The organism is Streptomyces sp. NPDC046712 (assembly GCF_040645695.1).
Taxonomy (GTDB): domain Bacteria; phylum Actinomycetota; class Actinomycetes; order Streptomycetales; family Streptomycetaceae; genus Streptomyces.
Window position 1 is genome coordinate 1 of sequence record NZ_JBEYYW010000017.1, and the last position, 54,801, is coordinate 54,801.

The following is a 54,801-nucleotide window of genomic DNA, read 5'->3' on the forward strand; positions in this document are numbered from 1 at the left end:
AGCCTCAAGAACGACGGCACCACCGGCCTCGACATCAACGCCACCACCCCCCACGGCGACATCACCGCCCGCAGCCTGTAACCCGCACCCACACCGACCGGCCGCGCACCGGCCGGCTCCATGCCACAGCACAGGGGCGCCCCCTCCTCCGAGGGGGCGCCCCTGTGATGTCGCCCGCGTAGTCGGCGCGCTCTGCCGGCCCTACGCGTCCAGCGCCTCGCGCCAGACGCGGACCGCGCCCGCCGAGACGGGCGCCGTCCAGCCCTGGGGGCGGGCCGCGCCGCCGATGTGGAAGGCGTCGAGGCCGGCCGCCCGCAGCTCCGGGAGGTGGTCGAGGCGCAGGCCGCCGCCGACCAGGATCTGCGGCTCGTAGCCCGGCTCGCCCGCCCGCGCGGCCTCGGCCTTGAGGACGGCGAGGCCGTCGTCGACGCCGGTCGGCGCGCCGGCGGTGAGGTACGTGTCGAGGCCCGGCAGGTCCGCGAGCTGCTTGCGCAGGGTGTCGCGGTGCGGTGCGCGGTCGATCGCCCGGTGGAAGGTCCAGCGGCAGCCGTCCAGGACGGCGATCAGCCGCTCGACCGCCACCAGGTCCGGGTCGCCGCCGGCCGTCAGGAAGCCGAGTACGAACTCCTCCGCGCCCGCCTCCCGGAGGTCGGAGGCGCGGGACACCAGCGCTTCGATGTCGCCCGCGGCGAAGCCGTCGGTGAGTCTGAGCATCACGCGCAGCGGAATGTCCACGGCGTCACGGATCGCCTCGAAGCCGGTCCGCGACGGGGTCAGCCCGTCCGCCGCTATGTCGGTGACCAGCTCGAGGCGGTCCGCCCCACCCGCCTGGGCGGCGACCGCGTCCTCCGCGTCGAGGGCGATCACCTCAAGGACTGCACGGTTGCTCATCGAGCCCATTCCTCCATGAATGACGGCTACAGGTCTAGTCCAATGACCAGACTAGCCGTGCGCGTGGCCTCCCGCATCGTGCGTGGCACCGCCCGTCGGCGCCGGGGCGGTCGCGTGGCCCGCGCCCGCGTGCACCGTGAACGCCGCCGTCCGCACCTTTCCGCCGTGCTGGAAGTCCAGGAAGAGGCGGTACGTCCCCGCGCTCGGCGCCGTCGCCGTGAAGGAGACGCCCGGGCCGGGCCCGCCCTCGTTCGGGTGGACGTGGAGGTAGGCGAGGTCCCCGTCGCGCAGCGCGACGAGATGGCCGTACGCCCCGAGGTAGGGCTCCAGGTCGGTGACCGGCCTGCCGCCCTTGCTGACCGTCAGCTTCAACTCGCCCGCCCTGCCCGGGTCGAGGGTGCCGCCCAGCGCGACCTGGTAGCCGTCCACGGTGGCCGTCGGGGCGGCGGCCGGCAGCGGCTGCGGTGCGTAGGCGCCGGGTACGGACAGATCCACGCCCAGCGTCACGCCCTTGGCGTTCTTCCCCGCGGGCTTGAAGTCGGCGAAGGCCTTGTAGCCGCCCGCGGCGGGCAGGTCGACCGGCGTCGACCAGGTGCCGTCGGCCGCGCGCACCGGGTGCAGGTGGCGGTAGACCGTGAGGTCCCGCGAGGCCACGATGAAGTGCAGTTCCTTGCCGTGCTCGGTGGTGTACGCGGTGACCTTCCTGCCTCCCGCGTCCTTGATCGAGAACTTCAGCACGCCCTTGCCGGCGGTCGGCCTCGGCGTCTCCATGGCCAGCGTGTAGCCGCCCTCGGAGACCTGGAGGCCGCCCGCGGCGGGGGCGGTCGCGGCGCCCTCCGCGTGGCCGGCATGACCTCCCGCACCCTCCGGCTGCGCGGTGGCCGCGTGCTCCCCGTGCCCCGCCTTCGCCGGCTCGTCCACGGGCCCGACCCCCTTGCCGACCCCGTACGCGGCCCCGAAGGTCGCGGCGAGCGCGGCGGCGAAGGCGGTGATCTTCACTCCGGTGTTCATGGCAGCTCTCCCGTACGTGAGTAACCGTTCGATGCACTTCACGATACCCCTGGGGGGTATCAAGTCAAGTCGAGGGAGACGCTTGCGTCGAATACCTCATGGGGGTATACATGGACTCAGCCCGGGATACCCCCCGAGGGTATCTCGCCCAGCTTCCACCGACCGAGGAGGGACCCATGTCTTCCTGCTGTACTCCTGACGGCAGCTGCTCGACCAACGCCGGCGAGGCGACGACCGCCACCGCCGTCGCCGACACCACCGCCACCGTCTACGCGGTGTCCGGCATGACCTGCGGACACTGCAGGACCGCCATCACCGGCTCCGTCTCCGCCCTGGACGGCGTCATCTCCGTGGACGTCGACATCGCCGGCGGCCTGGTGACCGTGACCACCGGCGGCGCGCCCGACGACGCCGCGATCGCCGCCGCCGTCGACGACGCCGGCTACGAGCTCACCGGCCGCGCCTGATCAAGCGCGCCCACCGACCCGGCCGCCGGGGCCCGTCCACCCATCCCGGGCCCCGGCCCCCCGAGTTCCCGAGATCAGGGCCGGCCGCCACGAGCCTCCCGAGAAAGAGGTGCACCTTGTCCACCACGACGACCCCCGGCGCCGCCCAGGTCGAGCTCGCCATCGGCGGCATGACCTGCGCCTCGTGCGCGGCCCGTATCGAGAAGAAGCTCAACCGCATGGACGGGGTCGAGGCCACCGTCAACTACGCCACCGAGAAGGCGAAGGTCACCTTCGACGCCGACATCTCCGTACAGGACCTGATCGCCACCGTCGAAGCCACCGGCTACACCGCCGCCGAGCCCACTCCCCCGAAGGCTGAGTCCGGCGGCGACGAGGGCCCCACCGACGAGGAGCGGGCCGACGAGGAGCTGCGGCCCCTCAAGCAGCGGCTGATCACCGCCGTCGCCCTCGCCGTCCCCGTCATCGCCATGGCGATGATCCCGGCGCTGCAGATCGAGTACTGGCAGTGGCTCAGCCTCACCCTCGCCGCGCCCGTCGTCGTCTACGCCGCCTGGCCCTTCCACAAGGCCGCCTGGACCAACGCCAAGCACGGCGCGGCGACCATGGACACCCTGATCTCCGTCGGCACGATCGCCGCGTTCCTGTGGTCCCTGTGGGCGCTGTTCTTCGGCACCGCCGGTACGCCCGGGATGACGCACCCCTTCGAGTTCACGATCGCCCGCACCGACGGCGCCGGGAACATCTACCTGGAGGCCGCGGCCGGCGTCACCGCCTTCATCCTGGCCGGGCGCTACTTCGAGGCCCGCTCCAAGCGCAAGGCGGGCGCGGCGCTCAAGGCCCTGATGCAGCTGGGCGCCAAGGAGGTCACCGTCCTGCGCGGAGGCCGCGAGGTCACCGTCCCGACGGCCGAACTCCAGGTCGGCGACCGCTTCCTGGTCCGCCCCGGCGAGAAGATCGCCACCGACGGCACCGTCGTCGAGGGCTCCTCCGCCGTCGACGCCTCCATGCTCACCGGCGAGTCCGTGCCGGTCGAGGTCTCCGTCGGCGACTCCGTCACCGGCGCCACCCTGAACGCCGGCGGCCGGCTGGTCGTCGAGGCCACCCGCGTCGGCTCCGACACCCAGCTCGCCCGCATGGCCAAGCTGGTCGAGGACGCCCAGAACGGCAAGGCCGCCGCCCAGCGCCTCGCCGACAGGATCTCCGCGGTCTTCGTCCCCGTCGTGATCGCGCTCGCGCTCGGCACCCTCGGCTTCTGGCTGGGCACAGGCTCCGGTCTGACGGCCGCCTTCACCGCCGCCGTCGCCGTCCTGATCATCGCCTGCCCCTGCGCCCTCGGTCTGGCCACCCCGACCGCGCTCATGGTCGGCACCGGCCGCGGCGCGCAGCTCGGCATCCTCATCAAGGGCCCGGAGGTCCTGGAGACCACGCGCAAGGTCGACACCATCGTCCTGGACAAGACCGGCACCGTCACCACCGGCCGGATGACCCTGATCAAGGTCCACACCGCCGCCGGCACCGACGAGACCGACGTCCTGCGTCTCGCCGGCGCCCTGGAGCACTCCTCCGAGCACCCCATCGCCCAGGCCGTCGCCACCGGCGCCGCCGCCAAGGTCGGTACGCTCCCCACCCCCGAGGACTTCGCCAGCATTCCCGGTCTGGGCGTGCAGGGTGTCGTCGAGGGCCACGCGGTCCTCGTCGGCCGCGAGAAGCTGCTCACCGAGTGGGCGATGGAGCTGCCGCAGTCGCTGAAGTCGGCCAAGGACGCGGCCGAGAAGACCGGGAAGACCGCGATCGCCGTGGCCTGGGACGGAGAGGCCCGCGCGGTCCTGGAGGTGGCCGACGCCATCAAGGAGACCAGCCCCGAGGCCGTCAAGCGGCTGCTCGCGCTCGGCCTGACCCCGATCCTGCTGACCGGTGACAACAAGGCCGTCGCCGAGTCCGTCGCCGCCGAGGTCGGCATCGACGAGGTCATCGCCGAGGTCATGCCGCAGGACAAGGTCGACGTCGTCAAGCGCCTTCAGGGAGAGGGCCGTTCGGTCGCCATGGTCGGCGACGGCGTGAACGACGCCGCCGCGCTCGCCCAGGCCGACCTGGGTCTGGCGATGGGCACGGGCACGGACGCCGCCATCGAGGCCGGCGACCTGACCCTCGTACGCGGAGACCTGCGGGCCGCGGCCGACGCGATCCGGCTCTCCCGCAAGACGCTCGGCACGATCCGCTCGAACCTGTTCTGGGCCTTCGCCTACAACGTGGCCGCCCTGCCGCTCGCCGCGGCGGGTCTGCTCAACCCGATGATCGCGGGGGCCGCCATGGCCTTCTCCTCGGTCTTCGTGGTCGGCAACAGCCTGCGTCTGCGCGGCTTCCAGGCCGCCGACCGATGAGGAGCTCCCCGTGGCCGGTTACGTACAGCACAAGGAAGACATCATCAGGCGCCTGCGGCGCATCGAGGGCCAGGTCCGGGGTGTCCAGCGGATGGTGGACGAGGACGTCTACTGCATCGACGTGCTGACCCAGGTCTCCGCGATCAACGCGGCCCTGCAGTCCTGCGCCGTGGCCCTCCTGGACGAGCACCTCAGCTGCTGTGTCACCGAGGCGATCGCCCAGGGCGGGGACCAGGCGAAGGTGAAGGTGGGCGAGGCCTCCAAGGCCATCGCCCGACTGATCAGAACGTAAGCCCCGAGGAACCTCTCGGGGAACCCCTGAGGAACTCCCCGAGGGGCTCACCTCACGAGATCAACCGCCCTTGTGCGAAGGGCAGTCGGCGGACAGGCGGACGCTCAGGCGAAGACAGAGCCCGAGCACCTGCCGGAGGAGCGTCAGCTCCACCGAACCGGGCAGACCGGGGCCGCAGACCTTCGCGCAGGGGCGGTTCTTCATGAGGGTCGACATCGGGCCATCGTACCCCTGGGGGGTATATCTTCGCCCGTTGAGCGGCCCGTACGATGGGCGGCCCGTAACGGGAGGGGATGCGTGTGCGGCGGCTGGGAGAGCTGGAGGCCGAGATCATGGACCGGCTGTGGGCCTGGCAACGGCCCGCCACGGTCCGCGAGATCGTCGACGACATAAATCTGGGGCGCCGGGTCGCCTACACGACGGTGATGACGGTGGCGGACATCCTCCACCGCAAGGGCTGGCTCCGCCGCGAGAAGGCCGGCAGAGCCTGGCTGTACGAACCGGTGCGCAGCCGCGAGGAGTACACCGCGGCCCTGATGCAGGACGCCCTCGGCGACAGCGCGGACCGACCGGCCGCGCTGCTGCGCTTCGTGGAGACCATCTCCGACGAGGACATGAAAGCCCTCGACGCGGCGCTCCGATCCGCCCGCCGCCCGCTGGGCGGCGAGATCGGGTGAACCACCACCTCCTGCCGCCGCTCGGACTGGCCCTGTCCTCCGGGCTCCTGATCCCCTGGCTCCTGGTGCGGGCCCGCTGGGCCCAGCAGGTGCCCCGGCTCGCACTGGCGGTGTGGGCGGCGAGCGGCGCGGTGTTCACCGCCTCGGCCGCGCTGCTGCCCGCCCACCTCGTCCTGCCGGCAGGCAGCAGTCACCGGCTGGGCGACGTCTACCTCGGGCTCCGCCTCCCCGCCCCGGAGCGGCTTCTCGCCCTCACCGGCCGCGAGTTCCTCGCCCTGTCGCTCGCCCTCACGGTGCTCGCGCTGCCCGTCGCCGGATACGCGAGGGAGCTGGTGCGGGCCCGACGGGCCCGGCTGCGGCACGCGGGGGTCCTGCGGCTCGTCGGACGGTACGACCCGGCGCTGCGGGCGACCGTGCTCGACCACGCGCGGCCGGCCGTGTACTGCCTGCCGGGGAGCTCACGCCGGGTCGTGGTCTCCTCGGGGGCCGTGGACACGCTCACCGAGGCCCAGTTGGCGGCCGCGCTCGCGCACGAGCGGGCCCACATCTCCGGGCGGCACCATCTGCTGGTGGCGGCCGCCGAGGCGTTCGCGGCGGTGTTCCCCCGACTTCCGCTCGCGCGGCACGGCGGGACGGCCGTGCCGCTTCTCCTCGAAATGACCGCGGACGACCGGGCGTTGCGGCGCTGCACGCGCGACGCGCTGGCCACGGCGCTGTACGCCCTCGCCTCGGGGCAGGCGCCGCGCGAGGCGTTCGCGGCCGGCGGGCCGTCGGCGGCGCTGCGGATGCGGCGCATCCTCACTCCGCACCGTGCGGGGCATCCGGTGCTGCGGGGCCTGTTGACGGTCGCCACGGGGGGTCTCGCGGTGGCGCCGCTGATCATCGCGTGCTGTTCCTTCCCCAGCTAATTGACTCGGTTCACTACGTAATTACTAAGTGAATTCGTAGATTTCGCATCGGTCACATCGCTCTGAATTCCCGGCTATCGTGGGTACGTTGGCGCTCAGGCTCGGCACATCGAAGGGTACGAACCAATGCAGCTGGCTGACGTGCGGACGGCTGCGGCCGGGGACGCGACGACGATATCCAGGCTGCTGGCCGACGCCATTCGCGGCAGCTATGAAGGAATACTCGGCGAAATCCCTACGCGCCGTCTGGTCTCCACGCAATGTGCACTTCCCCGTATCCGTGCGGAAATTGAAATTCCGGGTGGCGCGCCGGGCTGGCTGGGCTGGCTGGTCGCCACCGACGCCGACGGAACGATCGTCGGCGCGACGGCGAGCGGAGTGCCGGTCCCGGGCGAGGGCGAGCTGTACGCACTGGCCGTGGCGGAGGGATCGCGACGGCGGGGCGTGGGATCGGCGCTGCTGGCGGCGGCGACGGAGCGCATGCGGGGGTTCGGCGCGGCGGAACAGCGCGTGAGCCTCCCGACGGAGACCGACCCGTCGCTCCCCTTCTACTCGACGACGGGCTTCGCCCCGCTCACCCCCACGCGCCTGAGCCGCAAGCTCTGACCTGAGCGCCCGCCGGGGACGGCGCCGACGACCGAGGTCGTGGCAGATGAACGCCATCGCGTGTTCACGCCGTCCGATCCGCTGGCACCCAGGGGCGGCCTCCCTCCAGGATGGTTCCGCGGCGCGGGCCCCGGCGGCACGGGATCCTCGTCCGGACGGCATGGACCGAGCGAGCCCCTGGAGGAGCGATGCAGAAACAGAGCGGCGCCGCGCTCGCGCCGGTCCTGCCGTCCCGATACGACCTCACCTCCGGCACCCTCCCCCTCCCCGGACTGGAGTCCGTCGCCCCCGGAGACGAGGACTCCGTCTGGCTGTACGACGCCCTCCTCGGCCCCCACAGCGCGGACATCGTCCGCTACCTCAGCCTCGCCCGCACCACCGGCGGGCACGGCCCGGTGCTCGACCTCGGCTCCGGCGCCGGACGGCTCGCGGTCCCGTTCGCCCGGCACGGCTTCGCCGTCGAGGCCGTCGACCGGGACGCCGCCGCCCTCGAGCGGCTCCAGACCTGGGCCCGCCGCATCGGCCCCCAGGTCGCCGAACTGATCGTGACCACCCGCGCCGATCTCACCGAACTCCGTCTGCACGGCAGTTACCGGCTCGCGCTGCTCGCCGGCGCCATGGTGTCCGCCGTCCCCCCGCGGGCCCGCCCCGGTCTGCTGCGCGAGATCGCCTCGCACCTGGACACCGGCGGCGCCCTCGCCCTGGACTACACCTCCCACCTGCTCCCCGGACTCGCCGCCGAACCACGGCGCACCTGGGCCTTCCAGGTCCCGCGATTCGACGGGATCGACGAGTGGGTGGTCGCCCGGCAGGTCTTCGACCTGGCCGAGATGAGCGAGCGGATCACGTACTACGCCGCCCGGACCGGCAAACTCTCCACCGAGCGGGCCGTGCTAACCACCGACAAATGGATCGTCGACCCCGAGCGTCTCGCGGCCGAACTGCACTCCGCGGGCCTGCACATCGAGGGCCGGCGCCGGCACCGGATCGACGAACGGACCGAGAGTGTGCTGCTGGTCTGTCGTGCGGACGACTGACATCAAGGAAGGCCAAGAGGTACGATGCCTGCAAAAGTTTGAGCCGACCAGGCGGAGAAGATGGCAGTCGTGGATGAGCTGACGGGCCGCGAGGCGGTGATCCAGCGCCTGCGCGACGTCGGTCTGCGGGTCACGGGCCCGCGCCTGGAGGTGCTCACGGTCCTCGCCTCGGCCGGCCACCTCGACGTGGAGGCGATCACCGCCACCGCCCGCGAGCGTCTCGGCACGCTCACCAGCCAGGCGGTGTACGAGATGCTCCGGCACTTCCAGGAGACCGGCCTGGTCAGCAAGTTCGACCGCCCCGGCCTTCCCGCCGTCTTCGAGATCTCCGGACCGCCGCACCAGCACGCGCTCTGCGTGCAGTGCGGCCGGGTGGAGAACGTCGACGCCAAGGCGCCCACCCCGCCCCGCGGCGCCCTGCCCGACTGGCACACCACCGACGCCGAGATCGTCTTCAAGGGCCTCTGCCCCGACTGCGCACAGTCCTCCGCATCACGCTGAGACCGCTTGAACACCATGCGTGGCGTTCGAATCTGTGGCAGGGTCTAGCGGGGCGATTCAACGGGATCCGAACGGATCCGAGGGGAGTCTGCTGCGCTGTGTCCAAAAACGCCACCGGGACGCGTACGGGAAGCGATCAGGCTCTCGCGGTCTACCTCGAGCTCCGTGCCCGGCCCTCCTGCTCCTTCGACGAGGTCGCTGACGGCCTCGCCCTCTCCGCCGGGGAACGGGAACGATGTCGTGGCGAACTCGCCACCCTCGGACTGATCGAACCCACCACGAGACGCTCGGTGATCGACCCCGACGTCGCCCTGGTCCGCCTCCTGCAGTGCGAGCGCGACCGGCTCGAGAACCGCCTCGCCGAGACCAGCCGGGCCCAGGCCACCCTGGAGACCCTGGCGGGCCCCTTCCTCCGCGCCGGTGCCGCCCCCCGCTCCGAGGTCGAGGTCGAGATCGTCTCCGACGCCGACCGCATCCGGCAGGAGCTGGCCGGCCTGGGCGACGCCGTACGCACCTCGGTGCACTCCCTGCACACCAGTTCGGTACGGCGCGAGGACATGGCCGGGGAGCTGGAGCGCGACCGCCGCTGGACCGCCCGCGGCGTGCGCGTCCGCGCCGTGTACAGCCGCCGGATCAGCTCCGTACCGGACATGGCCCAGCACCTGAAGGAGCGGGTCGCCCTCGGGGTGGAGGTCCGGCTCTCCCCCGTCGTACCGATGAACATGGTCCTCGCCGACGAGAACTTCGCGCTGCTGCCCACCGACGCGCACGACCCGGACTCCGCCGCGATCCTCGCGCGCGGGCCCGGACTGGTCCGTTCCTATCTCGCGCTGTACGAGTACTGCTGGCACGCGGCCACCCGGTACGGCGACGAGGAGAAGCCCGAGCACGGCGGCGACGGGCTCTCCGAGCAGCAGCGGGCCGCGCTGCGGATGCTCGCCTCCGGCATCAAGGACGAGCAGATCGCGAAGAACCTCGGGGTGTCCCTGCGCACGGTCAGCCGGCTGCTCTCCGAGGTGATGCAGGAACTGGGCGCGGCGAGCCGGTTCGAGGCCGGGGTGAAGGCGGCCAGGCTCGGCCTCCTGGACGGCGGCGAGATGCGCGAACGGGACGTCTGACGCGAAAGGGCTGGGCTGACGCGGCGCAGAGAAGATCGGTACGAGGACATCCGCCGAGCCCTGTGACAGGGTGAGCCGGGGAGACGCGGACGAACGAGGGGGGTCACTTCGCCATGGTCACGACGGAGGACGGCACGGGTGAACACGCCGCGGACGCGATACTGACCCTCTATCAAGAACTCCGCAGCCGTGGCGTGTCGAGCTTCCGGGAGGCCTGCGCGGCCGTGCGCATCGCGCCCGAGGAGTACGAGCGATGTCGCGACGAACTGACCTCCCTCGGTCTGATCGTGCCGACGAGCAGCACCCACGCCACGGTCTCCGACATACGGGACGCCAACTGGAAGCCGGACACCGACACGGTGGCCGCCATCGATCCCGAGATCTCGCTGCTGCGCCTCCTGGACCGGGAGCGCGAGCGGCTGCGCAACCATCTGACCGAGGCGGACCGGGCGTACAGCACGCTGGAGACGCTGGCGGGAACCTTTCTGCGGGCCGGATCGCTGGCCCATTCCGAGATCGCCGTCGAGGCCATCACCGACTACCGGCGGATCCAGCAGGCCCTCGAGGACATCACCGACGTGATGCAGGAGGGTTCGGCCTCGATGCACCCCGGCAGCAACAGCCGGCAGATCCCCGAGCGGATCCTTGACCGGGACCGGCGGCAGATCGGGAACGGGGTCCGCGTCCGCGCCATCTACCGCGGCCAGGACGCCGCCAAGCCGGAGCTGGCGGAGCTGCTCGGACGGCGGGTCGCCCTCGGGGTGGAGATCCGGCTCGCGCCCGTCATCCCGATGACCATGGTGATCGCCGACCAGCAGTACGCGATGGTGCCGATCCGCCCCGAGGAGCCCCGCGAGGGCGCCATCCTGGCCCGGGGCCCCGTGCTCGTCCGCTCCTATCTGGGTCTGTACGAGCACTGCTGGCACACCGCGACACCGTACGGGGACGAGGCCGCGCCCGACCGTGGGGGCGACGGGCTCTCGGAGCAGCAGCGGGCGGCGCTGCAGATGCTCGCGACGGGGATGAAGGACGAGAAGATCGCCCGGAACCTCGGGGTGTCGCTGCGCACGGTGAGCCGCATGCTCTCCGAACTCATGCAGGAATTAGGGGCGTCGAGCCGATTCGAGGCCGGAGTACGGGCCGTACGTCTCGGTTGGCTCGACTGACGCACCCGAAGAACAAAGCCCCACAGTCGCCGGGACGGTGCGACTGCGGGGCTTTCCGATTTCAGCTGACTACCGCTGACTCCCCAGCTGAATTCAGCTCGGTGACGGATCAGTTGGTGGGGGCCACCGGGGAAGGGCTGGCCTTCGGCCACTCGTTCTCCGCGCCGGCCTGCTGCGAGGTCGAGGCCGGGGCGGTGTCGGGGGCGGCGACCAGCGCGGCTCCGCCCGCGACCGCCATACACGCGGCGAACGCGACCGCGAACTGACGGACCGTCCTGCGAATACCCGAGACACGCACAGCAGACATGATTCCTCCAGGAGTTGGAATATGAATTCCGCCTTCCAGGGGCCCGTGCCGCCGGGCGCTCCCTGAAGACATCTCCATTCTGTCCCGGCCCCGGAAGCGAATCCAGGGATTCTCCATGCGTGGACCCGCCATGGCGTGGATGCGTCAATGCGCCGTCAGAACAACGGAATTGACGGATCCGGACCTTCTCGTACCTTTGGTCGGACCAAAAGAGATGCTAGACTGGTGCGACGGCCTTCTCGTTCCTCCAGGAGAGAGGGGCCGCCGGGGCAGGGGCGTGCCGCCGCCCTTGCCCCACCCCACCGGGCCCCCTTCCGGCCGCTCCCAGAGCCGCCTCGTACACCTCGATCGTCCGGGCCGCGGAGGCGCGCCAGCTCATTCCCCGGGCATGCCGGACCGCCGCCTCCCCCATCGTCGTACGCGCCTCCGGATGCGCCGCCAGCCACAGCAGCCGACGGGCGTACTCGGCCGGGTCGTGCCCCCGGACGAGCAGCCCCGTCACCCCGTCCCACACCGCCGTCGGCAGCCCGCCCACCGCCGCCGCCAGCACCGGCGTCCCACACGCCTGCGCCTCCAGGGCCACCAGGCCGAAGGACTCGCTGCGCGAGGGCACCACGAGCACGTCCGCCGCCCGGTACCAGTCCGCGAGCAGCGCCTGCGGTACGGGAGGGCAGGGCCGCAGCACGTCGGCGATGCCCAGCCCGTGCGCCAGCTGCAGGGCCGAGCCCTCCGGGCTCGCCCCCGAATGACCCCCGACGACCGGGACGAGCAGCCGTCGGCGCAGGTCGGGTGCCATCAGCAGCAGCTCCGCCACCGCACGTACGAGCACGTCGGGGCCCTTCAGGGGCTGAATGCGTCCCGCGTACAGGGGGATGAAGGCGTCGGCCGGCAGCCCGAGCCGGGCCCTGGCCGCCGCGCGCCCGTCGCCCGGCCCGAAGGTGCGCAGGTCGACGCCGGGACGTACCACCTCGATGCGCGGTGCCGCCGCCCCGTACAGCGCGCGCAACGCCTGCGCCTCGTCGACCGTGTTGGCGATCAACCGGTCGGCGGAGTGCACCACTTGGTGCTCTCCGCGGATCCGGAGTTCGGGCTCGGGGGTATCGCCCTCCGCGAGGGCCGCGTTCTTCACCCGCGCCAGCGTGTGCGCGGTGTGGACCAGCGGTATCCGCCAGCCGGCGGACGCGATGCGGCCGGCCTGCCCGGAGAGCCAGTAGTGGGAGTGGACCAGGTCGTAGCGCCGGTCCTCCTTGAGCAGGGCCAGCGAGAACGGCACCACGAGGTCGGGCATGGCCTCCTTGGGGAGCGCCCTGCGAGGCCCCGCGTGCAGATGGCGGACCCGTACGCCCGGTGCGAGATCGACGAGCGGGGGGCGGCCCTCGCCCCGGCAGCGGGTGAACAGGTCGACCTCGGCGCCCTGTTCGGCCAGGGCGCGGGACAGCTCGACCATGTAGACGTTCATCCCGCCGGCGTCCCCGGTTCCGGGCTGGTGGAGCGGGGAGGTGTGGACGCTGAGCATGGCGACGCGCAGAGACACGTGGGGCTCCTGTGAGGGCGGGCCACGTGTCCCTGCGTTGCGTCGCGCACGGCCACGCGGCGGGTGGTGAGCGGTAGGCGGTGGGGATGGGGGTGGATCAGAAACCGAAGACGGGGCCGGACGGCGGGGCGAGCCGGGTACCCGGCAGGGGCCCGGTCAGGGCCGAGGTGTCGATGGCCCGGCCGGGCTCGACCCTGAGCGCGGCGGCCAGCCGGTCGGCGCCCTCCGGCATCACCGGCCGCGCCCACGCGGACAGCGCCGAGGCCACCGCCAACTGGGTGGCGAGCGCCGGCAGATGACGGCAGGCGGTGGTCGGCCGGCAGCGCTCATGGGCGTTGACATGGCCGAAGTCCGCCACCGAACGCACCACCTCGTCGAGGACGGCGACCGCGCGCCGGGGGTCGAAGGCATCGGGGCCGTACGCCTCCCGCAGGTCCTCGACGGCCCGGTGCAGCCGGCGCTCCAGGATCTCCCAGCCCGTGCCGCCGGGAAGCGCCTGCGGGGCGAGCCCGGCGCACTCCTCGCGTACGGAGGTGAAGAGCCTGGCCAGCCAGCTGTTCCAGTTCTCGTCCAGTTCGCGGCGGGCGGCGGCGAGCCGGTCACGGTGGAAGACCGTGCGGCGGCCGGTCGGGCGGGCCTGCAGGACATGCCGGCGCAGGGTGTCGGAGCCGTACTCGGTGAGCAGGTCGAGCGCCCAGACGTTGCCCTCCTGGACGCCCTCCTCGACGACGTACGACTCGTTGACGCAGAAGTCCTGCGGCAGCTTGATGTCCTGGGCCAGGAGCAGCACGGGCAGCAGCACGGCATGGCAGAAGGCGTGTCCGAAGCCGCAGAAGTGGATGGCGCGGCGGGGCAGCGGGCCCTTGGTGTCGTAGCCGAACAGATGCATCGCGGCGGCCTCGAAGCAGCCGTCGACGCGGTGGTCGGGGAAGCCCTCGACCGGCACCTGGAGGCCCCACTCGGCCGGGTGGCCGACGGCGATGTCCGGCAGCCCGTCCTCCACCAGCGACTCGCACAGCGCGGCCAGCCGGGGCGGGAGCCCGGCGGTGGCCCAGTAGTCGGCCAGGGACTCGCGGAAGGGCTCGAGGGGGATGTAGAGACGGCGGCAGCGGCGGGACAGCGCGGGGGTGTCGCAGAGCGAGCACCGGGGCGCGATCAGGTCGCCGCCGTCGTTGGGGCGGGCGCACTCGTGGCACATCCCGCCGTCGCTGACCGCGCCGCAGTGCGGGCAGGCGCCGGTGACGTGCGCCCCGTACAGCCAGCGCTCGCACGGCTCGCAGTACGGCAGCAGACGGGTGCGCGGCGCGATGACGCCCTGCGCGTACAGCCGGCTGAAGAGGTCCTGCACCCAGCGGCCGTAGCCGCGGTCGCGGCGCGGCCGGACGATGTGGTCGAACTCCACGCCCGAGCGCAGCCAGTCGGCGGTGATCGCCGCGCGGTAGCCCTCGGCGACCTCCTCGGGCTTGCGGTGGTGGCGCAGCGCCCGGACCTCGACGGAGCTGGCGTGGTCGGCGGTGCCGGTGGTGAACCGTACGGGCTCGCCCTCGGCGCGCAGGTACCGGGACAGGACGTCGGCGGCGACGTACGGCCCCGCGAGATGGCCGATGTGCAGTTCGCCATGGGTGGCCGGGGGGGTCGCGGTGATCCAGACGGGCGTGCTCATGGGACCTCCTTGACGCTGTGGTGCGGTGTGCTTCAGCGAGGTTCGAAATGGAAGGAGCGGATGAAGCAGTCACGGGGCTGTTCGACCGCGTAGACGATGCATTCGAAAAGGGCCTGCGTGGTGAGCTTCTCGTCGGGCGCTATACCGTCCGGATTCGATCCGTCCCATTCCGCGAACCGGGGATCGGACGTGGAGAAATCAGGCGGGTAGAGGGAGAACACACGGACGCCGGAGGGCCGGAGCCGGCGGGAGAGAATGTCCGCGAAACCGGCCTGCGCGCTCTTCGCCGCCCAGAACGCCTCGTGGGCGGCGCCCGCGGCGGCGGAGGCGCCCTCGGCGTCCCGCACGGCGACCATGTTCACGATGTCGGGCCGCAGCGAGCCGCGCAGCAGCGGCAGGAAGTGCTTGACCATCAGGACGGTGCCGCCGGCCGTCGACTCGATCGTCTCCACGATCTCGTCGTCGCTGGCCGCCTCCAGGTCCATGCCGTCGAGCCAGCGCGCGCCGTTGTTCACCAGCAGGTCGACCCGGTCGGTGTGCTCGCCGACCCGCGCCGCGAACTCGCGGATCTCGGCGGGCCTGCTGAGGTCGCAGCCGAACGCGTGGATGCGGTCCCGGGCGGAGCCCATGACCTCGGTACGGGTGCGCTCGGCGGCCTCGACGGTGCGGGCCGAGACATAGACCTCGGCGCCGAGATGCGCGAATCCGACGGCGAGTGCGCGGCCGAAATAGCGGGACGCTCCGGTCACGACGACACGCAGATTCTCGAATTTCATGCTCGTCCGCTCTCCCCATGGATACCGGTTGCCGGTCGAATTTCAGCGTGGCAGAGGAATCGGCTTCGGAGCGTGGTGAGAGGGGTGCGCGTTCACGCCGTTGCGTGGATACGCCAGGGCAGTTGGAGCCGGTCGAGCACGGTCGCGCGCTTGTGGTGGACGGCGACGCCGTGGTGGTCGGCGGAGACGACGACGGGCCCGCCGGGGGTGTGCACGGGCCCGTCGAGGGGCGGTACGACGGTCCCGGGGAGCGTGGCCGCGACGGTGAGCGCGGCGGCTCCGGTGAGTGCGAGCCGGGGGTGCCAGCCGCCGACGGTGAGGGCGCGGACGGCGGTGCCGCCCGGACCGGCGGTGAACGCGGCGATCTTGGGCAGGGCGGAGTGCGGTGCGTGCCCGAGCACGCGGGCGGCGTGGGCGCGCAACGCGAGCAGCCGCCCGAGGGTGCCGTCCCCGGCCCGGAACAGCCCTTCGGCGGTACGGATCCCGAGGTGCGCGGCGTCGACGAAGACGTACGGATTCCCGTACCGGACGAGAGAGACGGGCACCCCGTCGAGGACATCGACGGGGTGGCCGGTGGGGAGGGTCCCGGAGGCGTCGGGGGGCCGCTGGAAGCGGAGGGTGTACGCGCCGCCGGGTTCGGGTGCGCAGCGCACCACGTCGCCCGTCGTCACGGCGCGGACGGTGACGGGGCCGGGGCGGGCGGCGGCCACGACGCAGGCGAGCAGGGAGTGCCCGCAGCCGGTACGGAAGTCGAAGCCGCCGTCGGGGAGGGCCTGGACGAAGCGGTGGTCGAGGTCGTGGTCGGAACGGGCGGAGGCGCCGTACAGGGCGATCTTGTTCAGTCGGGTGTACGGCGTCCGGGCGAGGGCCTCGCGCAGGGGGCCCAACTCACCCCGCACCGCCAGTGCTCCGGCGGGCAGTTGATCGAGCTCGACGACGAGGGTCGGCCCGGGCGCGTCCTCGGCCCGGACCACGGTGGCGATCACGCCGCACAACCCACCGGGATCCTCATGCCCTGCACCACGTCCGACCACAGCTCGTGCACCGCCAGGCCCCACAGGGCCAGCGCGTCCCGCTGGGAGGGCCGTTCGATCTGGCGGGCGAGGAGCTTCTGGACGCGGTCGGCGCGGACCTTGCCGCCGAGCACGAGGCGGGCCGGGGAGAGGAGTTCGCGGACCGTGTCGAGCAGCGGGCCGCCCGGGGCCAGCATGGCCGCGATCGGCAGCGTGAAGGGCTGCTTGGGCCGCGCGAGGACCGAGGGCGGCAGCAGGTCGCCGCCGGCCTCGTACAGCGCCCGCTTCCCCCGCAGCGCCGCCGACGGCAGCGAGCGCGCGTGCGCCACCACCCGCGGCTGGCAGAACGGCATCCGCGCCTCGACCGCCCACGCCATCGACAGATGGTCCACGCGCCGCAGGTGGTACGCGGGCAGCCGCCACCGCGTCTCGAACGCGGTCAGGGCCGCCATCCTGTCGGGCCCCGACGAGCGCAGCTCCTGCTCGATCCGGTCGGCCGCGGAGCCCTGCTCGGCGATGTACGCCCGGTAGGACGACGTGTACAGGTGCTCGCGCAGCATCCGTGGCGCCGCCGACAGCGCGTCCGCGTACGCCCCTGCCCAGTCCGCGCCGTCCGGCGCGTCGAGCGCGGCGCGCATCCGTTCGTACCCGCCGAAGAGTTCGTCCGCGCCGTCGCCTGCCAGGGCCACGGTGAAGCCGGCGTCCCGTACCGCCCGGAACAGCGCGTACGTGGAGAGTGCGATGGGGTCGGCGTTGGGCTGGCCGAGGTGGCGGACCGTGCGGGTGAGCAGCGAGCCGAGCTCGTCGGGGTCGAGCGCCACCTCGTGGTGCGTGGTCCGGGCGCGGCGGGCGACCGAGCGGGCGTACGCGGCCTCGGAGTCGGGCCACTTGCCCCGGTAGGTGAGGTGGAAGGTGTGCAGCGGCGGAGCGTCGCTCTCGCGGGCGTACTCGGCGGCGAGCGCGGTGACGAGCCCGGAGTCGAGACCGCCGCTCGTGATCGCGCACACGGGCACCTCGGCCCGGGCGAGGCGTCGCACCTCGCGCCGCAGCACGTCCTGGGTGTCGCCCACGGGCGCGGCCGGGTGCGGGGCCCGGCGCCGTACGACCGGCCGGCAGCCGGGCCGTACGACGGCGGTGGCGCCCGGCGGCAGCACCTCGATGCCGTCGAGCGCGGTGCGGGCGGAGAACGACGTACGGGTGGCGAGGACGGTGTCGAGGGAGTCCTCGCGCGGGGCGATCCGTACACCCTCGAACGCGAGGAGCGCGGGGATCTCGGAGGCGAACCGTGTGGAGCCGTCGGCGGGGTCGTGGTGCCAGTGGACGGGCTTCATGCCCATGTCGTCGACGGCGAGGACGAGTTGGGTGCGGCCGGGCCTGAGGTCGAGGACCGCGACGGCGAACATGCCGTCGAGGTGCTCGGCGAACGCGGGGCCGTACTCCGCGTACAGCGCGGGCAGGACGGTGCCGTCGCAGCGGTCGGGGAAGCGGTGGCCGCGGGCGGCGAGATGGCGGCGCAGCGACGCGTGGTTGTAGATCTCGCCGTTGAGGACGGCGAGGACGCCGGGCAGGTGGGGCAGCCGGTAGGGCTGCTGCCCGCCGCAGGGGTCGGTGACGGCGAGCCGGTCGCACCCCAGCGACCAGCCTGCCCCGCTGAGCACGTGGTGCTCGTCGGGGCCGCCGTGGCGCTGGCGGGCCGAGACCGCCGAGAGCTCGGCCGGATCGGGGCGGGCCGCGCGGGCCGCCGCCCCGGCGGCGAAGGAGCCGAGGATCCTGCACATACCGGTCACCCTCCAAGCACGTCATTCACCCGTCGCATCCAATGATTTGAATCTACCAACTTTTTGAATGGCGCGTAAGTGCCATGTCCAGTTCACGCCACGGCTTGGCCTTGCGACGCCCCCGCCACCCCAACAGGCTGGCCCCATGGAGGACTTCGACCGCACCGATCGCACCGCCCCCGCGTCCCTGCTCGTCGTGGCCGCACACCCGGACGACATCGAGTTCTGCGTCAGCGGCACAGTCATGCAGTGGATCGAGCGCGGCACCCGCGTCACGTACTGCATCGTCACGGACGGCGGCGCCGGCGGTTACGACGAACAGCTCCCGCGCCAGGCGATGGCGGATCTGCGCCGCGCCGAGCAGGTCCACTCCGCCAAGCTCAGCGGTGTCGCGGATGTCCGCTTCCTCGGCTACCCCGACAGCTTCGTGGAGCCGACCGTGGAACTCCGCCGCGACCTGTGCCGGGTCATCCGCGAGGTGCGTCCGCAGCGGGCGATCATCCCCTCCCCCGAGATCAACTGGGCCCGCGTGGCCGACCTCCACCCCGACCACCGCGCGGTCGGCGACGCCTGCCTCCGCGCGATCTACCCGGAGGCCCGCAACCCCTTCGCCCACGCCTCGCTCCTGAAGGAGGAGGGTCTGGAACCGTGGATCGTCCACGAGCTGTGGCTGATGACGGGCCCGACGCCCAATCAGTACGTAGACGTCACCACCGTCTTCGACCGCAAGGTCGAGGCCCTGCGCATCCACACCTCCCAGACGGCCCACTTCGACGACCTGGCCGGCCTGCTGCGGGAGTGGCTGAGCGAGCACGCGACGGCGGGCGGCCTGCCGCCGGGCCGGATGGCGGAGGCGTTCCAGATCGTGCACATCGACTAGGGCCTGTCCGACCCTGATCCGCCGGACAGGCCCGGGGGCGGCGCGCGCCCTGGCCATCGGGCTGAACGACGCGGCGGGGGCGATCGCACAGCTGCGTACGGGTGCTGAAGGACCCGGCGGTGGCGGCCCTGGACACACTGGCCGACGACCTCGTGATCGGCCTGGGGGCCCAGGGGCTCGGCGAGCAGTACGGCGTGGACCTGACGCAGGTGGGGCAGCAGGCCGCACCGTCGGACACGGGCCGGGCGATCGGCGGTGGCGGTGCGTCCGACACCATGCACCTGGCGTCGGCCGGCCCAGCCCGCCCCGGCATCGGCAAGGGCGTCCACGTCGACCAGGGCGGCCACCTCGGCGAACGCCTCCCGAACGCGGTCCGCCGGATGTCGGCCGACCAACGGAACACGGACGGCGGCATCAGGTCCCGTATGGCCCGCCTCTCACCACCGGAGCCGGGTCGCTCGTAGCCTCCGCCCGCCGCTTCGTTCAGGGCCTCCCGGCCCCGTGACCCCTACGATCGGGACCATGTCCAAGCTCTCCCTCTGGTCGCGGGACTCCGTCCTCTCCATCGGGTCCGTGGGGTCGGTGCTGTCCATCGGGTCCGTCGGGTCCGTGCTGTCCGTCGGGTCGGTCGGGTCCGCCGCGTCCGTGGTGTCCGTGGGGTCCTGGCTCAGCGCCGGCTCACTGCTGTCCGCCCAGTCGCGGTGGTCCGTCATGTCCTGGCGCTCCCACCGGGGCGTCATGGCGGCGGGAGCGCTCGCCGCGCTCACGACGGCGGCGCTGCTGGCCGAGCGATCACCGCGTCGATCTCCACTTCGACGAGCCAGTCGGGCTCGATGAAGCGGGAGACCTCGACGAACGTGGTGACCGGCCGGATGGCGGCGAACCGTTCGCCGTGGGCCCGCGCCGCTTCCTTCCACGTGGTGACGTCGGTCAGCATGATGCGCGTCCGCACCACGTCCTCGACCGAGGCGCCCGCCTCCCGCAGCGCCTGCTCGGCGATGTCCAGACAGCGCACCGTCTGGGCGTAGACGTCGCCGGGTCCGACGGTGGAGCCGTCGTCCCCGATGGGGGCGGTCCCCGCGACGGAGACGTGCTGACCCACCCTCACCGCGCGAGAGAAACCGATCTGCGGCTCCAGCGGCGACCCCGAACCGACGATCCGACGCATGTGTTCCTCCATCCGTCCATCGTGCGGTTGACGGCCCGTTTCATGGCCGGCCGCCGAGAGATGTGATCGACCCGTAGCCTCGACCCAGCGATATATACTGACCGGAAACGTATATACATCTGCATGCGGAGGTCCCATGTCCAAGACGCTGGTCGACATCGACGACGACATGCTGGCCTTCGCCCAGCAGCAGCTCGGCACCAAGACGAAGCGCGACACCATCAACCGCGCGCTGACGATAGCGGCGGCGATCAGCGCCGACGATCGCGCGCGGGCGCTCCGCTGGCTCCAGGACAACGCCGGAGACTTCCTCGACTTCGACGTTCTGGAAGAGCGGGAACGGTCAGGGCTGTGAACTACCTTGCCGACACCTCAGCGGTCTGGCGGCTCCTTCGACGCCAGATCGGCGAACCGTGGCCTGGACGCGTGGCGCGCGGGCAAGTGGCCATCTGTCCTCCGGTGGAGGCCGAGCTGATGCCTGGCCTGCGCGCCGATCGAGACCACGAGCCGTTCTTCACCATGCTGAGCCAGACCTTCGGCTGGGTGCCCGCACTCGAAGACCCCTGGCCGAGGATCATCGGGGTTCAGCGGGAGTTGGTGAGGATCGGGCACCACCGGGGGCCGTCACCGATGGACATCCTCATCGCGCTGACCGCGGAGCAGCACCGCCTCACACTGATCCACGTGGACGACGACTTCGCCGCCATCGCCAAGGTACGGCCGGAGATCTCCATGCTCCGACTCCGGCCGACCTAGCCGGTCCTTCCAGGGATTCGATCAGCTCACGAGGTGGATCGCCAGCCCTCCGATCAGCGCGCTCGACACCAGCGCCGTCGCCAGCCGCCCCCGGGGCCCCGTCAGCCCCCGGCCGAGCAGGGCGCCGCCCGAGGCGAGGAAGAGCTGCCAGCTGGCGGAGGCGACCAGGGCGGCCAGCACGAAGGCCGTACGGTCCAGCGGGGTGGTCGGACCCGAGGGGCCCGTCGCCAGGATCAGGGCCACGAAGTAGATCACGGTCATGGGGTTGAGGATCGTGATGCCCAGGAACGTGAGGAAGGCCCGCAGCGGGGTGAGGGGACTGTCGCGGTCGTCGCGGGTCGCGACGCTCCGGGCCCGGTAGGCCCGTACCGCCGTCCATGCCGAGCGGGCCGCCAGGCCCACCAGGACCACCGCCGAGACCCAGCGCAGCGGGGTCATGACCGGGGTGAGGAGCGGCACGAGCGCCGAGCCGCCCAGGACCGCGATCAGGGCGTAGATCCCGTCGGCCGCGGCGACGCCCAGGGCCGCGCCCGCTCCCGTACGCCAGCTCGTGCGCGCCGTGACGGCCACCAGGTAGGCGCCGACCGCGCCGACCGGGATCGCGATGCCGTAGCCGGCGAGCAGGCCGGCCACCACCGCGGCGGTCACGCGACGGACGGGATCGCGCCTCCGGGGGAGCCGGGCTGCTGCTGTCGGCGGTAGCTGGCGCCGTCCTTCGTACGCGAGAGCTCGCCGCCGGTGACGAGGTAGCGGCGCAGGGCCGGGAAGTCGTCGTGGACGGTCAGGAGCGCCTCGTTGACTTCACGCTCGCTGTAGGAGCGGGCCGGCTCGAAGAGCGTCTCTGCCAGGTGGGCGAGGAGCTGTGCACGGCGCGGGGCCCTGCGCGGGATCGCCTTCAGTCGGCCGTCGGCGGAGAAGAGGTCCGCCACGGAAGCCACGGAGGCCGAAGAGGCCACGGGATGGGAAGTCATGCGCCGAAGCGTGGCGCGCTGGCCTCTCGCCCGGCAACGGGTTTTCCCGCCGGGGCCCGGCTCCGCCGGCCGCCGATGGCCACGTGGCCCTAGCTGCCGATGTCCACGTGCACCGCCTCGTAGATCTTCGGCTGGACCTGGGGCATGCCGACCTCCTGGAAGGTGGGCCCCGCCTTCTCCATGAACCCCTGGAACGCCTCTGCCGACTCCCAGACATCCACCACGAGCCAGCCGTTGTCCGCCGGCGCCCCCGCGTGGGAGACGAAGCCGTCGACCGGCCACCACGGTGCGGCGTGGATCTTGCTGTGGTTCTCCTCGTACTGCTCCTTCGTGACGCCCGGCAGTTCGACGACGACGATGACCGCCATGCTGGTGCTCCCATTCTGCGTGGGGGGTGGAGGGCACTCCCCAGTCGAGCAGCACCCCCCGCACCCCGCACGGCAGCACACCCGAAAGGGCTACCGCCCCGCGCCCGCCCACCGGCGGCGGCCCCAGGGCCTGTCCGGCCCTAGCGGTAGATGAGGAGTTCCTGCTCCGTCGCGCCCGTCAGTTCGTAGCGCGTGCGGACCAGGGGACGGCCCGCATAGATGCGGATCAGGGTGGCCGCGGCGCCGTGGAAGCGGGCAGGTGGGCGGCCGGCGATCTCGTTGCCGAGGGAGACGGTCGCGGGGCGGTCCGGCAGGACGCCGACGAGCGCCGGGGTCTCCCGCCGGCGGCTCGTGACCGACAGGAGCGGGAGAGCGAACTCCAGGCCGGCTCCGCAGTAGGCGCCGGGTTCGCCGAACGCCTCCCGTACGTCTCCGGCGTGCACCCACTCCCCCAGCGCCACCGCGTCCAGCTTGCCGTCGTCCGTCTCCGCGATCACCGGGCCGGCCTCCGTGAAGCCGCGCTCCAGCTCGTCGAGGATCCGTCCGAGCGGCCAGGACTCCCGCTCGGCGACGTCGGCCGCGTTGGCCTCCGGCAGGAACACGCCCTCCTCCAGCCGGCCCTCGACGATCCTGACGAGGGCCGCCGCGCAGTGCGCGAGCACCTGCCGGGCCGTCCAGCCCGGGCAGGCGGTGCGCAGGTCGAACGACGCCTCGGGGGTGCGCCGCAGCAGGGGCATCAGCGCGTCCCGTTCCGTCCGCAGCAGCCGGTCCGGAAGCCAGGGATCGCGTACGTCGGCGGTACACATCAGTAGCGGTAGTGGTCCGGCTTGTACGGGCCCTCGACCGGGACCCCGATGTACGACGCCTGCTCCGGGCGCAGCTCGGTCAGCTTCACGCCGAGCGCGTCGAGGTGCAGCCGCGCGACCTTCTCGTCCAGGTGCTTCGGCAGGACGTACACATCCGTCGGGTACTGCTCCGGCTTGGTGAAGAGCTCGATCTGGGCCAGGGTCTGGTCCGCGAAGGAGTTCGACATCACGAAGGACGGGTGTCCGGTCGCGTTGCCCAGGTTCAGCAGCCGGCCCTCCGACAGCACGATGACGACCTTGCCGTCCGGGAAGGTCCAGGTGTGGACCTGCGGCTTGACCTCGTCCTTCACGATCCCCGGGATCCGGGCGAGCCCCGCCATGTCGATCTCGTTGTCGAAGTGGCCGATGTTCCCCACGATGGCCTGGTGCTTCATCCTGGCGATGTCCGACGCCATGATGATGTCCTTGTTGCCGGTGGTCGTGATGAAGATGTCGGCCGTCTCGACCACGTCGTCCAGGGTCGCGACCTGGTAGCCGTCCATCGCCGCCTGCAGCGCGCAGATCGGGTCGATCTCCGTGACGATCACCCGCGCGCCCTGGCCGCGCAGCGACTCCGCGGAGCCCTTGCCGACATCGCCGTAACCGCAGACGACCGCGACCTTGCCGCCGATCAGGACGTCCGTCGCCCGGTTGATGCCGTCGACGAGCGAGTGCCGGCAGCCGTACTTGTTGTCGAACTTCGACTTCGTCACGGCGTCGTTCACGTTGATCGCCGGGAACAGCAGCGCACCCTCGCGGTGCATCTCGTACAGGCGATGGACACCGGTCGTGGTCTCCTCGGTCACACCGCGGATCTCGGACGCCAGCGCCGCCCAGTCGATCGTGGTGCGCTGCAACAGCTCCAGAACGACGCGGAGTTCGTCGTTGTCCGCCGTCGAAGGGTCCGGCACGGAACCCGCCTTCTGGTACTCCACACCCTTGTGGACGAGGAGCGTCGCGTCACCGCCGTCGTCCAGAATCATGTTGGGGCCAGGGGCGTCGGGCCAGGTCAGCGCCTGCTCCGTGCACCACCAGTACTCCTCCAAGGTCTCGCCCTTCCAGGCGAAGACCGGGATCCCGGCGGCGGCGATCGCGGCGGCCGCGTGGTCCTGGGTCGAGTAGATGTTGCACGACACCCACCGCACCTGCGCGCCGAGCGCGACGAGCGTCTCGATCAGGACGGCGGTCTGCACGGTCATGTGCAGGGAACCGGTGATGCGGGCGCCGGCCAGCGGCTGCTGCTCGGCGTACTCCCTGCGGATCGCCATCAGGCCGGGCATCTCGTGCTCGGCCAGCGTGATCTCCTTGCGGCCGAACTCCGCCAGCGAGATGTCGGCCACCTTGTAGTCAGACATGTGCAACGCTCCTCGCGCTCTGAATCGATCGGTGAATTTCCAGGGCCGCCGTGGATTTGTTGAGCGTGATGTAGTGCAGGCCCGGCGCGCCCTCCTCCAGCAGCCGCAGTCCCGTCGCCGTCGCGTGCTCGACGCCGATCCGGTACGCGGTCGCCGGGTCGTCGCGCGCGGCCTCCAGGCGGTGGGCCAGGTCCTCGGGGAAGGCGGCGTCGCTCAGCTCGGCGAACCGGCGGATCTGGCGGACGTCCGTGGCCGGCATGATCTCCGGGATGATCGGGGTCGTGCAGCCGGCCGCGGCCACCCGGTCCCGCAGCCGCAGATAGTCCTCCGGGTCGAAGAACATCTGCGTGATCGCGTAGTCCGCGCCCGCCCTGCACTTGGCGACGAAGTGCGCGAGATCGCTCCCGGGCGACACCGACCGCGGATGGCCCTCCGGGAAAGCGGCCACGCCGATCCGGAAGTCGCCCAACGAGCGGACGAGCTCGACCAGTTCGTAGGCGTAGGTGAAGCCCTGTGGGTGCGGGGTCCAGGGCCCGCGCGGATCGCCCGGGGGGTCTCCGCGCAGGACCAGTACGTCGCGGATGCCGGCGTCCGCGTACGCGCCGATGATGGCCCGCAGCTCGGCCACGGAGTGCCCGACGGCCGTCAGATGGGCGACGGGCCGCAGGGTGGTCTCGGTGACGATCCGCTTCGTGACGTCGATGGTCCGGTCGCGGGACGAACCGCCCGCGCCGTACGTCACGGAGACGAAGTCCGGCGCGAGCGCCTCCACCCTCCGGATCGCGTCCCACAGCACCGTCTCCCCGCGCTCGCTCTTCGGCGGGAAGAACTCGAACGAGAAGGTCTGACCGTTCATCGCCGGCCTCCCGCGTTGAAGTAGCTCGCCTCCGGGTGGTGCACGACGATCGCGTCCGTCGACTGCTCGGGGTGCAGCTGGTACTCCTCCGACAGCTCGACCCCGATCCGCTCCGGCCGCAGCAGCTCGGCGATCTTCGCGCGGTCCTCCAGGTCGGGGCAGGCCGGGTAGCCGAGCGAGTACCGGCAGCCCTGGTACTCGGTGCGCAGCATCCCCTCGATGCCCGCCGGCTCCGAGGCACCCGCGATGCCCCACTCCGCGCGCACCCGCGCGTGCCAGTACTCGGCCAGCGCCTCGGCCAACTGCACGGACAGACCGTGCAGTTCGAGATAGTCGCGGTAGGCGTCGGCGGCGAAGAGCTTCGCCGTCTCCTCGCCGATCCGCGAGCCGACCGTCACCACCTGGAGGGCGAGGACGTCGACCTCCCCGGAGTCCTCGGCGCGGTAGAAGTCTGCCAGGCAGAGGCGGCGGCCCCGCTGTTGGCGGGGGAAGGTGAAGCGGGTCCGCTCGCCTCCGTCCTCGTCCAGGACGATCAGGTCGTCGCCCTTGGCCACACAGGGGAAGTAGCCGTGCACCACGGCCGCTTCGAGGAGCCGGTCGGTCTGCAGCCGGTCCAGCCAGCCGCGCAGCCGCGGCCGGCCCTCCGACTCGATCGTCCCGGCGTCCTTGAGCCCCCACTGGCCCTTGAACAGGGCGCCCTCGTCGAGCCAGGAGGCGTACTCGGCGAGCTGGATGCCCTTGACGACCCGGGTACCGAGGAAGGGCGGCTCTGGTACGGGGTTGTCGGTGGCCACGCCCGAGCGGCCGGCCGGCTCGGGCTCCCGCACCTCGAGCACCGGGACGTCCCGCTTGGGGACGCGGCGCTGCTTCAGCTCCGGGAGTACGGCCCCGGGCACGCCCCGCTTGACCGCCATCAGGGCGTCCATCAGCCGCAGGCCCTCGAAGGCGTCCCGTGCGTAGCGCACTTCGCCGCCGTACAGCTCGTGCAGGTCCTGCTCGACGTACGCCCTGGTCAGCGCGGCACCGCCCAGGATCACGGGGAACTGCTCGGCGAGCCCCCGGCCGTTCAGCTCCTCCAGGTTCTCCTTCATGATCACCGTGGATTTCACGAGCAGCCCCGACATGCCGATGACGTCGGCGCGGTGTTCCTCGGCGGCCTCCAGAATGGCCGACACCGGCTGTTTGATGCCGATGTTGACGACGTTGTAGCCGTTGTTGGACAGGATGATGTCGACGAGGTTCTTGCCGATGTCGTGGACATCGCCCCGGACGGTCGCGAGCACGATCGTGCCCTTGCCCTCGGCGCCCTCGACCTTCTCCATGTACGGCTCCAGATACGCCACGGCCGTCTTCATGACCTCGGCGGACTGGAGCACGAACGGAAGCTGCATCTGCCCGGAGCCGAACAGCTCACCGACCGTCTTCATGCCGTCCAGCAGGACGTCGTTGACGATCTCCAGGGCGGGGCGCACCGCCAGGGCGGCGTCCAGGTCCGCCTCCAGGCCGTTCTTCTCGCCGTCGACGATCCGCCGCTTCAGCCGCTCCTCCAGGGGCAGCGCGAGCAGTTCCTCGGCCTTCCCGGCCTTCAGGGACTTGGCCGTCGCGCCCTCGAAGAGCTCGAGGAGTCGCTGCAGCGGGTCGTACCCCTCCCGCCTCCGGTCGTGGATGAGGTCGAGCGCCACCTCGACCTGCTCCGGCTCCAGACGGGCGATCGGCAGGATCTTCGACGCGTGCACGATCGCCGAGTCGAGCCCCGCCTTCACGCACTCGTCGAGGAAGACGGAGTTCAGCACGATCCGGGCGGCCGGGTTGAGGCCGAAGGAGATGTTGGACAGGCCCAGCGTCGTCTGGACGTCAGGGTGCCGGCGCTTGAGCTCCCTGATCGCCTCGATGGTGTGGATGCCGTCGCGCCGGGATTCCTCCTGCCCGGTGCAGATCGTGAACGCCAGGCAGTCGATCAGGATGTCCGACTCCCTGATGCCCCACTTCCCGGTCAGATCGGTGATGATCCGCTCGGCGACGGCGACCTTCGCCTCCACCGTCCGGGCCTGGCCCTCCTCGTCGATCGTCAGGGCCATCAGCGCGGCCCCGTGCTCCTTCGCAAGGGCCGTGACCTGCGCGAACCGGGACTCGGGTCCGTCGCCGTCCTCGTAGTTGACCGAGTTGAGAACCGCGCGCCCGCCCAGCTTCTCCAGGCCGGCGCGCAGCACCGCCGGCTCCGTGGAGTCGAGCACGATCGGGAGTGTGGAGGCGGTCGCGAACCGGCCGGCCAGCTCCGCCATGTCGGCGACCCCGTCCCGGCCGACGTAGTCCACGCACAGGTCGAGCATGTGCGCGCCCTCGCGGATCTGGTCGCGGGCCATCTCGACGCAGTCGTCCCAGCGGCCGTCCAGCATGGCCTCACGGAACTTCTTCGAGCCGTTGGCGTTCGTCCGCTCACCGATCGCCAGATAGGACGTGTCCTGCCGGAAGGGCACATGGCTGTAGAGGGAAGAGGCGCCCGGTTCCGCGACCGGGGTACGGGCGGGCACGGCCGCGCCCCGGACCCGTTCCACGATCTCGCGCAGATGCTCCGGGGTCGTACCGCAGCAGCCGCCGACGAGCGCGGGGCCGTACTCCCGTACGAAACGCTCCTGGGCGTCGGCCAGTTCGGTCGGCGACAGCGGATAGTGGGCGCCGTCCGATGTGAGCACCGGAAGACCGGCGTTGGGCATCACCGACACCGGGATCCCGGCGTGCCGCGACAGGTACCGCAGGTGCTCGGCCATCTCCGCGGGGCCGGTGGCGCAGTTCAGGCCGATCACGTCGATGCCGAGCGGCTCCAGGGCGGTGAGCGCCGCCCCGATCTCCGAGCCGAGCAGCATCGTCCCCGTCGTCTCCACCGTCACCTGCACGATCAGCGGCAGGTCCAGCCCGCACCACTCCAGGGCGCGGCGGGCGCCGACGACGGCCGCCTTCGTCTGCAGCAGGTCCTGCGAGGTCTCGATCAGCAGGGCGTCGGCGCCGCCCCTGAGCAGCCCCTCGGCGTTCTGCTGGTACGCCTCCCGCAGCGGCTCGTACGTGATGTGGCCGAGGGTGGGCAGCTTGGTGCCGGGGCCCATGGAGCCGAGGACCCAGCGAGGCCGGCCGTCGCGGGCCGTGTGGGCGTCGGCGGTGTTGCGGGCGATCCGGGCGCCGGCCTCGGACAGCTCGTACACCCGGTTCTCGATGCCGTACTCCCCCAGCGCCGCCAGATTGGCGCCGAAGGTGTTGGTCTCGACGCAGTCCACGCCGACGGAGAAGTAGGCGTCGTGGACGGAGGCGACGACGTCCGGCCGCGTCAGGTTCAGGATCTCGTTGCAGCCCTCCAGGTTCTGGAAGTCGTCCATCGTCGGGTCGGCGGCCTGCAGCATGGTGCCCATCGCCCCGTCGGCCACGACGACCCGGGTGGCGAACTCGTCGCGCAGCGAGCCCCGTACCGAGCGCCTCATGACAGCCCCCTGAGATGGGTGAGCAGTTCGGCCGTGCAGCCGACGCCGTACGTCGTCCTGATCCGGTCCAGGAGCGGCTCCCGGTGTAGCCGGTACTCCTGCGTGCCCACGTAGTCGAGGACGGTCGCGGCGACCGCGCAGCCCAGCTGCGCCGCGCACCGCTCCGGCACGCCCCACGCCGTACCGGCGAGGAACCCGGCGCGGAAGGCGTCGCCGACGCCGGTCGGGTCGACGACCCCGGGCACCCGCACGGCCGGCACGGCCAGGCTGTCCCGGCCCTCGCCGCGGATACGGACGCCGGCCTCGCCGTGGGTGGTGACCCAGGCGCCGACGCGGCGCAGGATCTCCGCCTCCGACCAGCCCGACCTCTCCCCGAGGAGGGCCGTCTCGTACTCGTTGGTGAACAGCCAGCGCGCGCCGTCCACCAGCTCCCGCACCTCGTCCCTGCCGAGCCGCGCCAGCTGCTGCGACGGGTCGGCGGCGAACGGAATCCCGAGCTCGCGGCAGGTGCGGGTGTGCCGGAGCATGGCCTCGGGATCGTCCGGGGAGACCAGGACCAGTTCCAGACGCCCGGCCCGGGCGACGACCTCCCGCAGATCGATCTCGCGGGCCTCGGCCATCGCTCCGGCGTAGAAGGTGGCGATCTGGTTCTGCGCCCGGTCGGTGGTACAGACGAACCGGGCGGTGTGGAGGGACTCGCTGACCCGCACCGAGTCGGTGTCCACACCGTGGTCCTTGAGCCAGATCCGGTACGGCTCGAAGTCGGCGCCGACCGCGCCCACGAGGACCGGGCGCAGTCCGAGGACGCCGAGCCCGAAGGCGATGTTCGCTGCCACTCCGCCGCGCCTGACCTCCAGGTTGTCGGCGAGGAACGACAGGGAGACCCGGTCCAGCCGGTCGGCGAGCAGCTGCTCGCTGAACCAGCCGGGGAAGGTCATCAGATGGTCGGTCGCGATGGATCCCGTGACAGCGATACGCATTTCCTCAGACCCCCGTTGCCTTCTTCAGCGCGTCCACCCGGTCGGTCCGCTCCCAGGTGAAGTCGGGGAGTTCGCGGCCGAAGTGGCCGTACGCCGCCGTCTGCGCGTAGATGGGCCGCTTCAGGTCCAGGTCGCGGATGATCGCGGCGGGCCGCAGGTCGAACACGCTCGACACGGCGTCCTGGATCTCCTCGTCCGGCAGCGTGCCCGTGCCGAAGGTCTCCACGAACAGGCCCACCGGCTCCGCCTTGCCGATCGCGTACGCGACCTGCACCTCGCAGCGCCGGGCCAGGCCCGCGGCGACGACGTTCTTGGCGACCCAGCGCATCGCGTACGCGGCGCTGCGGTCCACCTTGGACGGGTCCTTGCCGGAGAACGCGCCGCCGCCGTGGCGGGCCATGCCCCCGTACGTGTCGATGATGATCTTCCGGCCGGTGAGGCCGGCGTCGCCCATCGGGCCGCCGACCTCGAACCGCCCGGTCGGGTTCACGAGCAGCCGGTAGCCGTCGGACTCCAGGTTGACGCCCTCCTCGGCGAGCGCCTTCAGCTCGGCCTCGACGACGAACTCCCGGATGTCCGGGGTCAGCAGACCCTCGACGCTGATGTCGGCGGCGTGCTGGGACGAGACGACGACGGTGTCCAGGCGGACCGGGCGGTCGCCGTCGTACTCGATGGTGACCTGCGTCTTGCCGTCGGGCCGCAGATACGGGACGGTCCCGTTCTTGCGTACCTCCGTCAGCCGGCGCGACAGCCGGTGGGCCAGCGCGATCGGCAGCGGCATCAGCTCGGCCGTGTCGTCGCAGGCGTAGCCGAACATCAGCCCCTGGTCGCCGGCGCCGCCGGTGTCCACACCCTGGGCGATGTCCGGCGACTGGGCGCCGATGGACACCGACACACCGCAGGAGGCGCCGTCGAAGCCCTTCGCGGAGGAGTCGTAGCCGATGTCGAGGATCGCCTCACGCACCAGCTTCGCGATCGGGGCGTACGCGGTGGTGGTGACCTCGCCCGCGATGTGCACGAGTCCCGTGGTGAGCAGGGTCTCCACCGCGACCCGCGCGCCCGGGTCCTCGGCGAGCAGCGCGTCGAGGATGGTGTCGCTGATCCGGTCGGCGATCTTGTCGGGATGTCCCTCGGTCACCGATTCCGAGGTGAACAGACGCCGGCTGCTCATGCCTGGCCCACCTCCGCACGCGTGTCCGCGAAGAAGTGGGTCCCGATGGCGGCGAGAGTCCGGATCTCGTCGACCTCCAGGGTCTCCATCTGGATGGACCGGCCGCTCTCCTGCTCCAGCAGGAAGACGAACTCGACGAAGGACAGCGAGTCGATGAGACGGTTCTCGATCAGGTCGAGGTCGGGCGCGATGTCCTCGCGCTCGGGGTGACGCTCGAGGATCCAGTTCTTCACCTGCTGCAGGCCGTCGGCCATGGTGCTTCTCCTTCTAGCTACTAGGTACGGAAGTGGGGGCGATGATGGGGGCGGCCACCGCCACCGCGTAGTCCACGTCGTGGCTGATGGACACGGTGATCTCGGTGATCCCGGACCCGGCGGCCATCTCGGCCGCCGACCGGTGCAGTTCCACCAGTGGCCAGCCGCCCTCGGAGCGCCGTACGACGATGTCGGACCAGGGCAGGAACCTGCCCCTGACCCGGAGGGTCTTGAAGGCCGCTTCCTTGGCCGCGATCCGGCCGCACAGACTCAGCACGTCGAGCCCGGTGGAGGTACGGCAGTCGGCGAGTTCGCCGGGGGTGAGCATCCGCTCGAAGAACGCCTCGCCGTACTGGGCGAGGAGAGCGCGGACACGGTTGACGGACACGATGTCCATGCCGAGGTTCGCCCAGCCCAGGCCGCCCGCCGGCGGGGCGACGGGTCGGGCCGGCACGTCAGATCACCGGCCCGGCCGCGTCCCGTACCGCCCGGGTGGCCGCTTCCCAGCCGCCGTGGCGCCGGGTCAGCGCGGACAGCCAGCGCTCCAGGCCGAAGGCGACGCAGCTGGTGAACGCGGGTCCGCCGCTCGACGCCAGCGTGATGGCGCAGCGCTCGCCGAAGAAGTTGCGGTGCGTGTTGACCGAGGCGATCGCCAGGTCCTCGTACAGGAACTCGTGCTTCACCGGGGTGAGGCGCTGGAGCACCGCCTTGGATCCGCCCTTGTCGAAGAACGGGTCGCAGGCGGCCTCCCGGCGCAGCGGCAGGTCGAGCGCCGCGGCGAAGGAGTGGATGCGTTCGGTGAAGTCGGCGAGATGCGTCTCGGCGTGCTCACGCGAGCCGATGGCCACGATCTCCCGCATGCGGAAGCCGAGTTGGCGCCGCATGCCTTCGTAGTGGGTCTCCTTGCGGAAGCACCAGGAGCAGATCGTCACCAGGGTGTCGTCGGCGACCTGCCGGCCCTGGTGGTCGAGGTAGACGGCGTAGCAGGACGCCGAGGGCAGTCCGAGCGCGGCGGGTTCGAGCGCGTCGCACGGAAAGCAGCCGGTGTCGGTACAGAAGGCAGAGGTCTCGCGGCGCTCCAGGTCGAGCGGGGCGGCGACGACGGCCTGGTGGGGGAAGTTGTCGTAGTAGTCGAGCCGGGCCAGGTCGGCGGCCGGCAGCAGCGGGGGCATGGTCATCGGGCGGGCGCCCGCGGTCACTCCCCAGCTCTCGAAGGTGTCGTCGAGGAGCCGCAGCAGCGCCGTCGCCTCGGGGCCCAGGGACGGCAGTCCCCTGGTCTCCCCGGGGGCCCCGACGCTCGCGGGGGTCGTCACGGTCATAGTGGTTTCGCCTCTCGGGTGATCTGTCGAGCGGGCGCCCTCAGACGACGGGCAGGGTGTCGTCGGAGAAGATCCCGGTCTTCAGGAAGAAGGCGAGCGGCTTGCGGATCGCCTTGCGCTCGTACGGGCGGCGGCGCTCGTCGGCGACCAGCGCGTTGCGCAGGGCCAGCGGGTCGGCGACGCCGGCGTCGCGGTAGACGTGCGGGTTGTAGAGGGAGTTGATGCTGTAGACGACGTACCGCTTCAGGTACGCCTCGACCTCGGCGACCCGCGCGGCGGGCACGGCCTCGCGCATCCGGGTGAACAGCAGCGAGACGAGCTCTCGGCCGAAGGCTATGTGGCGGGACTCGTCCTGGTGGTGGATGCGGTTGACCTCGCGGATGGTGCGGCACAGGGAGTCGTCCTGCGCCATCCGCATGTTGTAGTGGTCGACCAGCTCCTCGAAGAACAGGATGCGGGCGAAGACCAGGAAGTTCTCCACCTCCGGCTCCCAGGCGGAGTCGGCGCGCATCGCGGTGGAGCCGTAGATCTTGTTGCCGTAGCGGCGGCAGAACTCGGCGAAGAACCACATGTGTTCGTTCTCCTCGCCGATGAAGTGGTGGAAGAAGTCGGAGGGGACCTCGAAGCCCGGCATGTGGATGCGGCCGACGACCTCGATGAGCAGCTCGCGGATGCCGTGCACGTTGAGGCTGTAGAAGTTGATCGACTCCCACTTCGAGAGCTTCTGGATCGTCTCCTCACCCAGCTCGTCGTAGTACGGGGTGCCGTACACGGTGAGCAGCTCCGGCGTCATCCACAGCTGCTTCTCCTCCAGCTGATCGGGCCAGTCGAACTGCTGGTAGGGGTTGTAGTACTCCTCGATGGAGCGGGAGCTGAGCCGCTCCAGGACTTCCATGAACCGGTCGGTGACGGGCAGCGGGGCGCTGACGCCCATAGGGACTCCTAAGCAAGGGGAAGCGGAGGGGCCTTCGGCCGTACGGGCGCGGCCGCCGACTACGGCCGGACTTCGTAGACCGCGTTGACCGGGGTCTCGGTGGCGCGCCGCCAGCGGGTGAAGCCGGCCTCCTCGGCGATGGCGCGGAACGCCTTCTCGCCGGAGTGGTTGCCGAGCGCGTGCGGGCCGCGCTGGGCGACGGCGACGGGCAGGCACATCACCGCGGACAGGGCCATGAACATGCGCGCGGCGGGGGTGTTGGTGTCGATGTCGGCGGGCGAGACGTTCGACTCGACGAGCATCCAGGTGCCGTCCGCGTCCAGGGACTTGTGGACGTGCTGGGCTGCGGCGACCGGGTCGCCCATGTCGTGCAGGGCGTTGAAGAAGCAGACCAGGTCGTAGCCGGAGCCGGGGTAGTCGTCGGCGGAGGCGACCTCGAAGACGACCCGGTCGGAGAGGCCGGCCTCCTCGGCGAGCTGCCGGGCGATGGAGATGGCCTCTTCGGAGTAGTCGAAGCCGTGGACCGTGGCCTTGGGGAACGCCTTGGCGATCAGCAGGGTGGTGTGGCCGACGCCGCAGCCGACGTCGGCGACGGTGCCGCCACTGCTCAGCTTGTCCGTGACCTGGTGCAGGGACGGCAGCCAGTCCGGTACGAGCTTGTGCTCGTAGGTGGGCTGGAAGAAGGAGCCCATGCCGGTGTCGAGGGCCGCGTCGTGCTCGGCCCAGCCGACGCCGTCGCCGGTGCGGTACGCGTCGACGAGCAGGTCCTCGGTGGCGTACAGCGCCTTGAGCGCGGTGAAGAAGCCGGCGGCGAAGGTGACGGCCTTCGGGTCGGCGAGGACCTCGACGTGGTCGGCGGGCAGCGTGTACGTGAGGGAGCTCGGGTGGCGCTCGACGTATCCGGCGGAGAGCTGGGCGTGCAGCCACTCCTCGATGTAGCGCGGGTCGGTGCCGGTCCTCTCGGCGAGCTGCGCGGCGGTGAGCGGGCCGGACTCGGCCAGGGCCTTGTACAGCCCGAGCCGCTCGCCGAGGGCGACGGTCAGCCCGCGGACGGCGGCGCCGGCGTCGGTGATGACCTTCTGGTGGAAGTCGTGGGCGCTCATGCGGGAGTCTCCTCTCGGGTCGGGGGGTGGCCGGTCGTGCCTTCGGCGCCGTGGCGGTCCGAAGGGCACGCCGCCGAGCGGATCTCGGCGGTCACGCGGCGAACCCCGAGCCGGTGCCGGAGGCTCCCGGCAGGTCGCAGGTGAACAGGAAGGACCGCGGCACGCGCGGGACGTTGCGCGGCGGGACCGGGTAGGGCCAGCGGTCGAAGTCGGCGCCGTCCTCACCGGGCTGCTTGACCTCGGTCACGTCCCAGCCGCAGGCGGCGAGCAGCGCCTCGGGCTCCTCGGTGCCGAAGAGCCACGGATTGCCGTCCTCCCTCAGCGCGTTGAGGAACGGGCGGGAGAGCGGGTTCTCCAGGGCGGCCCGGGAGATGACGTCGCCGAGCAGCACGGAGCCGGGCGCCGCGTGGGCGGAGAGCGTCGAGATGAGGGTCCGTACGGCCTGCTCGGGCAGGAAGAACAGCAGGCCCTCGACCACCCACAGGACGGGCTCGTCGCTCTTCCAGCCGGCCTCCTTCAGGGGACCGGTCCAGTCCTGGGTCAGGTCCACCGGGACGGTGATCCGGGTGCGGCCGGCCGGCAGCGGCTCGTCGGCGAGCATCTTCGCCTTGGCCTCCAGGAGCGCCGGGCGGTCGAGCTCGTAGACGGTGACGCCGTCGGGCCAGGGCAGCCGGAAGAAACGGGTGTCCATGCCGGCGGCGAGGAAGACCACCTGGCGGATGCCGCGTTCCTCGACCGCCTTCACGATGGCCCGGTCCAGGTAGGTGGTGCGGATGGCGAGGAACGGCACGGTGCCGGCCCCGGCGTAGCGCTCGAGCAGCTCGAAGCCGATCTCGTCGGCGACGGTGCGCGCGTAGGGATCGGCGAACAGCCGGTCCTCGCGCTCGGTCTCCAGGGCGCGCGCTGCGGCGGTCCACTGGGCGGTGCGGGATACGGCCTCCACAGGAGGTCCCCCTTCATGTGATGGAGAGATACGGACGGCCGTGTTCAGGCACTGACGCGCGCACAGGCAACGGGGTCCTCGGCCGCGGGCATCGACGACAGATGGCCGGCCTCGGAACCGGCGGGACGGCGCCGGAAGATGCTGTGCAGGATCATGCTGAACACGGCCGTCCCGTCGGCGGCCACGAGCGTGCACCGCGGTTTGACGGTGCCGGTGGCGGGGTTGAACGGCGACGGGGTGGAGCCAAGGATCTCCACGCGGGCGGTGAGGACGTCCCCGGGTCGTACGGGACGCAGATAGCGGACCTCGTCGATGCCGGGCGAGCCCATGCACGCGCTGTAGGCGAGCAGCCCGTCCACATAGCGCCGCATGAACATCGCCTGGGTGTGGAAGCCGCTGGCGATCAGCCCACCGAACTGCGAGCGCGCGGCGAGCCCGGGGTCCGTGTGGAAGGGCTGCGGATCGAAGCGCCTGCCGAACTCCAGCACCTCCTCCGTGGTGACGGTGACGGTGCCCAGTTCATGGACGTCGCCCGGCCGGAAGTCCTCGAAGTAGCGCATCACGCGCCCCCCTTGACCTAAAGGATGGTCGTTCCCTGGCATCACCCAATCTACGAATCACACATTTATTTTGTCAACCCAAAAGAAGCCTCATGTCCCCTCGGTCGCCCGGCTCTTCACCGCACCGCCGAGCGCTCGCTCGAAGTCCCCCCACAGGTCCTCGACGTCCTCGATGCCGACGGACACCCGCACCAGACCGGCGCCTATGCCGGCCGCCCTCAGCGTGGCCGCGTCGAGCTCCCGGTGGGAGGTGGAGGCGGGGTGGGTCACGAGGGTCTCGACCCCGCCGAGGGAGAGCGCGAGCCGGGCGATCCGCACCCGCTCGATGAACGCCCGGCCCGCCTCCCGGCCGCCCGCCAGCTCGAAGGAGAGCAGCCCCCCGCCCCCGGAGAGCACCTTGCGGGCCGTGTCGTACGAGGCGTGGCCGGCGAGCCACGGGTAATGGACGGCCGTCACGTCCGGGCGGGCCGCGAGCCGCTCGGCGAGGACGGTGGCGTTCGCGCAGTGCTCGCGCATCCGCAACGGCAGCGTCTGCAGACCGCGCAGGGTCAGCCAGGCCGCGAACGGGTCGGCACAGGCGCCCAGTTCGACCGTCCGGGGCCACACCGCGCGCCGCAGCGCGTCGTCGGCGAAGACCGCGGCCCCGCCGAGGACGTCCGAGTGCCCGGAGAAGTACTTGGTGGTGGAGTGGACGACGATGTCCGCGCCGAGCTCCAGGGGGCGGCAGAGGACGGGCGAGGCGAGGGAGTTGTCGACGAGCGAGGTGACCCCGAGCCGCTGGGCCGCCGACAACAGGCCGGGGAGTTGCGGCACTTGGCCGGTCGGATTGGCGATGGTCTCCAGGACGAGGAGCCGGGGCCCGTGGGCGGCCGCCTCCTCGAACTCGGCCACGTCGTCGCCGGAGATGTACGTGACCTCGATCCCGTACCGCGTCGCGAGGTCGGAGAGCACCGCGTAGGTCCCCCCGTACAGACACCTCTGGGCGATCACCCGGTCACCCGGCCGCAGCAGGGCGAGCAGGACGCCGCTGATGGCACCCATACCGGAGGCGAAGGCGAGGGCGGAGGCGCCGCCTTCGAGCCCGGCCAGGGTCTTCTCCAGGGCTCGTACGGTCGGATTGCCGCGCCTGCTGTAGACGTACCGGCCGTCGGGCCCGGCCATGGCCTCGGCGAGCGCGTCGGCCGAGTCGAAGGCGAAGGCCGAGGACTGCACGAGCGGCACGGAGAGCGGCCGACTGCCTGCGTCCGGCGGCTCGTCGACGATGTGCACGGCCCGGGTTCGGATGTCCATCGTGTCTTCCTCTCGTCAGGGAAAAGGGGTCACGGGAAAAGGGGCCGCCCGATGTCCGGGGCGGACATCGGGCGGCCCCTCGGGGGTGCAGGGCGAGCTCGCGGGAGCTCGCTTCACGCGGAGACCTTCTCGCCCTGCGGGGCGGGGGCGGGCTCGGCGGCGAGGGACTTGTCGCTCTTCATCACGAGGAGCGTGATCACACCGCCGACGGCGGCGATGATCGCGGCGCCGATGAAGGCGGCCGCGAAGCCGTCGGTGAGGGCGGGCAGGTCGCCGATCCTGTCGGCACCCTGGGACATCGCGACGGCGGTCAGCGCGGCCAGGCCCAGGGCGGAGCCCACGTTGTAGGTGGTGTTGACGATGCCGGAGGCGAGACCGGCCTGCTCCTGCGGGGCGCCGGCCATCGCGGCGATCATCGCCGGGATGTAGGCCAGGGACATACCGAGCGCGGCGACCAGCGAGGCGGGCAGGACGTCGACGACGAAGCTGCCGGTCGGCGGGACGGCCGCCAGCCAGACGAGCCCGGCCGCGAGGACCAGCAGTCCGCCGGCGATCAGCGGCTTGGCGCCGAACTTGCCCATGAGACGGGCGGTGATGGCCGTCATGAAGATCATCAGCAGGACGGTCATCGGGAGCAGGGCCGCACCGGAGGCGAAGGCGCCGTAACCGAGGACCTGCTGGAGGTAGAGGTTGAGGAAGTACCACATCGGGATCCACGCGGCGCCCAGCAGCGTCATCGCCAGGTTGGCCGAGCCGAGGCGCGGAACGCGCCAGACGCTGAGCGGCATGAGCGGCTCGCGGACCGACTTCTGGATGACGAAGAACAGACCGAGGAGGACGGCCGCACCCACCAGCTCCAGGATGGTGGCGGTGGCACCCCAGCCGACCTCGGGGGCCCGGACCACGGCGAACACGGCGAGCGCGAGACCGGCGGTGACGGCGACGGCGCCGAGGATGTCGACGGAGCCGCGGCGGGACTCGACGGCCGGGAGCAGCTTGGTGGCGGCGAGGGTGGCGAGGCCGATCGGGATGTAGATGATGAACACCCACTGCCAGCTCATCCACTCGGTGAAGACGCCGCCGAGGAAGACGCCCGCGGTACCGCCGGCGGGGGCCGCGGCGCCGTAGAGCGCCATCGCCTTGCCGAGCTCCTTCGGGTCGTGCATGAAGAGCATCATGAGCAGCGTCATGGCGGACGGCGCGATGAGCGCACCGCCGACGCCCTGGACGGCGCGGCCGACGATCTCGACCCAGGCGGTCTGCGCGGCGGCGGCCACGACCGAACCCGCGATCATGATCGCCCAGCCGGAGACGAAGATCTTGCGGGCTCCGACGAGGTCGGAGAGGCGGCCGCCGAGGAGCAGGAGCCCGCCGAAGACGATGACGTAGGCGTTGAAGATCCACTGGAGCTCGCTCTGCGAGAAGCCCAGGTCCTTCTGCATCTCGGGGAGCGCTACCCCGATGATCGAGGTGTCCATGATGACCATGAACTGGGCGGCGGCGAGCACGACAAGTGCCCACCAGCGCCGGGGATTGACGGTTGACATTGCCCTGCTCCTTCTCTCGCACATACCCCTAGGGGGTACCTTCGCGGAGCACCGTAGCATACCCATGGGGGGTATGTAAGGGTGGCAGAATGCGCCCATGACCGAAGCCTCGGAGCAGGACCTGCTGGACCGCTGGACGTCGACGCTGCGCGCGGCCCGGGCGGGCCGCGAGGGCCCGGACCCCGCGCCGTACGGCCGGAACCTGCTGAACCGCTGGGCCGAGCCGCAGCGCAGGTACCACACGGTGGACCACCTGCGGGCGGTCCTCGACCGCATCGACGAACTCACCGATCAGGGCGGCGAGGGCGGGGAGTTGGAGCTGGTCCGGCTGGCCGCCTGGTTCCACGACGCGGTCTACCGCCCGGACCGCTCCGAGAACGAGGAACGCTCGGCGGCCCTGGCCGAAAAGGCCCTGACGGAGGCGGGCCTGACCGCCCACGAGGTGGCGGAGGTGGCCCGCCTGGTCCGCCTGACGATCACCCACGACCCGTCGGAGGGCGACATCAACGGCGAGCTTCTCTGCGACGCGGACCTGGCGATCCTGGCCGCGGAGGAGGGTACGTACGGGGGGTATACGCGGGCGATCCGCGAGGAGTACGCCTTCGTCCCGGACGACGCGTTCCGCGAGGGCCGCGCCGCGGTCCTCCGCCAGCTCCTCTCCCTACCGCGCCTGTTCCACACCCCGTACGGCGCGGCGGCCTGGGAGACGAGGGCACGACGGAACCTGGAAACGGAACTGAAGAGCCTGACGGCCTGACCCCGGCGGGGGCCGACAGCCCCCGCCCACCCCCGCCCCGTTGTGGGCATTCGTTCCGCCGGGGCGGAACGGAGGCCCACCCCCCGGCCCCCGTTGTGGGCATTCGTTCCGCCGGGGCGGAACGGGTGGGCACAACGGACGGCGCCCTGGCGGGCGCGTCCGCTCCAGGGCCCCCGCACCCACGCCCCCGTCCACATACCAAGACACCCCGTCCCAGGGGAATGTCAGGCATGAACCGCAGGTTGACGCATGTCATGCCGTCAACGCCTGCCGAGCCCACCGCGCACCCCACCCGCATGCCCCTCGCCGTCTACATCCTCGGCCTCTCCGTCTTCGCGCTCGGCACGAGCGAATTCATGCTGTCCGGCCTCCTCCCACCCATCGCCGACGACATGAACGTCTCCATCCCCCGCGCCGGCCTCCTCATCTCCGCCTTCGCCATCGGCATGGTCGTCGGCGCCCCGCTCCTGGCCGTCGCGACCCTCCGCCTCCCCCGCAAGACGACGCTGGTCACCCTGATCACCGTCTTCGGTCTCGGCCAGGTCGCCGGCGCGCTCGCGCCGAACTACGCCGTCCTCTTCGCCTCCCGCGTCGTGAGCGCGCTCGCCTGCGCCGGCTTCTGGGCGGTCGGCGCCGCCGTCGCCATCGCGATGGTCCCGGTCGGCTCGCGCGCCCGCGCGATGGCGGTCATGATCGGCGGCCTGTCGATCGCCAACGTCCTCGGCGTCCCCGCCGGCGCCTTCCTCGGCGAGCACCTCGGCTGGCGCTCCGCGTTCTGGGCGGTCGGCGTGGCCTCTGCGATCGCGCTCGTCGGTGTGGTGACCCGCATCCCGCACATCCCGCTCCCCGAGACCAAGCCGCGCCTCAAGCGTGAGCTGGTGATCTACCGCGACCGCCAGGTGCTGCTCTCGATAGTGATCACCGCGCTCGCCGCGGGCGGCGTCTTCTGCGCGTTCTCGTACCTCGCCCCCGTCATCACCGACGTCGCCGGCATCGACGCCCGCTGGGTCTCCGCGATCCTCGGCCTCTTCGGCATCGGCGCGCTGATCGGTACGACGATCGGCGGCCGGGTCGCCGACGCGCATCTCTTCGGGGTCCTGCTCAGCGGCATCACCGCCTCGACGGTCTTCCTGGTCGCGCTGGCCCTCTTCGCCTCCAGCCCGGTCGCCGTGGTCGCCCTCTCCTTCCTCCTCGGCGTCTCGGCCTTCTACACCGCCCCCGCCCTCAACGCCCGCATGTTCAACGTGGCCGGCGCCGCCCCGACCCTCGCGGGCGCGACGACCACCGCCGCCTTCAACCTGGGCAACACCGCCGGCCCCTGGTTCGGCGGTACCGTCATCGACGCGGACTTCGGCTTCGCCGCGACGGCGTGGGCGGGAGCGGCGATGACGGTGGTGGCGCTGGCGACGGTCGCGCTCTCGCTCCGGCTGCACAACACCCGCTCGCGCGTGGTGGCTTCCTCCACCCCGCAGCGGGAGAAGGTCGTATCGGCCCGCTGAGCCAGGCGATCGGCGAGGAGACGCCCTAGAGGCCGGGCTCCGGCTCCCGCCGCGGGAACTTCGGCCGCCGCAGCCCCGCCTCCGTGATCCGTCGTACGAGTTCCTTCGAGCCGACCTCGACCGCACCCGCCGCCACCGCGTCCGCGTACCGGTCCGAGGGGATGTCGTAGTGGTCACGCTCGAAGGCGCGCGGCGGGGCGCCGATCGAGGCGGCGAAGGCGTGGAGTTCCTCGTGCGAGATGTCGCTGACGAGATGCGACCACATCCGGCCGTGGCCCGGCCAGGTCGGCGGGTCGATGTAGAGGGTCACGTCAGAACCGCCGTCTCCATCGCGTCCGTCGCCGCCGCGCTCACCGCCGTCGCGTCCGCCGCCGCCGTCACGTCAGACCGCCGACCGGGGCGACGACCACGCCCGCCTTGCCGCAGACCCAGTGCGGGTCCGGGCCGAGCTCGGGTTCGACGTCCAGGGCGTGCGGGTCGCCGGAGGAACAGACCGGGCAGAGCGGCCAGCGGCCGTAGCGCTCCAGGAGTGCGTCCTGCACGTCCTGGGCTATGAGGCCGGCGACGTAGGTGAGGCCCTCGGGCCACTGCTCGACCCACCACCGGCGGTGGGTGACCGCCTCCTCGACCATCGACACGACCTCGGCGGCGGCCACGTCCCGCGCCGCCAGATCGGCGAGGACCAGGGCGCGAGCGGCATGCAGCGCCTGCTCCAGGGGGTCGATGTCGTCCATGGAGACATTGTCACCCGTCAAGCCCCGGGGACGAAGGCCCCTTCCGTATCCGGAACTCGTCCGGAACTCGTCCAGGACTCGTCCAGGACTCATCCGAGGCCCAAGGGGTCTTGACGCCCCCACCGGCCGAAAATATCTTTCAGGTGTGACCCATGATGTGAAGGAAAGTTTCAGCGCCACCGCCGGCGGGCCCACGTCCGGCAGCGACGCACCGCCCGCACCCGCGGCCCTCGCGGCCAAGGTGCGCACCCTCGCGCCGTCCATGACCCGCTCCATGCAACGGGTCGCCGAAGCCGTCGCCGGGGACCCGGCCGGCTGCGCCGCCCTCACGGTCACCGGCCTCGCCGAGCTCACCGGGACGAGCGAGGCGACCGTGGTCCGCACCGCCCGCCTCCTCGGCTACCCCGGCTACCGCGACCTGCGCCTCGCGCTCGCCGGCCTCGCCGCCCAGCAGCAGTCCGGCCGCGCCCCCTCCGTCACCGCCGACATCGCCGTCGACGACCCGATCGCCGACGTCGTCGCCAAGCTCGCCTACGACGAGCAGCAGACCCTCGCCGACACCGCCGCCGGACTCGACACCGTCCAGCTCGGCGCCGCCGTCGCCGCGCTCGCCACCGCCCGCCGCATCGACATCTACGGCGTCGGCGCCTCCGGCCTCGTCGCCCAGGACCTCGGCCAGAAGCTGCTCCGTATCGGCCTCCTCGCGCACGCGCACAGCGACCCGCACCTCGCCGTCACCAACGCCGTACAGCTCCGCTCCGGCGACGTCGCCATCGCCATCACCCACTCCGGCTCGACCGGCGACGTCATAGAACCGCTGCGCGTCGCCTTCGACCACGGCGCGACCACGGTCGCGATCACCGGCCGCCCGGACGGGCCGGTGACGCAGTACGCCGATCACATCCTGACCACCTCCACGGCCCGCGAGAGCGAGCTGCGCCCCGCGGCCATGTCGTCCCGCACCAGCCAACTCCTGGTCGTGGACTGCCTGTTCACCTGTGTCACGCAGCGTACGTACGAGACGGCGGCCCCTGCCCTCGCGGCCTCGTACGAAGCCCTCGCCCACCGCCACTCCCCCCGCACCCGCTGAACGTCAACGACGACGTCCACGCACCGAAAGAGCCGCACGTGTCCTCTACGTACTCCGAGCTTCAGGCGCAACTGGCCACTCTCACCACCGAGGCGTTCCGGCCCGAGCTCGCGGAGATCGACCAGCTCCCGACCCTCGACATCGCCCGCACCATGAACAGCGAGGACCAGACCGTCCCGGCCGCCGTCGCCGCGCAGCTGCCGCTGATCGCCGCCGCGATCGACGCCACCGCCGCGCGCATGACGCGCGGCGGCCGGCTGATCTACGCCGGCGCCGGCACGGCCGGCCGGCTCGGCGTCCTCGACGCCAGCGAGTGCCCGCCCACGTTCAACACCGACCCCTCGGAGGTCGTCGGCCTGATCGCGGGCGGCCCCCCTGCGATGGTGCAGGCGGTCGAGGGGGCCGAGGACTCGGCGGAGCTCGCGGCGCAGGACCTCGACTCCCTCCGCCTCACCCCCGACGACACAGTGGTCGGCGTCTCCGCCTCCGGCCGTACCCCGTACGCCATCGGCGCCGTCGAACACGCCCGTGCGCGGGGCGCGTTGACGATCGGACTGTCCTGCAACGCGGACAGCGGTCTCGCGGCCGCCGCCGAGCACGGCATCGAGGTCGTCACCGGCCCCGAACTCCTCACCGGATCCACCCGGTTGAAGGCGGGCACGGCCCAGAAGCTGGTCCTCAACATGATCTCGACGATCACGATGATCCGGCTCGGCAAGACGTACGGAAACCTGATGGTCGACGTCCGCGCGTCCAACGAGAAGCTCCAGGCGCGGTCGCGGCGGATCGTCGCCCTCGCCACCGGCGCGCCGGACGAACAGATCGAGACCGCCCTCTCCGCGGCCGACGGCGAGGTGAAGACGGCGATCCTGATGATCCTCGCCGACATCGATGCCAAGAGCGCCGACCAGCGCCTCGCCGACTCCCAGGGCCATCTGCGCGCAGCCCTCCACGCCACCCCCTGACGCCTGGGCCGGCCCCCGCCCGGAGTCGGCGAAGGTCTGAGCCCCGGCGCCGCCCCTCCCCTGGGGCTCAGCCGCAGTACGTGTCGGAGGCCGGCCGCACCCCCGTACGCAGGAACGCAGTCACGGTCCGGTCTCCGCACGCGTTGCCGTTGCCCAGGTACATGCCGTGGCCGCCCTGGTCGACGGTGACGAGACGGGCCCGGTCGCCGAGCGCCTCGCGCATCTTCAGGCCTGCCGCGTACGGCGTCGAGGGGTCACGCAGGCTCTGGATCTGCAGGATGTTGGAGGGACCGCGGTCGGTGATCCGGGTCGGCTTCTCGGCCGGGGCCTTCCAGAAGGAGCAGGGCGTGATGTTGACGGGCATCCCGCCGGTCAGCGGGTACCGGGCGCGGTCGGCGGCGACGGCACGCGCGTACGCCGGGACGGAGCGCGGCCACTTCACGTCGTTGCAGATCACGCCGACCATCACCGCCGCGGCCTGCTGGCTCATCGCCCCGGTGTACTCCCCCGGCAGCGCGACCGGCTGGTCGGCCGGTGCCTGCGCCGCCAGGATCAGCCGGGCGAGGCCCGGGAATGCCCCGTCGCCGTAGAGCGCGTTCTGCACCGCCTGCAGCAGCACGGTGCCCGTCATCGGGACGCCCGGCTTCGTCGACTCCTTCGGGGCCCGGTCCAGCGCGGCGGCGAGCCCGAGCACCAGCGGCCGTACGTCCTCGGGCCGTTCGGCGAGCCGCAGCCCCTCCTTCGCCCGTTCCGGATGCGCCGCCCAGGCGGCGAAGTCGGGGAACCGCTCCTCGGTGCCCCGCGCCATGTACGCCAGCCAGCCGCGGGCGACCCGCTTCGGGTCCGGGTCGCTCGCGCTGTCCAGCACCCAACGGTCGGTGCGCTGCGGGTACTTCTGCGCGTACAGCGCCCCGACGTACGTCCCGTACGAGACGCTCCAGGCCGAGATCTTCTCCTCGCCGAGCGCCTGCCGGAGCCGGTCCAGATCGCGGACCTGGTTCGCCGTGGTGAAGCTGAGCAGCCTCTTCCCGCCGTTGCGCAGACAGGCTTCGGCGGTCCGCCGGGACCGCGCGACGTTCTCGTCGATGGAACCGTCGGCACCGGGCCAGGACCGCAGGGTCACCAGCCGCCGGTCGCCGTCGTCGAGCCCGCAGTCGGCGGTCGAGCTGCCGCCGACCCCACGCGGATCGAAGGCCACGAGGTCGTACGCCCCGCCCATCTCCTTCGCGAGCGCGGCCCCCTTCTGCGTGAGCCGCTGCACCCCGGAGCTGCCCGGCCCGCCGGGAATCACCATCAGCGTCCCGCGCCGCACCTCGGGCCGCTCGCTGCGGATCCGCGACACGGCGAGGGAGAGCTGTGGCCCGTCGGGATCGCTGTAGTCCTGCGGCACGGTGAGCGTGGCGCACTCCTGCGTGGCGGGCCCGTCCTTCTTGGCGCAGTTCGTCCACTCGAGCCCGCCACCGGAGTCGGCGGCCCGGGCGACGGTGGTGAGGGAGGCCGCGACGGCGGCGGCGGAGAGGGCGAGAACGAGGCTGGTACGTCCGTAAGTCGTCATGCGCCAAGCTTTGTTGACGCGGCCTCACCCTCCCATCCGGCGACCGGGACGGTACGGGGTGGGGCTGTCCCCCTTCCGGGATCTCGGGCTTTCCGCGATCTCTGGCCCTGATCGACTCCGTACCCGAGGATGACGCCCATGGAGATCAGCACGGGCGAAGAACCCGTCCTCGCGCGGGACACCACGGTTCGGCGCCGCCGGAGAGTCACACCGCTCGGCCTCGTCCTGGCGGCGGTGGCCCTCGTCCTCGCCGAGGCGGCCGGCTACTGGGCCGACCAGGACGGTGGACTGCGCCTGGTGGCGCAGGCGTTCCACCACCCCCTCCTGTTCGCCGCGCTGGTCTGGGCGCTGCTGACCACGGCGGTGTTCGTCGGCGTACGCAACCTGGCGGTCCGCATCCTCGCCGGGGTGGTGGCGGGACTTCTCGCCCTCGCCGCCGCGCCCTTCGCCGTCCTCGCCCTCTTCGCCGGAATCACCGAGGAGACGGCGGACAAGGCGGCGCCGGGCCGCCCCGACCGCCACCTCGTCGTCGAGGAGGGTGCCGACATGATCGACCCGCTCTGGTGGGTCTACGTCGACGAGGGTTCGGGCCTGACCAAGCGCCGCTGGGAAGTGGGCTTCTTCAACGGGGACGACTACACCAACGGCCTCACCGAGGCGTCCTGGGCCGGCCCCGACCGGATACGCCTGGTCACCGGTGACCCCGAGGTGGAGACGACCGTCCACCTGATCGACCTCGACCCCGAGACCGGCAGACCCCTGCGCACGCTCTCGATGGGCTAGGGGGTGTCCGGCGGATCTGGCCCCTGGGCCTAGGGGACGCATCGCATGGCGCCGGAGCGCCTCGACAGCGGAGCCGCCACCCACCGACCGGTCATGTTCAGCCATATGAACAACAATCACGTACGCGACCATTGACGCGTCCACGACGACACGCCTAGCTTCCGGGGAAAGCGCTTTCACGTCCAGTCCCGGAACGCCGTCCATCCCTTTCTGGAGACCCCACGATGCACCTGCGATCCGTCACAGCCTGCGTCAGCCTCCTGGCAGGCACACTCGTCGTCCTGTCCGGAAACACCGCCGCCGCCGCGTCCACCCTTTACGAGGCCGAGACCTCCCCCGCCGTCTGCACCGGCACCATCGACTCCGACTGGTCCGGCTTCTCCGGCAGCGGATTCTGCAACGGCACCAACGCGACGGGCGCCCATGCCCAGTTCACGGTGAACGCCCCCGCCGCCGGAACGGCGACGCTCGCCGTTCGGTTCGCCAACGGCACCACGACCGCCCGCCCCGCCGGCCTGGTCGTCAACGGGTCCACCGTGCAGACACCGTCGTTCGAGGCCACGGGCGCGTGGTCGACCTGGACCACCAAGACCCTGACCGTGACGCTGAACGCGGGCAGCAACACCATCCGCCTCACCCCCACCACCTCCGCCGGACTGCCCAACATCGACTCCCTGAACGTCACGACGGCCGACGCCCCGCCGCCGACCGGCAGCGCGCTGTACGTCGCTCCGAACGGCACGGACGGCGCGGCCGGAACGCAGTCCGCCCCCACGACGCTCACCTCCGCGATCAGCCGCGTCTCCGCCGGCGGGACGATCTACCTCCGCGGCGGCACCTACCGCCACGCCACGACCGTCACCGTCCCGCCCACCAACAACGGCACCCCCGGCGCCCTGAAGAAGCTGTCCGCCTACCCCGGCGAGACCCCGGTGCTGAACTTCTCCGCCATGGCCGAGGACCCGGCCAACCGCGGCCTCGCCCTGAACGGGTCGTACTGGCACGTCAACGGTGTCGTCGTCGAGCGCGCCGGCGACAACGGAATCTTCGTCGGCGGCAGCAACAACGTCATCGAGCGCACGGTCACGCGCTTCAACCGCGACACCGGGCTGCAGCTCTCCCGCATCGCCTCCACCACGCCCCGCGAGCAGTGGCCGTCCAACAACCTCGTCCTGAGCGCGGAGTCGCACGACAACGCCGACTCCGACGGAGAGGACGCCGACGGCTTCGCCGCGAAGCTCACCGTCGGCACCGGGAACGTCTTCCGCTACGCCGTGGCCCACCACAACATCGACGACGGCTGGGACCTCTACACCAAGACGGACACCGGCCCCATCGGCCCGGTGACCATCGAGGACTCCCTCGCGTACGACAACGGCACCCTGTCCGACGGCTCCCAGGCCGGAGCCGGTGACCGCAACGGCTACAAGCTCGGCGGCGAGGACATCGAGGTCGACCACGTCGTCCGGCGCAGCATCGCCTTCCGCAACGGCAAGCACGGGTTCACGTACAACAGCAACCCGGGCACGATGACGGTGTCGAACAACATCGGCATCGACAACGCACAGCGCAACTTCTCCTTCGACGCGGGCACTTCGGTCTTCCGGAGCAACACCTCCTGCCGCAGCGCCGGTAGCGGGACGAACGACCGGACCATCGGTGACGTCGACGGCTCGAACCAGTTCTGGTCCGGCTCGAACGGATCCCGGTGCTCCTCGTACACCGGGGCCCTGAGCTGGTCCTACGCCTCGGACGGCCGCCTGGTCGTGGCCTTCGGCGGCCGTACGGTCACGTGGTGAGTGCCGGCCTCACGCGGTGACCGCCGCATGCGGCCTCGGAGCTCCACGCGCCGAGGCCGCACCACCGTCGGAAGCCACGGCCGGAAGCCACCCCCGGAAGCCCGCGTCAGAAGCGCGCGTCAGAAGGTACTGACGCAGCTGAAGCCGCCACAGCTGAAACCACCCGTACCTCCGGTGGAAGTGCCGCCGGATGGGTTGGACCCTCCGGAGGAGGAGGAACCACCGCCCGAGGTGCCCCCGGGCGACGAACGCGCGGTGAAGCTGCGGTAGTCCTCGTAGAACAGGTGTCGCCACCAGCGTCCGAAGTCGACGCCCTCCAGCTCGCGCTCCGTCTCGGCGAGCGCGGCTTCGTCCCACAGCACGTTGGGCAGGTCCACCTCCACGAGCGCCTGGCGCAGACCCGCCAGGTCGACATGCGGGCTCTCCTGCGGGGAGACCTCCACGGGAGGGTCACCGGGGACGTCGTGCCGGAAGACGTACGCGGCCCGCCAGCCCGGTTCCGTCACCAACGACCAGCCCCAGACCGGCCGCTCGGCGAGCTCCGTCCTGCGGCGCCAGGCCGTCGCCTCCCGCCGGGCCACCTCTCGTGCCCGTTCCGCGACCTTCTCCCTCTCGGCCTGGATCGCCTGCCGGATCTCCCGGCCGACGGGCTCGTACGCCTCCCCGGCCTCCCGCATCACCTGCTCGTAGCGCTGCCGGACCTCCTCCCAGTCGCTCAGGGCCCGGCGCGCGGCGAAGTGATTCCACCAGGGGACGGCCGCGGCCCGGCGGCGGGTCGCCGCCAGCTCGGCGCTGATGTCGTCCACGGCGGTGGCGTAGGCGAGGGCGGCCTCCACCCAGCGCCGGCAGACCTCCGGCGTGCACGGGACGAGCTCCCCTGTGGCGTCGAACTCCCTCGGGGTCCGCACCAGGAAGAAGGACGCCGCACGCCTCAGGTCGAGGAGACGGTCGTGATGGTGCTCGAGGACACGGACCTTGCCGTCCCGCGGGCCGACCGGCTCATGGTCCCTCTGCCTCGGCACCAGCTCCCGGTGACGGACGAGGTGCGGCAGTTTCAAGCGGCTCATCAGCTCCACCCCCGCACTCGCGTCCCTCCAGGGTGCCCATGCCGACGGGCCCGCGGCAATGCCGCGGACCCGTTCTTCGGGAGCTAGGCGGTCCTGCGGCCCGTGGCGGAGCCGAAGCCCAGCCAGGTGTGGCGGTTGCCCCACCAACACCAGCCGACCTTCGGGGCGTTGCGCCGCTCGCGGCCGTCCCGCCCGGTGCCGTTGCTGATCCAGATCGCCGGGGTACGGGCGTCCAGGGTGCCGTTCGCCTTGCGCAGCCGGGACCCGATGGTCATGAAGCAGCGGTTGCGCTCCAGGGCCGCCGGCTGCTGGAGCACCCAGTGGATGCCCTCGGTGAGCACCAGCGGTGTCCGCTCCTCCTTGGTCAGGGCGGGCAGTGCCTCCTCCGGGCTCCAGTTGGCCATGCGGTCGCCGCGGTCGACGCCGGTGACGAGGTAGAGCGGGGCGTCGGGCAACTCGACGGAGGAGGGGGCGAACTCGTCGACATCGGGCATGTCGACGACGACGAAGCCGGGCTTGTCGTCCCGGCGGAGCAGGGGTGCGAGGGCGGAGGCGGGGGCGCGGTCCGGGTGGACGGCGAGCAGGGCGTCACCGTCACCGCCGGCCTCGCGGCCTGCGTTCTCGGCGAAGGCGCGCAGCTCGTCGGCGGGTATCCCCGCGAGCTCGTGCACTCCGAGCTCGATCAGGCGTTCCGCCTGCGTGGCGAGCGAAGGGAGCGGGGGCACGGTGACGGTGACGGTGGACGGCGTTTCGGGCAAGGCACTCCTCGGTTCACGGTTCGGCGCGTCGGGCCTGGGGTCAAACGAGGCTGCCCGCCGGATTGTTCCCGGTGCTCACGGAGTGTCGCGGTCGGCCCCCGCCGGATTGTTTCCCGGTGCTCACGGATTGTCGCGGTCGTCCCCGGCGACCCGTCCGTACATCACCATGTCCCGCCGCTCCCCGCCCACTTCCTGCCAGGACCGCAGCAGCCCCTCTCGTACGAATCCCGCCCGCTCCGCCGTCCGCGCCGAGGCCTCGTTCCAGGGTTCCACGAGCAACTGGAGGCGCGGGATGCCCAGTTCGCCCATCGCCCACGCGCTCACCGCGGTCAGCGCCGCCCCGGCCGCTCCCTCGCCGCGGCACGACGGGGCGATCCAGTAGCCGAGGGTCGCGCGGCCGTCGGGGAGGTCACGGAGCCAGAGGCCGATCATGCCCACCGGCCGCGCGTCACGGCGGCGGACGATGACGAAGGGGTAGCCGGCGGCGCTCTCCGAGCGGGTCCACTGGCGGCGTACGTACGCCTCCCCCTCCCCCTCCGAGTACACCGGCGGGACGGTGGTGATCAGCGGGATGTACGGGTCCGACGACGCCTCCTCCACGACGGGCAGGTCGGCCCTCTCCCACCGGCGCAGTTCAAAGGCCCCGGCCGCCAGCCGGGGAACGATCAGGCTCACATCGTCCGAAGGTACTCGGCCAGGCGGTCGTACTCCTCCTTCACCCCGTCCTCCATCCCGGTCGCCAGCGCCTGGTCCCGGACCTCCGTGGACGGCCAGAGCGAGGTACTGGTGAGAGCCGTGCCGCCGTCCGGCGTGTCGTCGAAGGTGAGGGTCACATGGACCGGCGGGCCCGGCATCAGCTCGAAGGTCTCCGTATAGACGAGGCGCTCGTTCGGCACGATCTCCTCGTACGTCCCCGAGAACACGATCTCCTGTCCGTCCGGCGCCTGCTGACCCCAGCGCCAGGCTCCGCCGACCCGGAGATCGATGTCGCAGACCGACGTGGTCAGCGCGGCGACCCCGTACCAGCGGCGGACGTGCTCGGGCTTCGTCCACGCCTCCCAGACAAGGGCGGGCGGGGCGTCGAAGGTGCGGGTGATGACCAGTTCGCGGTCGGTCGGTGTCGTCAGCAGCGTGATCATGGATCGCTCCCGCCTTCCGTGGATCTCACGGCCCCCCTACCCCACCAGCATCACCCCGAACGCCCGAGGGCGGCACCCCCAGCAGGGGTGCCGCCCTCGGTCGCGTACAGCGAGGAACTACCGAGCCGTGGCTCAGAAGTCCATGTCACCGCCCGGCATGCCGCCGCCGGCCGGCGCGGCGGCCTTCTCCGGCTTGTCGGCGACGACGGCCTCGGTGGTCAGGAACAGCGCGGCGATGGAGGCCGCGTTCTGCAGCGCGGAGCGCGTCACCTTCGCCGGGTCGATGATGCCCTCGGCGATGAGGTCCACGTACTCGTTGGTCGCGGCGTTCAGGCCGTGGCCGACGGGCAGGTTGCGGACCTTCTCCGCCACGACGCCACCCTCGAGGCCGGCGTTGACGGCGATCTGCTTCAGCGGGGCCTCGAGCGCCAGCTTGACGATGTTGGCACCGGTGGCCTCGTCGCCCGACAGGTCCAGCTCGAGCTTCTCGAAGACCGAGGAGGCCTGCAGCAGGGCCACGCCACCACCGGCGACGATGCCCTCCTCGACGGCCGCCTTCGCGTTGCGAACGGCGTCCTCGATGCGGTGCTTGCGCTCCTTGAGCTCGACCTCGGTCGCGGCGCCGGCCTTGATGACCGCAACACCGCCGGCGAGCTTCGCCAGGCGCTCCTGCAGCTTCTCGCGGTCGTAGTCGCTGTCCGAGTTCTCGATCTCGGCGCGGATCTGGTTGACGCGACCGGCAACCTGGTCGCTCTCACCGGCACCGTCGACGATCGTGGTCTCGTCCTTGGTGATGACGACCTTGCGGGCGCGGCCCAGCAGGTCCAGGCCGGCGTTCTCGAGCTTGAGGCCGACCTCCTCGGAGATGACCGTGCCGCCCGTGAGGATGGCGATGTCGTTCAGCATGGCCTTGCGGCGGTCGCCGAAGCCCGGGGCCTTGACCGCGACGGACTTGAAGGTGCCGCGGATCTTGTTGACGACCAGGGTCGACAGGGCCTCGCCCTCGACGTCCTCGGCGATGATCAGCAGGGGCTTGCCCGACTGCATGACCTTCTCCAGGAGCGGGAGCAGGTCCTTCACGGAGGAGATCTTGGAGTTGACGATCAGGATGTATGGGTCGTCCAGGGACGCCTCCATACGCTCCATGTCGGTGGCGAAGTACGCCGAGATGTAGCCCTTGTCGAAGCGCATACCCTCGGTGAGCTCCAGCTCCAGACCGAAGGTCTGGGACTCCTCGACGGTGATGACGCCTTCCTTGCCGACCTTGTCCATCGCCTCGGCGATGAGCTCGCCGATCTGGGTGTCGGCGGCGGAGATGGAGGCCGTGGAAGCGATCTGCTCCTTGGTCTCGACATCCTTCGCCTGCTCGAGCAGGGCGCCCGAGACGGCCTCGACGGCCTTCTCGATGCCGCGCTTGAGGGCCATCGGGTTGGCACCGGCGGCCACGTTGCGCAGGCCCTCGCGGACGAGCGCCTGGGCGAGGACGGTCGCGGTGGTCGTACCGTCACCGGCGACGTCGTCCGTCTTCTTGGCGACTTCCTTGACCAGCTCGGCGCCGATCTTCTCGTACGGGTCCTCGAGCTCGATCTCCTTGGCGATGGACACACCATCGTTGGTGATCGTGGGGGCGCCCCACTTCTTCTCGAGGACGACGTTCCGGCCCTTGGGGCCAAGGGTGACCTTGACGGCGTCGGCGAGCTGGTTCATCCCGCGCTCGAGACCGCGCCGTGCCTCCTCGTCGAACGCGATGATCTTGGCCATGTGAAGTGGTCCTCCCGGACATGGGGTGGATAACGCTCCAGGACCGCGCCGACGCCCGCGACGGACGGCCTGCGTGCCCTGTGGTTCCTTGCCCCACCTGGCCGCGGGCCTCGTCTGCCCGATCCTCGTAAGCACTCTCACCTTCAGAGTGCTAACGCCAATGATTAGCACTCGACCCAGGAGAGTGCAAGGCCGTCCCGAAGGGACGTCGATGAGGGGTGGCGGTCGGGTGACGGGCGGGGGCAAGCGACTCCCACAGATCGAGAGGGGCTCTCGTAGGGACTCCGGACACGCACGAGGGGTCCGCATCCTGGTCAGGATGCGGACCCCTCGGCGTGAGAACGCGTGAGTGCGTACGTGGTGGCCGATCGCGCCGTGCTCAGACGGCGAGCTTGACCATGTCCGCCTGCGGACCCTTCTGGCCCTGCGAGATCTCGAACTCGACCCGCTGACCCTCTTCAAGGGTGCGGTAACCGTCCATCTGGATCGCGCTGTAGTGGACGAATACATCCGCACCACCGTCGACCGCGATGAAGCCGTAGCCCTTCTCCGCGTTGAACCACTTGACGGTGCCCTGAGCCATGCCTAACTCCCCTATTACTGGCCCTTGCGCGGGGCCGCACTTCGCGGACCCGGGTCAGACCCTGCGCCGGAACGCGTCGACCGCGGCTGAATGTATCTGCCCAACTGCCCTCTGCAACAGGTCAATCGGACGAGAATTCTGGGCGCGCCGTAAAGGAGAATTGAGGAGAATTCACTGAATTCCGGGGCAAGTCGGGCCCGGCAAAGTGCGCAGAAGGTACACAACACTCGAACACTTTGGCTGCATCTTGTCGGGTGCGGACGCATTCTCATATGCGTCTGGCACAAGCAGCGAAGGGAAGCCGGGGGGACTTCCCCAACTCTACCGCGCTCAACCATGCAGAATTGCCCCCTCCGCTTCTCTCGCGGAGGGGGCAATTCAGATGACCGTGGGTAACTCGGCCCGGTCCGGATGGGTCAGCAGCCCCCGGCGACGGCCGGGATGATCGAGACACCGGCGCCGTCCGGCGTCGCCGTCTCGAGGCCCTGCTCGAAGCGGACGTCGTCGTCGTTGACGTACACGTTCACGAAGCGGCGCAGCTTGCCCTGGTCGTCCAGGACGCGGGCCGCGATACCCGTGTGGTTCTTCTCCAGGTCGGCGATGACCTCGGAGAGGGTCGCGCCCTCCGCCGGGACCTCGGCCTGGCCGCCGGTGTACGTACGGAGGATGGTGGGGATGCGGACCTTGACGCTCATGGTGGTGCTGCCTTCCGTAACGAGGGTGGTCAGTTGGCCAGGCCGGCGTCGCGGAACGCGTCCAGGCTGGGGCGGATGGTGGCGGTCGCCTGCGAGGTCTCGGCCACCGCGTCCAGGGTCTTGAGGCCGTCACCGGTGTTGAGCACGACCGTGGTGAGGGTCGGGTCGAGGAGACCGGCCTCGATCAGCTTCTTCGTCACACCGACCGTCACGCCGCCCGCCGTCTCGGCGAAGATGCCCTCGGTGCGGGCCAGGATCTTGATCGCCTCGACGACCTGCTCGTCGTTGACGTCCTCCACCGCACCACCCGTGCGGCGCGCGATGTCCAGGACGTACGGGCCGTCCGCCGGGTTGCCGATGGCGAGCGACTTGGCGATGGTGTTCGGCTTCTGGGGGCGGACCACGTCGTGGCCGGCCTTGAAGGCCGCCGACACCGGGGAGCAGCCCTCGGCCTGGGCGCCGAAGATCTTGTACGGCTTGTCCTCGACGAGACCGAGCTTGATGAGCTCCTGCAGACCCTTGTCGATCTTGGTGAGCTGCGAGCCGGATGCGATCGGGATGACCAGCTGGTCGGGCAGGACCCAGCCCAGCTGCTCGCAGATCTCGTACGCGAGCGTCTTCGAGCCCTCGCCGTAGTACGGGCGCAGGTTGACGTTGACGAAGCCCCAGCCCTCGCCCAGCGGGTCGCCGATGAGCTCGGAGCAGAAGCGGTTGACG

At 71.4% G+C, this 54,801-nt stretch carries 60 protein-coding genes (1 of these 60 only partly in view); 21 read left to right on the plus strand and 39 right to left on the minus strand.

Annotated elements, in window-relative coordinates:
- Positions 1-201 precede the first annotated feature (201 nt).
- Both ABZ939_RS21930 and ABZ939_RS21935 read right to left on the minus strand, forming a co-directional pair.
- Complete coding sequence (locus ABZ939_RS21930; RefSeq protein ID WP_361857601.1) at positions 202-891, minus strand: copper homeostasis protein CutC; 690 nt, start codon at positions 889-891, stop codon at positions 202-204.
- A 51-nt stretch (positions 892-942) separates the two neighbouring features.
- Positions 943-1,902: a hypothetical protein gene (locus tag ABZ939_RS21935; protein ID WP_361857604.1), complete on the minus strand. Its 960-nt coding sequence runs from the start codon at positions 1,900-1,902 to the stop codon at positions 943-945.
- A 176-nt stretch (positions 1,903-2,078) separates the two neighbouring features.
- Here ABZ939_RS21935 and ABZ939_RS21940 point away from each other — a divergent pair, with 176 nt between their 5' ends.
- From ABZ939_RS21940 to ABZ939_RS21950, 3 genes are all read left to right on the plus strand, one after another.
- Positions 2,079-2,369: a cation transporter gene (locus tag ABZ939_RS21940; protein ID WP_361857607.1), complete on the plus strand. Its 291-nt coding sequence runs from the start codon at positions 2,079-2,081 to the stop codon at positions 2,367-2,369.
- A 116-nt stretch (positions 2,370-2,485) separates the two neighbouring features.
- The gene (locus tag ABZ939_RS21945) at positions 2,486-4,753 is read left to right on the plus strand and encodes a heavy metal translocating P-type ATPase (RefSeq protein WP_361857610.1); all 2,268 of its coding nucleotides are present in this window, start codon (positions 2,486-2,488) and stop codon (positions 4,751-4,753) included.
- A gap of 10 nt (positions 4,754-4,763) precedes the next feature.
- Positions 4,764-5,045, plus strand: a complete 282-nt coding sequence (locus ABZ939_RS21950) for a metal-sensitive transcriptional regulator (protein WP_137994181.1) — start codon at positions 4,764-4,766, stop codon at positions 5,043-5,045.
- Between the two features lie 60 nt (positions 5,046-5,105).
- Here ABZ939_RS21950 and ABZ939_RS21955 read toward each other — a convergent pair whose 3' ends face one another.
- Positions 5,106-5,261, minus strand: coding sequence for a hypothetical protein (locus ABZ939_RS21955; protein WP_361857613.1), 156 nt, complete (start codon positions 5,259-5,261; stop codon positions 5,106-5,108).
- A gap of 83 nt (positions 5,262-5,344) precedes the next feature.
- Here ABZ939_RS21955 and ABZ939_RS21960 point away from each other — a divergent pair, with 83 nt between their 5' ends.
- From ABZ939_RS21960 to ABZ939_RS21990, 7 genes are all read left to right on the plus strand, one after another.
- On the plus strand, positions 5,345-5,722 hold the full coding sequence (locus ABZ939_RS21960; RefSeq protein WP_361857616.1) for a BlaI/MecI/CopY family transcriptional regulator: 378 nt from the start codon (positions 5,345-5,347) through the stop codon (positions 5,720-5,722).
- Positions 5,719-6,630: a M56 family metallopeptidase gene (locus ABZ939_RS21965; protein WP_361857618.1), complete on the plus strand. Its 912-nt coding sequence runs from the start codon at positions 5,719-5,721 to the stop codon at positions 6,628-6,630. The genes ABZ939_RS21960 and ABZ939_RS21965 overlap by 4 nt, the downstream gene beginning before the upstream one ends.
- 126 nt (positions 6,631-6,756) lie before the next feature.
- On the plus strand, positions 6,757-7,236 hold the full coding sequence (locus ABZ939_RS21970) for a GNAT family N-acetyltransferase (RefSeq protein WP_361857621.1): 480 nt from the start codon (positions 6,757-6,759) through the stop codon (positions 7,234-7,236).
- 188 nt (positions 7,237-7,424) lie between these two features.
- Entirely contained in the window at positions 7,425-8,273 is an 849-nt protein-coding gene (locus tag ABZ939_RS21975) for a class I SAM-dependent methyltransferase (protein WP_361857623.1), read from the plus strand.
- Between the two features lie 69 nt (positions 8,274-8,342).
- Positions 8,343-8,774, plus strand: coding sequence for a transcriptional repressor (locus ABZ939_RS21980; protein ID WP_361857626.1), 432 nt, complete (start codon positions 8,343-8,345; stop codon positions 8,772-8,774).
- A gap of 98 nt (positions 8,775-8,872) precedes the next feature.
- Positions 8,873-9,892: a helix-turn-helix domain-containing protein gene (locus ABZ939_RS21985; protein ID WP_361857629.1), complete on the plus strand. Its 1,020-nt coding sequence runs from the start codon at positions 8,873-8,875 to the stop codon at positions 9,890-9,892.
- A gap of 113 nt (positions 9,893-10,005) precedes the next feature.
- Positions 10,006-11,058 carry a LuxR C-terminal-related transcriptional regulator gene (locus ABZ939_RS21990; RefSeq protein ID WP_361857632.1) on the plus strand — a complete coding sequence of 351 codons (1,053 nt, stop codon included), beginning with the start codon at positions 10,006-10,008 and terminating at the stop codon, positions 11,056-11,058.
- A 109-nt stretch (positions 11,059-11,167) separates the two neighbouring features.
- On the opposite strand, the gene ABZ939_RS21995 is transcribed toward ABZ939_RS21990, so the two are convergent.
- The 6 genes from ABZ939_RS21995 to asnB all read right to left on the minus strand — a co-directional run bounded on the left by ABZ939_RS21995 (position 11,168) and on the right by asnB (position 18,129).
- Positions 11,168-11,365: a hypothetical protein gene (locus ABZ939_RS21995; RefSeq protein WP_361857634.1), complete on the minus strand. Its 198-nt coding sequence runs from the start codon at positions 11,363-11,365 to the stop codon at positions 11,168-11,170.
- Between the two features lie 217 nt (positions 11,366-11,582).
- The gene (mshA, locus tag ABZ939_RS22000; RefSeq protein WP_361858111.1) at positions 11,583-12,881 is read right to left on the minus strand and encodes a D-inositol-3-phosphate glycosyltransferase; all 1,299 of its coding nucleotides are present in this window, start codon (positions 12,879-12,881) and stop codon (positions 11,583-11,585) included.
- A gap of 115 nt (positions 12,882-12,996) precedes the next feature.
- Entirely contained in the window at positions 12,997-14,562 is a 1,566-nt protein-coding gene (locus ABZ939_RS22005) for a class I tRNA ligase family protein (protein WP_361857636.1), read from the minus strand.
- Positions 14,563-14,594: 32 nt separating this feature from the next.
- The gene (locus tag ABZ939_RS22010; protein WP_361857639.1) at positions 14,595-15,338 is read right to left on the minus strand and encodes an SDR family oxidoreductase; all 744 of its coding nucleotides are present in this window, start codon (positions 15,336-15,338) and stop codon (positions 14,595-14,597) included.
- A gap of 92 nt (positions 15,339-15,430) precedes the next feature.
- Positions 15,431-16,324, minus strand: a complete 894-nt coding sequence (locus ABZ939_RS22015; RefSeq protein WP_361857642.1) for a PrpF domain-containing protein — start codon at positions 16,322-16,324, stop codon at positions 15,431-15,433.
- Positions 16,321-18,129 (minus strand): asparagine synthase (glutamine-hydrolyzing), encoded by a 1,809-nt coding sequence (gene asnB / locus ABZ939_RS22020; RefSeq protein WP_361857645.1) that lies wholly within the window; start codon positions 18,127-18,129, stop codon positions 16,321-16,323. Before asnB ends, ABZ939_RS22015 begins: the two co-directional genes overlap by 4 nt.
- Before the next feature lie 145 nt (positions 18,130-18,274).
- On the opposite strand from asnB, the gene ABZ939_RS22025 reads away from it, so the two are divergent.
- The 3 genes from ABZ939_RS22025 (at position 18,275) to ABZ939_RS22035 (ending at position 19,846) form a co-directional block, all read left to right on the plus strand.
- Positions 18,275-19,009 (plus strand): PIG-L deacetylase family protein, encoded by a 735-nt coding sequence (locus tag ABZ939_RS22025; RefSeq protein WP_361857648.1) that lies wholly within the window; start codon positions 18,275-18,277, stop codon positions 19,007-19,009.
- Between the two features lie 101 nt (positions 19,010-19,110).
- Positions 19,111-19,473 (plus strand): hypothetical protein, encoded by a 363-nt coding sequence (locus ABZ939_RS22030; RefSeq protein WP_361857651.1) that lies wholly within the window; start codon positions 19,111-19,113, stop codon positions 19,471-19,473.
- A 58-nt stretch (positions 19,474-19,531) separates the two neighbouring features.
- The gene (locus tag ABZ939_RS22035) at positions 19,532-19,846 is read left to right on the plus strand and encodes a hypothetical protein (protein ID WP_361857654.1); all 315 of its coding nucleotides are present in this window, start codon (positions 19,532-19,534) and stop codon (positions 19,844-19,846) included.
- Here the strand turns inward: ABZ939_RS22035 and ABZ939_RS22040 are convergent.
- Positions 19,773-20,177, minus strand: coding sequence for a RidA family protein (locus ABZ939_RS22040; RefSeq protein ID WP_361857657.1), 405 nt, complete (start codon positions 20,175-20,177; stop codon positions 19,773-19,775). The two genes, ABZ939_RS22035 and ABZ939_RS22040, sit on opposite strands and share 74 nt — an antisense overlap.
- Before the next feature lie 136 nt (positions 20,178-20,313).
- Here ABZ939_RS22040 and ABZ939_RS22045 point away from each other — a divergent pair, with 136 nt between their 5' ends.
- Both ABZ939_RS22045 and ABZ939_RS22050 read left to right on the plus strand, forming a co-directional pair.
- The gene (locus ABZ939_RS22045) at positions 20,314-20,532 is read left to right on the plus strand and encodes a type II toxin-antitoxin system VapB family antitoxin (RefSeq protein WP_361857660.1); all 219 of its coding nucleotides are present in this window, start codon (positions 20,314-20,316) and stop codon (positions 20,530-20,532) included.
- The gene (locus tag ABZ939_RS22050) at positions 20,529-20,933 is read left to right on the plus strand and encodes a PIN domain nuclease (RefSeq protein ID WP_361857663.1); all 405 of its coding nucleotides are present in this window, start codon (positions 20,529-20,531) and stop codon (positions 20,931-20,933) included. Before ABZ939_RS22045 ends, ABZ939_RS22050 begins: the two co-directional genes overlap by 4 nt.
- A gap of 21 nt (positions 20,934-20,954) precedes the next feature.
- Here the strand turns inward: ABZ939_RS22050 and ABZ939_RS22055 are convergent, their stop codons facing one another.
- The 18 genes from ABZ939_RS22055 to ABZ939_RS22140 form a co-directional block, all read right to left on the minus strand.
- A complete protein-coding gene (locus ABZ939_RS22055) occupies positions 20,955-21,581 on the minus strand; it encodes a LysE family transporter (protein WP_361857665.1) in 627 nt (208 codons plus the stop codon).
- Positions 21,578-21,904, minus strand: a complete 327-nt coding sequence (locus ABZ939_RS22060; protein WP_361857667.1) for a DUF2087 domain-containing protein — start codon at positions 21,902-21,904, stop codon at positions 21,578-21,580. Before ABZ939_RS22060 ends, ABZ939_RS22055 begins: the two co-directional genes overlap by 4 nt.
- A gap of 89 nt (positions 21,905-21,993) precedes the next feature.
- Positions 21,994-22,272 (minus strand): hypothetical protein, encoded by a 279-nt coding sequence (locus tag ABZ939_RS22065; protein WP_361857670.1) that lies wholly within the window; start codon positions 22,270-22,272, stop codon positions 21,994-21,996.
- A gap of 140 nt (positions 22,273-22,412) precedes the next feature.
- Positions 22,413-23,078 (minus strand): maleylpyruvate isomerase family mycothiol-dependent enzyme, encoded by a 666-nt coding sequence (locus ABZ939_RS22070; RefSeq protein WP_361857673.1) that lies wholly within the window; start codon positions 23,076-23,078, stop codon positions 22,413-22,415.
- Positions 23,078-24,472 (minus strand): adenosylhomocysteinase, encoded by a 1,395-nt coding sequence (ahcY, locus tag ABZ939_RS22075; protein WP_361857676.1) that lies wholly within the window; start codon positions 24,470-24,472, stop codon positions 23,078-23,080. The genes ABZ939_RS22070 and ahcY overlap by 1 nt, the downstream gene beginning before the upstream one ends.
- Positions 24,465-25,328, minus strand: a complete 864-nt coding sequence (gene metF / locus ABZ939_RS22080; protein ID WP_361857678.1) for a methylenetetrahydrofolate reductase [NAD(P)H] — start codon at positions 25,326-25,328, stop codon at positions 24,465-24,467. Before metF ends, ahcY begins: the two co-directional genes overlap by 8 nt.
- Positions 25,325-28,798, minus strand: coding sequence for a methionine synthase (gene metH, locus ABZ939_RS22085; RefSeq protein ID WP_361857681.1), 3,474 nt, complete (start codon positions 28,796-28,798; stop codon positions 25,325-25,327). Before metH ends, metF begins: the two co-directional genes overlap by 4 nt.
- Positions 28,795-29,778, minus strand: a complete 984-nt coding sequence (locus ABZ939_RS22090) for a carbohydrate kinase family protein (protein WP_361857684.1) — start codon at positions 29,776-29,778, stop codon at positions 28,795-28,797. The genes metH and ABZ939_RS22090 overlap by 4 nt, the downstream gene beginning before the upstream one ends.
- A gap of 4 nt (positions 29,779-29,782) precedes the next feature.
- Positions 29,783-30,949, minus strand: coding sequence for a methionine adenosyltransferase (gene metK / locus ABZ939_RS22095; RefSeq protein ID WP_361857687.1), 1,167 nt, complete (start codon positions 30,947-30,949; stop codon positions 29,783-29,785).
- Positions 30,946-31,203 carry an acyl carrier protein gene (locus ABZ939_RS22100; RefSeq protein ID WP_361857690.1) on the minus strand — a complete coding sequence of 86 codons (258 nt, stop codon included), beginning with the start codon at positions 31,201-31,203 and terminating at the stop codon, positions 30,946-30,948. The genes metK and ABZ939_RS22100 overlap by 4 nt, the downstream gene beginning before the upstream one ends.
- Positions 31,204-31,216: 13 nt before the next feature.
- Positions 31,217-31,657: a holo-ACP synthase gene (acpS, locus tag ABZ939_RS22105; RefSeq protein ID WP_361857692.1), complete on the minus strand. Its 441-nt coding sequence runs from the start codon at positions 31,655-31,657 to the stop codon at positions 31,217-31,219.
- A gap of 1 nt (position 31,658) precedes the next feature.
- Positions 31,659-32,522 (minus strand): hypothetical protein, encoded by an 864-nt coding sequence (locus ABZ939_RS22110; RefSeq protein ID WP_361857695.1) that lies wholly within the window; start codon positions 32,520-32,522, stop codon positions 31,659-31,661.
- A gap of 40 nt (positions 32,523-32,562) precedes the next feature.
- Entirely contained in the window at positions 32,563-33,456 is an 894-nt protein-coding gene (locus tag ABZ939_RS22115; RefSeq protein ID WP_361857697.1) for a diiron oxygenase, read from the minus strand.
- A gap of 59 nt (positions 33,457-33,515) precedes the next feature.
- On the minus strand, positions 33,516-34,559 hold the full coding sequence (locus ABZ939_RS22120) for a class I SAM-dependent methyltransferase (protein ID WP_361857700.1): 1,044 nt from the start codon (positions 34,557-34,559) through the stop codon (positions 33,516-33,518).
- A 91-nt stretch (positions 34,560-34,650) separates the two neighbouring features.
- On the minus strand, positions 34,651-35,502 hold the full coding sequence (locus ABZ939_RS22125; RefSeq protein WP_361857703.1) for an SAM-dependent methyltransferase: 852 nt from the start codon (positions 35,500-35,502) through the stop codon (positions 34,651-34,653).
- Between the two features lie 44 nt (positions 35,503-35,546).
- Positions 35,547-36,062: a MaoC family dehydratase gene (locus ABZ939_RS22130; RefSeq protein ID WP_361858114.1), complete on the minus strand. Its 516-nt coding sequence runs from the start codon at positions 36,060-36,062 to the stop codon at positions 35,547-35,549.
- Between the two features lie 90 nt (positions 36,063-36,152).
- On the minus strand, positions 36,153-37,352 hold the full coding sequence (locus tag ABZ939_RS22135) for an aminotransferase class I/II-fold pyridoxal phosphate-dependent enzyme (protein WP_361857706.1): 1,200 nt from the start codon (positions 37,350-37,352) through the stop codon (positions 36,153-36,155).
- Positions 37,353-37,465: 113 nt separating this feature from the next.
- A complete protein-coding gene (locus ABZ939_RS22140) occupies positions 37,466-38,899 on the minus strand; it encodes an MFS transporter (RefSeq protein WP_361857709.1) in 1,434 nt (477 codons plus the stop codon).
- Between the two features lie 97 nt (positions 38,900-38,996).
- On the opposite strand from ABZ939_RS22140, the gene ABZ939_RS22145 reads away from it, so the two are divergent.
- A complete protein-coding gene (locus ABZ939_RS22145; RefSeq protein WP_361857712.1) occupies positions 38,997-39,656 on the plus strand; it encodes a hypothetical protein in 660 nt (219 codons plus the stop codon).
- A gap of 296 nt (positions 39,657-39,952) precedes the next feature.
- Positions 39,953-41,155 carry a Cmx/CmrA family chloramphenicol efflux MFS transporter gene (locus tag ABZ939_RS22150; protein WP_361858117.1) on the plus strand — a complete coding sequence of 401 codons (1,203 nt, stop codon included), beginning with the start codon at positions 39,953-39,955 and terminating at the stop codon, positions 41,153-41,155.
- A gap of 25 nt (positions 41,156-41,180) precedes the next feature.
- On the opposite strand, the gene ABZ939_RS22155 is transcribed toward ABZ939_RS22150, so the two are convergent.
- Both ABZ939_RS22155 and ABZ939_RS22160 read right to left on the minus strand, forming a co-directional pair.
- A complete protein-coding gene (locus ABZ939_RS22155) occupies positions 41,181-41,465 on the minus strand; it encodes a DUF4031 domain-containing protein (protein WP_361857715.1) in 285 nt (94 codons plus the stop codon).
- A gap of 67 nt (positions 41,466-41,532) precedes the next feature.
- Entirely contained in the window at positions 41,533-41,889 is a 357-nt protein-coding gene (locus ABZ939_RS22160) for a hypothetical protein (protein ID WP_361857717.1), read from the minus strand.
- A 145-nt stretch (positions 41,890-42,034) separates the two neighbouring features.
- Here ABZ939_RS22160 and ABZ939_RS22165 point away from each other — a divergent pair, with 145 nt between their 5' ends.
- On the plus strand, positions 42,035-42,979 hold the full coding sequence (locus ABZ939_RS22165) for a MurR/RpiR family transcriptional regulator (protein WP_361857719.1): 945 nt from the start codon (positions 42,035-42,037) through the stop codon (positions 42,977-42,979).
- A 38-nt stretch (positions 42,980-43,017) separates the two neighbouring features.
- The gene (gene murQ / locus ABZ939_RS22170) at positions 43,018-43,944 is read left to right on the plus strand and encodes an N-acetylmuramic acid 6-phosphate etherase (protein ID WP_361857722.1); all 927 of its coding nucleotides are present in this window, start codon (positions 43,018-43,020) and stop codon (positions 43,942-43,944) included.
- A gap of 67 nt (positions 43,945-44,011) precedes the next feature.
- Here murQ and ABZ939_RS22175 read toward each other — a convergent pair whose 3' ends face one another.
- Complete coding sequence (locus tag ABZ939_RS22175; RefSeq protein WP_361857725.1) at positions 44,012-45,499, minus strand: alpha/beta hydrolase; 1,488 nt, start codon at positions 45,497-45,499, stop codon at positions 44,012-44,014.
- A 138-nt stretch (positions 45,500-45,637) separates the two neighbouring features.
- Between ABZ939_RS22175 and ABZ939_RS22180 the strand changes: the two genes are divergently transcribed.
- On the plus strand, positions 45,638-46,282 hold the full coding sequence (locus tag ABZ939_RS22180) for a hypothetical protein (protein WP_361857728.1): 645 nt from the start codon (positions 45,638-45,640) through the stop codon (positions 46,280-46,282).
- Between the two features lie 224 nt (positions 46,283-46,506).
- The gene (locus ABZ939_RS22185) at positions 46,507-48,081 is read left to right on the plus strand and encodes a CBM35 domain-containing protein (protein WP_361857731.1); all 1,575 of its coding nucleotides are present in this window, start codon (positions 46,507-46,509) and stop codon (positions 48,079-48,081) included.
- Between the two features lie 119 nt (positions 48,082-48,200).
- Here ABZ939_RS22185 and ABZ939_RS22190 read toward each other — a convergent pair whose 3' ends face one another.
- The 8 genes from ABZ939_RS22190 to thrC form a co-directional block, all read right to left on the minus strand.
- On the minus strand, positions 48,201-49,148 hold the full coding sequence (locus ABZ939_RS22190) for a hypothetical protein (protein WP_361857734.1): 948 nt from the start codon (positions 49,146-49,148) through the stop codon (positions 48,201-48,203).
- A gap of 83 nt (positions 49,149-49,231) precedes the next feature.
- Complete coding sequence (locus ABZ939_RS22195; RefSeq protein WP_361857737.1) at positions 49,232-49,906, minus strand: DUF5701 family protein; 675 nt, start codon at positions 49,904-49,906, stop codon at positions 49,232-49,234.
- Positions 49,907-50,026: 120 nt separating this feature from the next.
- Positions 50,027-50,581: a GNAT family N-acetyltransferase gene (locus ABZ939_RS22200; RefSeq protein WP_361857739.1), complete on the minus strand. Its 555-nt coding sequence runs from the start codon at positions 50,579-50,581 to the stop codon at positions 50,027-50,029.
- Positions 50,578-51,045 carry an SRPBCC family protein gene (locus ABZ939_RS22205; RefSeq protein WP_361857742.1) on the minus strand — a complete coding sequence of 156 codons (468 nt, stop codon included), beginning with the start codon at positions 51,043-51,045 and terminating at the stop codon, positions 50,578-50,580. The genes ABZ939_RS22200 and ABZ939_RS22205 overlap by 4 nt, the downstream gene beginning before the upstream one ends.
- Before the next feature lie 132 nt (positions 51,046-51,177).
- Positions 51,178-52,806, minus strand: coding sequence for a chaperonin GroEL (groL, locus tag ABZ939_RS22210; RefSeq protein WP_361857745.1), 1,629 nt, complete (start codon positions 52,804-52,806; stop codon positions 51,178-51,180).
- A gap of 379 nt (positions 52,807-53,185) precedes the next feature.
- Positions 53,186-53,389: a cold-shock protein gene (locus ABZ939_RS22215; RefSeq protein WP_005315736.1), complete on the minus strand. Its 204-nt coding sequence runs from the start codon at positions 53,387-53,389 to the stop codon at positions 53,186-53,188.
- Positions 53,390-53,805: 416 nt separating this feature from the next.
- Positions 53,806-54,084, minus strand: a complete 279-nt coding sequence (locus tag ABZ939_RS22220) for a MoaD/ThiS family protein (protein WP_361857748.1) — start codon at positions 54,082-54,084, stop codon at positions 53,806-53,808.
- 29 nt (positions 54,085-54,113) lie between these two features.
- On the minus strand, positions 54,114-54,801 hold the 3' portion of the coding sequence (thrC, locus tag ABZ939_RS22225) for a threonine synthase (protein ID WP_361857751.1). Its footprint extends 599 nt past the window's final position; the window shows 688 of its 1,287 coding nt (coding positions 600-1,287); its start codon lies off the right edge, out of view — the gene reads right to left on this strand; its stop codon occupies positions 54,114-54,116.

Coding starts and splice junctions, on each gene's coding strand:
- asnB (WP_361857645.1), bottom strand. CDS start 18,129: ATGTGCAGGATCCTCGGCTCCTTCGCCGCCGGGGCGGCGGCCCGCGCG.
- ABZ939_RS21970 (WP_361857621.1), top strand. CDS start 6,757: ATGCAGCTGGCTGACGTGCGGACGGCTGCGGCCGGGGACGCGACGACG.
- ABZ939_RS22045 (WP_361857660.1), top strand. CDS start 20,314: ATGTCCAAGACGCTGGTCGACATCGACGACGACATGCTGGCCTTCGCC.
- ABZ939_RS21935 (WP_361857604.1), bottom strand. CDS start 1,902: ATGAACACCGGAGTGAAGATCACCGCCTTCGCCGCCGCGCTCGCCGCG.
- ABZ939_RS21990 (WP_361857632.1), top strand. CDS start 10,006: ATGGTCACGACGGAGGACGGCACGGGTGAACACGCCGCGGACGCGATA.
- metK (WP_361857687.1), bottom strand. CDS start 30,949: ATGAGCAGCCGGCGTCTGTTCACCTCGGAATCGGTGACCGAGGGACAT.
- ABZ939_RS22010 (WP_361857639.1), bottom strand. CDS start 15,338: ATGAAATTCGAGAATCTGCGTGTCGTCGTGACCGGAGCGTCCCGCTAT.
- ABZ939_RS21940 (WP_361857607.1), top strand. CDS start 2,079: ATGTCTTCCTGCTGTACTCCTGACGGCAGCTGCTCGACCAACGCCGGC.
- ABZ939_RS22005 (WP_361857636.1), bottom strand. CDS start 14,562: ATGAGCACGCCCGTCTGGATCACCGCGACCCCCCCGGCCACCCATGGC.
- ABZ939_RS22185 (WP_361857731.1), top strand. CDS start 46,507: ATGCACCTGCGATCCGTCACAGCCTGCGTCAGCCTCCTGGCAGGCACA.
- ABZ939_RS22060 (WP_361857667.1), bottom strand. CDS start 21,904: ATGACTTCCCATCCCGTGGCCTCTTCGGCCTCCGTGGCTTCCGTGGCG.
- ABZ939_RS22115 (WP_361857697.1), bottom strand. CDS start 33,456: ATGGGCGTCAGCGCCCCGCTGCCCGTCACCGACCGGTTCATGGAAGTC.
- ABZ939_RS22130 (WP_361858114.1), bottom strand. CDS start 36,062: ATGCGCTACTTCGAGGACTTCCGGCCGGGCGACGTCCATGAACTGGGC.
- ABZ939_RS21995 (WP_361857634.1), bottom strand. CDS start 11,365: ATGTCTGCTGTGCGTGTCTCGGGTATTCGCAGGACGGTCCGTCAGTTC.
- ABZ939_RS22135 (WP_361857706.1), bottom strand. CDS start 37,352: ATGGACATCCGAACCCGGGCCGTGCACATCGTCGACGAGCCGCCGGAC.
- ABZ939_RS22190 (WP_361857734.1), bottom strand. CDS start 49,148: ATGAGCCGCTTGAAACTGCCGCACCTCGTCCGTCACCGGGAGCTGGTG.
- ABZ939_RS22090 (WP_361857684.1), bottom strand. CDS start 29,778: ATGCGTATCGCTGTCACGGGATCCATCGCGACCGACCATCTGATGACC.
- ABZ939_RS22070 (WP_361857673.1), bottom strand. CDS start 23,078: ATGTGTACCGCCGACGTACGCGATCCCTGGCTTCCGGACCGGCTGCTG.
- ABZ939_RS22215 (WP_005315736.1), bottom strand. CDS start 53,389: ATGGCTCAGGGCACCGTCAAGTGGTTCAACGCGGAGAAGGGCTACGGC.
- ABZ939_RS22140 (WP_361857709.1), bottom strand. CDS start 38,899: ATGTCAACCGTCAATCCCCGGCGCTGGTGGGCACTTGTCGTGCTCGCC.
- ABZ939_RS22180 (WP_361857728.1), top strand. CDS start 45,638: ATGGAGATCAGCACGGGCGAAGAACCCGTCCTCGCGCGGGACACCACG.
- metF (WP_361857678.1), bottom strand. CDS start 25,328: ATGAACGGTCAGACCTTCTCGTTCGAGTTCTTCCCGCCGAAGAGCGAG.
- ABZ939_RS22025 (WP_361857648.1), top strand. CDS start 18,275: ATGGAGGACTTCGACCGCACCGATCGCACCGCCCCCGCGTCCCTGCTC.
- ABZ939_RS22145 (WP_361857712.1), top strand. CDS start 38,997: ATGACCGAAGCCTCGGAGCAGGACCTGCTGGACCGCTGGACGTCGACG.
- ABZ939_RS22120 (WP_361857700.1), bottom strand. CDS start 34,559: ATGAGCGCCCACGACTTCCACCAGAAGGTCATCACCGACGCCGGCGCC.
- ABZ939_RS22065 (WP_361857670.1), bottom strand. CDS start 22,272: ATGGCGGTCATCGTCGTCGTCGAACTGCCGGGCGTCACGAAGGAGCAG.
- groL (WP_361857745.1), bottom strand. CDS start 52,806: ATGGCCAAGATCATCGCGTTCGACGAGGAGGCACGGCGCGGTCTCGAG.
- ABZ939_RS22150 (WP_361858117.1), top strand. CDS start 39,953: ATGCCCCTCGCCGTCTACATCCTCGGCCTCTCCGTCTTCGCGCTCGGC.
- ABZ939_RS22035 (WP_361857654.1), top strand. CDS start 19,532: ATGTCCAAGCTCTCCCTCTGGTCGCGGGACTCCGTCCTCTCCATCGGG.
- ahcY (WP_361857676.1), bottom strand. CDS start 24,472: ATGTCTGACTACAAGGTGGCCGACATCTCGCTGGCGGAGTTCGGCCGC.
- ABZ939_RS22110 (WP_361857695.1), bottom strand. CDS start 32,522: ATGACCGTGACGACCCCCGCGAGCGTCGGGGCCCCCGGGGAGACCAGG.
- ABZ939_RS22205 (WP_361857742.1), bottom strand. CDS start 51,045: ATGATCACGCTGCTGACGACACCGACCGACCGCGAACTGGTCATCACC.
- mshA (WP_361858111.1), bottom strand. CDS start 12,881: ATGCTCAGCGTCCACACCTCCCCGCTCCACCAGCCCGGAACCGGGGAC.
- ABZ939_RS22220 (WP_361857748.1), bottom strand. CDS start 54,084: ATGAGCGTCAAGGTCCGCATCCCCACCATCCTCCGTACGTACACCGGC.
- ABZ939_RS21955 (WP_361857613.1), bottom strand. CDS start 5,261: ATGTCGACCCTCATGAAGAACCGCCCCTGCGCGAAGGTCTGCGGCCCC.
- metH (WP_361857681.1), bottom strand. CDS start 28,798: ATGAGGCGCTCGGTACGGGGCTCGCTGCGCGACGAGTTCGCCACCCGG.
- ABZ939_RS21930 (WP_361857601.1), bottom strand. CDS start 891: ATGAGCAACCGTGCAGTCCTTGAGGTGATCGCCCTCGACGCGGAGGAC.
- ABZ939_RS22040 (WP_361857657.1), bottom strand. CDS start 20,177: ATGCGTCGGATCGTCGGTTCGGGGTCGCCGCTGGAGCCGCAGATCGGT.
- ABZ939_RS22160 (WP_361857717.1), bottom strand. CDS start 41,889: ATGGACGACATCGACCCCCTGGAGCAGGCGCTGCATGCCGCTCGCGCC.
- ABZ939_RS22175 (WP_361857725.1), bottom strand. CDS start 45,499: ATGACGACTTACGGACGTACCAGCCTCGTTCTCGCCCTCTCCGCCGCC.
- ABZ939_RS22100 (WP_361857690.1), bottom strand. CDS start 31,203: ATGGCCGACGGCCTGCAGCAGGTGAAGAACTGGATCCTCGAGCGTCAC.
- ABZ939_RS21975 (WP_361857623.1), top strand. CDS start 7,425: ATGCAGAAACAGAGCGGCGCCGCGCTCGCGCCGGTCCTGCCGTCCCGA.